The organism is Sporomusaceae bacterium (assembly GCA_031460455.1).
Taxonomy (GTDB): Bacteria; Bacillota; Negativicutes; order Sporomusales; family UBA7701; genus Anaeroselena.
Genome location: JAVKTQ010000014.1, coordinates 57,672 through 105,311 on the forward strand (window position 1 = coordinate 57,672; position 47,640 = coordinate 105,311).

Below are 47,640 nucleotides of genomic sequence, written 5' to 3' on the forward strand. Positions count from 1 at the left end.
TCTGGATGATGGTAGGGTCGGCCATGCGGGCGACGCCGCCGGCGGCGCGGATGTCGGCCGGGACCCTCTCAAGGGCCATTACGGCGCAGGCGCCGGCCTGTTCGGCGATTTTAGCCTGTTCGGGGGTGGTTACGTCCATGATTACGCCGCCTTTGAGCATTTCCGCCAGGCCGGCTTTTACGCGAAAAGTTCCTTGTTCCATTGTGTTTCTACCTCCTGTATCGTGCATCAACTTTAACATGGGGCCATTTCCGGCAATTTATACGACGGTCAGCCGGCTATTGCCGCCGGTTCCGAGTATTTTTCCGTTTAGTGAGACTGGTGGGCTTCGCGGAGCGCCGCGGCGAGGCGCTGGACGCCTTCGGTGATTTCTGTCTCGTTGAGGGGAGAGATGGAGAGGCGCAGGTATGTATCGGGGGTCTCGCCGTAGAAAAAGCTGCTGCCGGTGGTAGCCTCGACGCCGTGGGCGGCGAGCAGGGCTTTCCAGTCGGACGGAGGATGAGGGACCGGTTTGAGCTTGAGCCAGATGAGGAAACCGCCGCTGGGCGCGGTCCATTCGGCCCAGGCGAGATCGATGTGGCGGTGGAGGGCGCGGACGGCGGTCTGCATCCTTTTGCGGTAGGCGCGGTGCATGCGGCCGATGTGGCGGTCGTAGTGGCCGCTCTGGCAGAATTCGTGGATGGCCGCCTGGAGGATCATGCTGGGGGCGAGTTCGCTGAAACGATGGATGGCGACGAGCCGCTCGACGCATTCTTTTTCGGCCGCCAGCCAGCCGATGCGGACGCCGGGGAAGAGGACTTTGGAGTAGGTGCCGCAGTAGATGACGAGCTGGCGTTTATCCATCGATTTGACAGGCAGGACGACGCGGCCGCTGTATTTCATCTCTTCCTCGAAGCCGTCTTCAAGGATGGGGATGCGGTGCTGTTCGCACAGCGAGAGGAGGCGTTCGCGGTGGGCCTGGCCGGTGCTGATGCCGGTGGGGTTCTGGAATGTTGGCATGGTGTAGACGAGGACGGGCCGCTCTTTGGCTAGGGCCGCGGCAAGGGCGTCGAGGTCCATGCCTCCCTGGCGGATGGGAATCTCGACCGGCCTTAGGCCGTAAAAACGCAGCAGCGGCAGAACGTAGTCGTAGGTGGGGGATTCGATGGCGACGGTCTTGCCGGGGGCGGCGATCATGCGAAAGACGAGGTCGATGCCCTGCTGCGAGCCGTTGGTGATGAGGATTTCTTCGGCGGTTACGGATATGCCGTGGCTTTGGAGACGGCGGGCGATGTATTCCCTGAGCGGCCGGAAGCCGGCCCTGGCGCCGTAGCCGAGGAGGGTGTCGCCGTGGTTTTTCACCGCCCGGTCGAGGCAGGCACGGAAGCTTTCGAGGGGAAAGAGCCGGCTGTCCATGTTCATGCTGGCGAAGTTGATGAGGGCCGGGGTGCTTTCCCGGCCGGGCGGATCGAGCCGGCGGTAAGTCTGCCAGATGGTGTCGCTGGCCGGTGAGACAATGGTTTGCCAGTCGACGAGGCCTTTTTCACCGCGGTCGGCGGCGGTGGCTATCTGCATGCGGTCGCGGACGCGCGGGCAGGAGCCGGGGCCGAGGTCGACGAAGCCGAGGGCCCACAATTCCTGGTAGGCGGTGGCGACGGTGGAGCGGTGAATGGCGAGCTGGTCGGCCAGCCGCCGGGTGGAAGGGAGTTTTTCGCCGGGCAGCAGAACGCGGCCGGCGATCTTGTCCCTGATCTGGGCGACGATCTGCCGGTATATGGGCTCAAGGCTGTGTTCGTCGACGGTGAGCAGCAGCATCGGCACCTCCGGGCGGATTATCCGCCATGATGAAAATATACCGCTAATCCGGCCTGTCGTCAATCGCCAGTTTTGCTATATTTGGAACCGACCAGTTTGGAGGGCAAAAAAGAATCGCCCCGGTACAGGGGCGTACAAATTATTATGATATGCGCAGGCCGTTCAGAGTCCCCAGATGCTAGGCGGTTCGAGGACGCGATGCGACGCGTACTCGGACGTACGCTAGCAAGCGCCCGCAGAACCAACAACGCAGATGGGGGCTATCAACGGCCTGCCCTATTTTCGCATCTTGGCCCGGACGGCGCGGACGATCTGGCGGGCGAAGGGTCCTAGATCCTGGTCGGCATATGCTTTGAGCACGCCGGCTGCAACCTGGCGGATGGCGCTTTTGACGATGTCGGGGTCGGTGACGTTCTGCTGGCGCAGGCCTTCTTCGATGTAAACGGCCGCTTCGAGCGCTTTCTCGGCGGCGGTGGTGTTGATGAAGCTGACGATGTCGGCCTTGCCGACGATGACGTGGCCGACGGCGGCGAAGATTTCTTTGGCGACCGGTACGAGGTCGGCCGGCCGGCTGTCGATGATGACGACCGGATCGAGCCCGAGGGACATTTCGCCGGCGTGGCCGACGAATTTGACGTTTATGCAGCGGACGGGCGCGACGGCCGTTTCTTCGAGGACGTGCTGGGCGACGTTTGTGGCGATGTTGATGACGGTCACGGGGGTTTTGAGCTGGTTGAAGTCTTTGATGCAGTTGATGACTTCGGGGTCGGGGACGGCGAGGATGACGGTGCCGATGGCCGCCAGTTCGTCGATGGAGCCGGCGGCGGGCAGGCCGAGCTCGCTTTGCATGGCGGCCAGGAAGGCGGCATCGCGGTCGAAGACGGTGAGGTCGACATGGTCTTTGAGGCGACGGGCGAGTTCCCTGCCCATGCGGCCTACGCCGATTATTCCTATGTGCATGCTTTCACCCCTGCTGCGTATTGTCCGTACTCTGCCGGAGGATCTTATCGTATACCGCTTTGGAGACGACGTCGAGTATCTCGCACACCGTGGCGAAGGATACGACGGCGGCGACAAGCAGGCGTTCGCCCATGGCATTTCCTCCTGACTGTTCCTGTTATTATTATAGCACAGGGAGCCGGGGGTTCTACCCCATATGTTGCGGGTCAGGCTATAAACTTAGTGCAGATATTGTGGTTTTCATTTATAATGGAAGCAGGTAGCACTTTTTGTCAAAAGGGGGATTCCATTGAAAAAGCATTATGTGCTCGATACTAATGTTTTACTTTATTCTCCCCAAGCTATCTTTGCATTCAGCGAGCACACGGTGATTATCCCCGAAGTTGTGCTGGAAGAGCTCGACAAGTTCAAGTCGGAGTCGACCGAGCGCGGCGCCCACAGCCGCCAGGTCAGCCGCATCATCGACGAGCTGCGCTCTGAGGGCAATCTGCTGAACGGCATTCCGCTCAACGAGCAGGGCGGCATCCTGCGCATCGAGACTAACTGCCTGGATATTAATCTGCCCCCCCACTGGGACCGGGCGAAGCCGGACAACCGCATTCTCCAGGTCTGCAAGGGCCTCGCGGATAACGGCTATCATACGGTGCTGGTCAGCCGCGATACCAATTTGCGCGTCAAGGCGGTCATTCTCGACATCCAGGCGGAGGATTTCCGCAACGATAAGGTGGCCGCGATCGAGGACCAATATACGGGGCGCACGGTTGTCTATACATCTTCGGATACGATCAACAAGTTCCACCTCGACGACGGCAACGCCATTGACCCCGCCCAGCTCAGCGAGTACGACGAGACCGACCACACGCTGAAACAGGGCGTATTCGTGACCAACCAGTTCATGCTCATCCGGTCGACCGATAACGATCGCCATACCGCCCTGGGGCGCTTCGACGGGGATAAGGTGGTGCATCTGAAGTTCCGCAACCGCAACCCGTTTGGCGTCACGCCGCGCAATATCGGCCAGGTTTTTATGCAGGAATGCCTGATGATGGACGCCGACGAGGCGCCGCTGGTCATCATCAAGGGCCCCGCCGGGACGGCCAAGACTTTTTATTCGTTGGCGGTCGGCCTTTATAAGCACCTCGACTGCCGTCCCCGCGACTATCACCACCTCCTCATCTGCCGGCCCAATATCCCCATGGATGAGGATATCGGCTTCCTGCCGGGATCGGAGAATGAGAAGATCAGCCCGTATATGCGGGGGGTGCGCGATAATATGTTCACCCTCATGTCGGGGCATATGATGACCGAGGCAAAGGAAATATCCCAGGTGGAAGACACTGTCCAGATGCTGTTCGACAAGCGCATTATCCAGACCGAGGCGCTGGCTTATCAGCGCGGCCGTTCGCTCTATAAGTACTGGATGATCCTCGACGAAATGCAGAATGCCACGCCTCGCCAGGCCAAAGGGGTTATCACCAGGCCGGGGTTGGGTACGAAGATCATTCTGCTCGGCGACCCGGAGCAGATCGACAATCCGTTCCTCGACAGCCGCTCGAACGGCCTGAGCTACGCTAGCGAGAAGATGCGCGGCTCGAAGCTGTGCTTCCAGGTGACGCTGCAGTACGACGAGTGCGAGCGTTCGCCCCTGGCTGCGGAAGCGGCGCTGCGTTTGTGATAAAAATTATCTTATTGCCGGAATTGCGGCACTTTATCCTTGCTTGTTAGCAAATAATGAATTAAAATAATACCTATAGTGCTTATTGCCGCGGAGCTGGGAGGGGCCTGCAGAGTAGGTTTCCCCTGGCTTTGCTTTTTTGTGTCCTTCAGGACGAGTAGCGCTCTCACAGCATGTCACCCAGACGCACAATGAAGGGAGTCCTGGTTTTGGATAAGCAGGTAATAATCGCAGTTTCTATTTTTCTCTTGGTGTATGCCCTGATCATCAGCGAAAAAATGCATCGCACTATCCTGGCTATGGCGGGCGGGATGGCGCTTATCCTCGCCGGCGTTATCACCCAGGAGCGGGCTATCCACCATATCGACTTCAACACTATCGGTCTGCTGGTGGGAATGATGATCATCGTCGGCATCACTGCCGAGACAGGCCTTTTCCGCTATTTGGCCATCTGGTCGGCCAAGAAGGTGGATGGCGACCCTGTCAAGCTTTTTTACGCCCTCGCCACGCTGACTGCCGTGTGTTCGGCGTTTCTCGACAATGTCACGACCGTGCTGTTGACCGTGCCGGTGACGATCAGCATCACCCGTCAACTCAATATTTCACCGATGCCTTTCCTTATAGCGCAGATAATTGCTTCGAACATTGGCGGCACAGCCACCCTCATCGGCGACCCCCCCAATATCATGATCGGCAGCGCCGTGAAAGAACTGACTTTCATGGCTTTCGCCAAAAATCTGTTTCTTATTTCTTTCTTTATCCACTTTATCACTATCTTTATTATGTCGCGTATTTATCGCGACAAACTCCAAACCACCGACGAGCTGCGGGCGAAAATCCGCGAACTGGATGAAACCAAACAGCTTACCAACATCCCCCTGCTTAAGACTTGCCTGTTCGTGCTGGCGTTCACAATTTTCCTTTTCACCACCCACCAGCTTTTCCACCTCGACTCGGCCACCGCTGCCCTTACCGGCGCCAGCCTGCTGCTGGTGCTTACCGCCAAGCATACCGAACACGGCCTGGAGCATGTCTTTAATAAGGTCGAGTGGGTGGCGCTGTTTTTCTTCGTCGGCCTGTTCGTAGTCGTCGGCGGCCTGGTGGATACCGGCGTCATCAAGTGGCTGGCCCAGGAAGCCGTCAAGCTGACGGCCGGCAATGTGACGGCGACCGCGCTGCTCATCCTGTGGCTGAGCGCGATAGCTTCGGCGTTCGTGGACAATATCCCCTTCGTGGCGACGATGATCCCGCTGATCAAGGATATGGGCACGATGGGCGTGGCCAATCTCGAGCCGCTGTGGTGGAGCCTGGCCCTCGGCGCTTGCCTGGGCGGCAACGGCACGATTATCGGCGCAAGCGCCAACATCATCGTCGCCGGGTTGGCGGCCCAGGAAGGATACAATATCACTTTCAAGGGTTTCTTCAAGATCGCTTTCCCCCTTATGCTGATGTCGATCGCCATCTGTACTGTGTATGTATACTTGCGTTATCTGATTTAGTTTTCTGTGGCCCACTTGACCTGTCACCGGAAAATAGGATAAAATGTAACCTAAGCGCATATGGCTGATTTTTTGGAGGAGACTGTCACCAAGGTCCCCTCCTTTTTGTTTGTCGGTATGCGTCTTTGATATTGGTCATGGAGGTAGGTTAATGGACAACCAGGTAATTTTCGCGGTAACGGTCTTTGTCGCTGTGTACGCCCTGATTATTTCCGAAAAGATCCACCGTACCGTCCTGGCGATGGTGGGCGGCATGCTGATGGTCGTGTTCGGCATCCTCAGCCAGGAGCAGGCCATCCACCACATCGATTTCAACACGATCGGACTGCTGGTGGGGATGATGATTATCGTCGGCGTGACCGCCGAAACCGGCCTATTCCGCTATCTGGCCATCTGGTCGGCCAAGAAGGTGAACGGCGACCCGGTGAAGCTATTCATCGCCCTCGGCACACTGACGGCGGTTTGCTCGGCGCTCTTAGACAATGTGACCACCGTGTTGCTGACGGTGCCGGTGACGATCAGCATCACCCGCCAGCTTGAGGTGCCGCCCATTCCTTATCTCATCGCCCAGATCATCGCTTCCAATGTCGGCGGCACGGCCACTCTTATCGGCGACCCGCCGAACATCATGATCGGCAGTGCGGTGAAAGAGCTGACTTTCATGGCATTTCTCAACAATCTGTTTCTGATTTCCTTTTTCATGCATTTCATCGTCATTGCGCTCCTGGCCTGGATATACCGCAAAAAACTCGTGACAACCGACGAACTGCGGGAAAAGATAATGCATCTCGACGAGACCAAGCAGCTTGCCAACATAAAGCTGCTCAAAACCTGCCTGGCTGTCCTGACTCTCACGATCTTCCTCTTTACTACCCACCAGCTCTTCCATCTGGAGTCGGCGACTGTCGCCCTGTTCGGGGCGAGCATTCTCCTGCTCCTGGCCGCAAGGCAGTCCGAGCACGGGCTGGAGCACATTTTTCACAAGGTGGAGTGGGTGGCGCTGTTTTTCTTTGTCGGGCTGTTCGTGCTGGTGGGCGGCTTGGTGGAAACGGGGGTCATCAAGTGGCTGGCGCAGGAGGCGATTAGGCTGACGGCCGGCAATGTGACGGCTACCGCGCTGCTCATCCTGTGGCTGAGCGCGATAGCTTCGGCGTTCGTGGACAATATCCCCTTCGTGGCGACGATGATCCCGCTGATCAAGGATATGGGCACGATGGGCGTGGCCAATCTGGAGCCGCTGTGGTGGAGCCTGGCTCTCGGCGCTTGCCTGGGCGGCAACGGCACGATCATCGGCGCGAGCGCCAACATCATCGTCGCCGGACTGGCAGCCCAGGAGGGCTACAATATCTCTTTCAAGGGTTATTTTAAGATCGCTTTCCCGATCATGCTGCTGACGATTGCCATTTCGACGGTGTATTTGTATCTGCGCTATCTCATTTGATTGAGATAAAGGTTTCTTTAAAGTCGCCTTTCCAATTATGTTGCTTACAGTCGTTATCGCGACGGTGTATGTATACCTCCGTTATCTTGTCTGACGGGCGGAAGAAGGATTCGCGGCAGCCGGCAGGGAATATTTTCCCAAATACGGTGCTGGTCGGGAGGTACGGATATGAGCAAGGAAGGAACACCGCCCAAAGAAGGCGACGTGAGGACGCCGATGGTCGTTTTCACCCCTTATAGCCCCTATATGGTTGTCGATGTCGAGAAAATGACCGGCCCGGGCGGGCGGAACCTGCCACTGGAGGCGGTGACTTCGCTGTGCCGCTGCGGCGCTTCTAGCCACAAGCCTTATTGCGACGGCACCCACAGTAAAATCGGTTTTGTCGGCAAGCGGGAGAGAAGCACGCCGGCCGGCCGGAGCAAGGCTTATGCCGGCAGGCATATCACTATCCACGACAACAGGCGCGTGTGCGCCCACTCGGCCGAGTGCCTGCGGGGGCTGCCGGCGGTGTTCAAAAAGGACGGCGCCCCGTGGATAGACCCCGACGCGGCGTCGGCGGAGGAGATCATCAGGGTGATCGAGAGCTGCCCGTCCGGGGCGCTGAGCTATACGGTAAACGGCGAGCGCCACAAGGACTGGGGCGACGGACCGCCGGCAATCAAGGTGGACAAGGGCGGGCCGCTGCGCTGCACGGGCGGGATAGCGGTCAAGGACGCCGACGGCTCGGCGCCGGAGGCGAAAAGCCACTATACTCTCTGCCGCTGCGGCAAGTCGGCGAACAAGCCGTTCTGCGACGGCCAGCACTGGAAGGAACGATTCGAGAAATAGGGCATAGATATGCCGAAGCAGGCAGCGATTTCGCTGCCTGCTTTTAATTTGTTTTACTTTGCGGTCGTTCAGAAAGCCCCGGATGCCAGGCGCACCGGAGGCTGACACCAGAAGCGTACACGGACGTACGCTGAGGATGGCAGCCGAGGAGCAACGCCGCAGACGGGGCTTTATCAACGACCGCGACATATGATGGAGGGAGGTGATTATATGACCTACGCTATCCGCATCTCCTTGTCCGCCCGCACCCTGTCGCTGATCGGCAACGGCCGGCTAATCAACACTTATCCTGTCGGGGTTGGCCGGCCGGGCCATCAGACGCCGCCAGGGTCTTACACGATCGTCGTGAAGCGGCCCAACCCCGGCGGTCCTTTCGGGGCGATGTGGCTCGGCCTGAGCATTCCGCGCTACGGCATCCACGGCACCAACAACCCTGCCTCGATCGGCGGCTATGTGTCGCGCGGCTGCATCCGTATGTATAACCGCGATGTGCTGGAGCTGGCGGGGATGGTGGCGGTGGGAACGCCGGTGTACATTAGTCAGTAGCCGTTTATCTTAGTACTGAATGAACCAAAGGCACTACGTACGGGTCATAGAGATAGTGGAGAAACAGAAACAGCAGCAGCCCGACGACGCCGCCGACGACCGAGCCGTTGATGCGTATCCAGGCAAGGTCTTCGCCGGCCTTGTCTTCGATGAACATGTTGAGGTCTTCGTCGCTGAGGCGTACGAGCGCATCCCTGACGACGGCGGCAACGAGGTCGTGCTCGCTGTCGATGAAGCGGCTCAAAGCGGTCTGAAGCTGTTCTTCCACCCAGTCCCGCATGGCGTCGTCGGCCTTGAAGGCCGCCCACAGTTTGTCGGCCTGGCGGGCCGCCCACGCCGACGGCCAGTCGGGCGGGGCGTTGCGGACCGCCAGGGTGCCGACGGCAGTCAGCGCTTCTTCGAGGCGCAGCCGGCCGGCAAGCCCCTTCCGCCAGGCGTCGAGACCTGTCGTCCAGACCGGGTCGTCGCCCAGGCGGTCCGCGGCCGCTGCCAGCCTGGTCCGCATCCAGGCGCGGACGGGGTGATCGGCGGCGGCGAGGTCGCCGAGGAGAAGCAGGAGTTCGGCGTGAAGGACGGCGGCGGCTTCGGCGGTGTTGAGGGTGTCGGTTGCCTCGGCCAGGCTGAGGACAAGCTTCTGCCACCAGCTGCGGGCTGCGTTTTGCGCGTATTGTTCGAGGTAGCGCCCGATGGCCTGCCGGGTGCTGTCGCGGGCCGCGACGGCGGTTATTTCGGCCAGGAGCTGCTCTGTTATCCGGTCGGCCCGGCCGCTGGCGAGCAGCCACGCGAGCCCCCGGCGACTGTAGGCGGCCAGGTCGGCTTCGTGGAGGATGGCCTTGAGCCATTTCTGCCCGTAGCGGGCGGTGGCGGGGATGTCGAGGTTGTCCCAGGCCGACTGGGCGTAGCGGGCGGCCAGATCGGGCAGCAGCGCCTGACGATTTCCTTCTTCGAGCCAGCCGACGATGACGTCAACAAGCCGGACGCCGACAAGGCGCCGTTTGATGGATTCTTTGCTGAGCAGTTCGTTTTGAACCGCTCCGGCGATGGCTGTGACGATTTTGTCGCGGCTTCTGGGAATGAGGGCGGTGTGCCAGGGGAAGCCAAGCGGCCTCCTGAAGAGAGCGGTGACGGCGAACCAGTCGGCGATCCCGCCAACGAGAGCGGCTTCGGCAACAATGAATAGCACTTTTACGCCCAGCGTATCCGGATAGCGGTATTTGGCCGCAGCGGCGGCCACGAACAGGGCGAAGACAAGCGCCAGCACTCTGTCGGCTTTGCGGCGGTAAGCGGCGGCGCCCACGGTTACCACCAGTGGGTCAGCAGGAAGATGAGCATGCCTGCCAACCCACCAACGACCGAGCCGTTGATGCGAATCATCTGCAGGTCGTTGCCGACCCGGCCTTCGATGAATTCTACCAGCGCTGCGGACGAGTATTGGTCGAGACGTTCGCGGACCATGGTGCCGATGTGGGCGTGATGAGTGTCGATAAACGCCATAAGCGCCTGCCGGAGAAGTTGGGCGAGAGCCTGCTGCTGGCCGGCGTCGTCTCTGAAAGCGAACACCAGGCGGTCCACCTGGGCGGTCAGCCAGCGTCTGATGACCGCCCGGCCGGTGTCGCCGGCCGCCGCCTTGAGGATGACGGCCACGCCGCCGCCGATGTGTTCGGCCAGGTCGGTCCGCCCGGCCAGCCATTCGTTTTTGGCCCGCTCGACCCGCTCTTGCAGGTCGGGGTCGTTTTTGAGGCGCACGGCAAGGGCGAGCGCCCACTGGCGCAGGTTTTCACGCCAGGGGTGGACGGAATCCCGGAGGGCGCGCAGGAGCTGGCCGCCTTCTCGCTGGGCGATGGCGGCCATGGCGGCGGGGGTGAAGCCCAGTCCCTCGAGGAACTGGCCGGCGAACTGGCGGCGGCGCAGGTCGCGCTCGTAGGCCTGCCGTGCCTCGCCGATGAAGGAAGCGAGCAGTTCGCCCACCTGAGGCTGAGCGATAAGGGCTTCGAGCTCGCCAAGGATAAAGTCGGCCAGCCGGTCGGCGTAGCCGTGCCTGACCGACCATTCTACCGTTTGGGAAAGCAGCGGGGCGAGCTTTATCTGGCCGGCGTTGTCGCGGACGAGGGCGGCAAGGAAGTGGCCGATCTTGTCGGGGTTGATCTGGCCGACGGCGTCGTCGCCTATCTTGGCGAGGAATTCGCTGATGCGGGCTTTGCCGTCGTAGTCGGCGAGGTAGCGGACGACGAGGGCGGCGATATCGTAGCGGCCGATGGTGGCGCGGATGTTTTCGCGGGTTAAGAGTTCGTCCTCGACCATGGCGATGATGGCCTCGGTGATGCGGGCGCGATTGCGGGGGATGAGCGCGGTGCGGAAGGGGATGCCGAGGGGGCGGCGGAAGAGGGCGGACACGGCGAACCAGTCGGCCAGACCGCCGACCATGGCGGCGCTGAAGCCGCTGGCCAGCAGGCCGCCGGTAAATGTGTGGGCGAAGGGATGGCTGGCGATGAAGCCGAAAGAAACCAGCCCCAGCGTTATCGTGGCTTTGTTCCGGTTGGTAGCGGTCATGGGCAAGGCACCTTCCGACAGGTTTCTTCTATATATTATGTTTTCCCCCCGCTACAAAAAACCCTCTATCCTTCTTTTGCATTGCGCCGCGACCGTTCAGAAGCCCCCATCTGCCGGGCAGGACTAACAATGCGGATGGGGGCCTACAACAGCCGCTTACTTTACAAATTCGTTCAAGGCGGCTCCGGGGGCAATCATCGGCGTCACAATATCCTTTGTCGCAATGTCGGCGGCGATGACGGCCGGCCCACCGGCCTGCCAGGCGGCGGTAAAGGCGGCGGTGAACTCGGCCGGGGTGGCGACCCGCCTGCCGGGAACGCCGCACACTTCGGCGAAGGCGGCGAAGTCCATTTCCCGTGGCGCGAGACTGGAGGAGTAACGTTCGCGGTAGAAGAGCTGCTGCCACTGGCGAACCATGCCCAGGCAACGGTTGTCGATGACGACGGCGATCACCGGCAGGTTGTAGGCGGCGAGGGTGTAGAGCTCCATGCCGGTCATCTTGAAGCCGCCGTCGCCGGCGACGAGGATGACGCGGTGATCGGGAGCGGCGACCTGAGCCCCCATGGCGGCGGGGAGACCGAAGCCCATGCAGCCGAGGCCGCCGGAGGTCAGCCAGGTGCCGGGGGCGTCGACGGACATGTGCTGGGCGGCCCACATCTGGTGCTGGCCGACATCGGTGGCGAAGACGACGGGCTGGCCGGCGGCGTGGCGGGAGATCTCGCGCATTATCCAGGGGGCGTTGAGGCTGTCGGCGCAGTATTCGGGTTTGTTTTCTTCCCGCCAGGCGGCGACGGCGCCATTCCAGTCGGCGATGTCGCCTGCGGCGGCCTGGGCGGCGAGGCTGGCAAGCAGCGGCCGCAGTTCGCCGATGAGGGCGATGTGGCTGGCGACGTTTTTGCCGACTTCGGAGCGGTCAATGTCGAGGTGGATAAAGGTTTTGCCGGCCGGGTAGCGTTTGGGGTCGCCGGTGACGCGGTCGCTGAAGCGGCTGCCGACGGCGATGACGAGGTCTGCTTCGTGGACGGTGCGGTTGGCGGCGACGTGGCCGTGCATGCCGGTGAGGCCGAGCCACTGGGGATGGGTGGACGGCAGAGCGCCGAGTCCCATGAGGGTGCTGACGACCGGCAGGCCGAGCTTTTCGGCAAGCAGCGACGCCTCGCGGCTGGCCTGGCCGCGGATGACGCCGCCGCCCAGGACCATGACCGGCCGCCGGGCCGCCGTTATCGCCGCCGCCGCCCGCCTGAGCGCCTCTTCTGCCCGCGCGCCGTCCCCGTTACGCTTGGCGGGTGCAGGTTCGGCGGGGTAAAAGGTCATAAGGCCCTGCTGGACGTCGCGCGGCAGGTCGACAAGCACCGGCCCCGGCCGCCCTGAGCGGGCGATGCGGAAGGCCAGGCGCATAACTTCGGGGACGCGGGCGGCGTCGCGGACAAGGAAGTTGTGCTTGGTGACCGACATGGTGATGCCGGTGATGTCGACTTCCTGGAAGGAGTCGCGGCCGAGCATGCCGGTGGGCACCTGGCCGGTGATGGCGACGAGCGGCACCGAGTCGAGGTAGGCGGCGGCCAACCCGGTGACGAGGTTGGTCGCCCCCGGGCCTGAGGTGGCGATGCACACCCCGACCTTGCCGCTGGCGCGGGCGTAGCCGTCGGCGGCGTGGACGGCCCCCTGCTCGTGGACGGTGAGGATGTGCCTGAGGGGCGCGTCGTAGAGCGCGTCATAAAGCGGCATGATCTGGCCGCCGGGATAGCCGAATACGGTATCGACGCCTTCTTCCACAAGGCTTTTTACGACAGCCTCCGCTCCGGTTAGCTGCATGATGTCTGCACCTCCATACAAGATGCCTGGCTATTGCCAAGCCCGGAAAATAAAAGGCCCCTATCGGCGCATAGGCGCCGATAGGGGCGGGTATCCGCGGTACCACCCTATCGTTTATAACTCTTCATACCGGCCCATCAGCCGGCTCCGCTGTAACGCGCGGTCGCGCTTCCGTCTAGGGCCTGAGGCCGTCGGGGAAGAGCTCACGGGTGATCTGATATGCGGCAGCCGCGCCGGGCTCTCACCTCCCCCGGCTCTCTGCGGCGACTGCTGGTCGCATACCCGTCCCGATCATCACTTTTATCGTAGTATTAATCCGTTAAGGAGAAGAGGTCCTAGGCGATTCCGGCGAGGCGCAGCAGGTTCTGGTCCGCGTGCGGGTCGACGCCGCCAAGGTCGTCGCTGATCCCGCCAACATGCACTAAACGTTCCATCACGATCCCTCCTTGCCTTTTATTCGGTATCCGCCGAGAAGCTGGCTGTTATTTCTTGAGCCAGGGCATCATGGCTCTGAGGTCTTTGCCGACTTTTTCGATCTGGTGCTCGGCCTCGCTCCTGCGCATGGCGTTGAAGACAGGGCGGTTGGCCTGATTTTCGAGGATCCATTTTTTGGCGAACTCGCCGCTCTGGATTTCGGCGAGGATCTGCCGCATCTCTGCGCGGGTCGAGTCGGGGATGATGCGTCTGCCTGTCATGTAGTCGCCGAATTCGGCGGTGTCGCTGATGGAGTAGCGCATCATGCCGATGCCGCCTTCGTACATGAGGTCGACGATGAGCTTCATTTCGTGCAGGCACTCGAAGTAGGCCGATTCGGGCTGATAGCCGGCTTCCACGAGGGTTTCGAAGCCCGCCTTGATGAGCTCGGTTACACCGCCGCAGAGGACGGCCTGTTCGCCGAAGAGGTCGGTCTCGGTTTCTTCCTTGAAGGTGGTGGCGAGGACGCCGGCGCGGGTGCCGCCAATGCCCCGTGCATAAGCGAGGGCGATTTCCTGGGCGTTGCCGGTGAAGTTCTGGTAGACGGCCATCAGGCAGGGGACGCCTTTGCCTTCGGTGTACATCCGCCGGACGAGGTGGCCGGGGCCTTTGGGGGCGACCATAAAGACGTCGATGTTGCCGGGAGGCACGACCTGGCTGAAGTGGATGTTGAAGCCGTGGGCGAAGGCGAGGGAAGCGCCGGCTTTGAGGTTGGGGGCGATGTGGTCGCGGTAGACCTGGCCCTGTCTTTCGTCGGGGATGAGGATCATGACGATGTCGGCGCAGGCGACGGCGTCGGCGACGGCGGCTACTTTGAGGCCGTCGGTTTCGGCTTTCTGCCAGGATTTGCTGCCTTTATAGAGGCCGACGGTTACGTCGATGCCGCTCTCCTTGAGGTTGAGGGCGTGGGCGTGGCCCTGGCTGCCGTAACCGATGACGGCGATTTTCTTGCTGCTGATCATATCCCAGTTGGCGTCAAGATCATAATACAATTTGCTCATAGTATTCTCTCCTCTCGTACTGGTGGATGTTGCTCTCGCCCCTGGCCAGACCGGCGAGGCCGGTGCGGACCGTTTCCAGGATGCCGTAGGGGCCGAGCAGGTCGACGAAGGCATCTATCTTGTCGTCGTCGCCGGTGATTTCGAAGGTGGCCGTTTGCTCGGAAATGTCGACGATGTTGGCGCGGAACACTTCGGCGAGTTTGAGGACTTCGGCCCGCTTGTCGCCGCCGGCCGCGATCTTGACCATCGCGATCCCCCGCCGTACCGAGGCCTCGGGGGGCAGGAGCTGGATTGCTTCGACCTCGACGAGTTTGTCGAGCTGTTTGACGACCTGATCGAGGATGCCGTTGTCGCCGCACACCACCACGGTAATTCGCGAATATCTCGGGTCTTGGGTCGTGCCGACGGCCAGGCTGTGGATATTGAAGCCCCGCCGGGAGAACATGCCCGCTACCCTGACCAGCACGCCGGGCTGATTGTAGACCAGTATCGACAGCACGTGTTTCACGCTGATCCTCCTCTCGTTGTGTACAGGCATACTGAATACTGTATACAAAAATTCGGGGTATAAAAATGCCTGCGCAAAAGTCTCCTACGTTTTTCGTAAGAAACTTCCCGCAGGGTCTTTTATACCCACGGTGTAATGCGTTATCGCATTCTGCGCCGCTCGGTCCAGGCCCGTTTGTTAACGGCGGAACCCTAGACGCACTTCCTTACATCACATCATTGTAATGTTGTATACATTATCCACGGACTTAATACTTTTGTCAATACACTTTTTGATAAGTTCTTTATTCTTTTTTGTTATGCCCCGAGCGACTGGCGCAGCAGATTTCCGTCGGCCCGCGGGTCGACCCCCGGTATGGCTTCGGCTTCGGCGTCGGCGGTGACGACTGCTTGCATGTCGATGCTGACGGTCACTTAGGCCACCTCCTTTCAAATATCGAGATAGGCGTTGATGGCCGCCCCCGGCGGCACCATGGGGGTTACGAGGTCTTCGGCGGCGATGTTGGCGACGATTACCCGCGGGCCTGGCGAGGCAAGGGCGGCGGCGAAGGCGGCGGCAAATTCCTGCGGGGTATCGGCGGTGGCGGCGGGGATGCCGAAGGCGGCGGCAAAGGCGGTGAAGTCTACGGCAGGCAGTTCGCAGGCGGTGTAGCGTTTGGCGAAGAAGGCGTGCTGGAGCTGGCGGATCATGCCGAGACCGTTGTTGTTGACGATGACGGAGATGACGGGCAGGCGGTGGGCGGCGACGGTGTAGAGCTCGGCGCCGGTCATTTTGAAGCCGCCGTCGCCGGCGATGTGGATGACGCGTTTGCCGGGCGAGGCGAACTGCGCCCCCATGGCGGCCGGCAAGCCAAAGCCCATGGCGCCGAGACCGCCGGAGGTAAGCCAGGTGCGCGGGGTTTCGATCTTGAGGTGCTGGGCGGCCCACATCTGATGCTGGCCGACGTCGGTGGCGAATATGCACTCGGCGCCGGCGGTCTGGGCGGAAATTTCCGCGAACAACGACGGAGCGGTAAGACGCTCTCCGCTGGACTCTGAGCGGTTATCGGCCTGCCATGCGGCGATCTTTTCCCACCAGGCTTTTGTGTCACCTCCGGGCACCCTGGCGCTCAGAAAGGCGAGGATGGTTTTCATGTCGCCGGTAAGACCGATGCCGGCGGCGACGTTTTTGTCTATCTCCGCCGGGTCGACATCGATGTGGATGACGGTTTTGCCGGCGGCGTATTTGGCCCGGTCGCCTGTCACGCGGTCGCTGAAGCGGCTGCCGACGGCGATGATAAGGTCGGCGTCGTGGATGCAGTTGTTGGCCGGTTTGTGGCCATGCATGCCGGTAAGGCCGAGGAAGAGCGGATGGGAGGCGGGGATGGCGCCAAGGCCCATGAGGGTGCTGACGACCGGGCAGGCGAGCCTTTCGGCCAGCGCGGCGACCTCGGCCGAGGCTTCGGCAGCTACGGCGCCGCCGCCGACGATGACGGCCGGCTGCCGGGCGCTGGCGATGGCTGCGGCCGCGGCGTCGATGCGGGCCAGCACAGCCCCGCTCATGGCGAAGGGCACTCTGTCCGGGGCGGTGGCCGGCTCGAACAGCACGGCAGCGGTCTGGACGTCGCGCGGGACGTCGACAAGCACCGGGCCGGGGCGGCCGGAGGCGGCGATGCGGAAGGCGTAGCGAAGGGTTTCGGCCAGCTTGGCGGGGTCTTTGACAAGGAAGTTGTGCTTGGTTATTGGCATTGTTATGCCGGTGATGTCGACTTCCTGAAAGGCATCGCGGCCGATGAGGGAGGTGGGTACCTGGCCGGTGATGGCGACGACGGGAACGGAGTCCATGAAGGCGGCCGCCAGGCCGGTGACAAGGTTGGTGGCGCCCGGTCCGGAGGTGGCGATGCATACCCCGACCCGGCCGCTGGCGCGGGCAAAGCCGTCTGCGGCGTGGGCCGCTCCCTGTTCGTGGGCGGTGAGAATGTGCCTTACGGGCGAGCCGTGGAGGGCATCGTAGAGCGGCAGGATTGTGCCGCCGGGGTAGCCGAAGACGGTGTCGACGCCTTGTTCTTTGAGGCATTCGACGATGATTTGGGCGCCTGAGATACGCACACAATCACCCCCTTTCGTTAATTCGCGTATTTCTATTGGAGTTGTTTGCTTATCAGTTTAGCAATATCTTCGGTCGATACTTTCGTCAGTCCCGGTCTGTACAAATCCGCGGTGCGGTAGCCACCGGCGAGGACGGCGTCGACGGCTTGCTCGATGGCGGCGGCGGGCGCTTCGGCCTTGAGGGAGTGGCGGAGCAGCATGGCGGCCGAGAGGATGGTGCCGACGGGGTTGGCGATGCCTTGGCCGGCGATGTCGGGGGCGGAGCCGTGGATGGGCTCGTAGAGACCGGGGCCGTCGCCGATGCTGGCTGAGGGCAGGAGGCCGATGGAGCCGGCGACTACGGCCGCTTCGTCGCTCAATATGTCGCCGAACAGGTTGCCGGTGACGATGACGTCGAAGGTTTTGGGGCCGAGGACGAGCTGCATAGCGCAGTTGTCGACGTACATATGGGCGATGTCGACGCCCGCTTCCTGGGCGGTGGCGGTGGCGACCCGCCGCCAGAGGCGGGAGGAGGCGAGGACGTTGGCTTTGTCGACCGAGGTGACTTTGCCGCGGCGGCCTTTGGCGGCCTGGCAAGCCATCCTGACGATGCGGGCGACCTCGGGAACGCTGTATATTTCGGTGTCCCAGGCCCGTTCCGCGCCGTCCGCAGTCTCGCTTTCGCATTTTGGCCCGAAGTAGATGCCGCCGGTTAGTTCGCGGACGATGAGGATGTCTGTGCCGGTGACGATTTCAGGCTTGAGGGGCGAGTAGGCGGCTAAAGCGCCGGAAACTTTGACTGGCCGCAGGTTGGCGTAGAGGCCGAGGGCTTTGCGGAGGCCGAGGATGGCTTTCTCGGGACGGATGTCGGGGGCGACGGTGTCCCATTTGGGCCCGCCGACCGCGCCGAGGAGGACGGCATCGGCGATCTTGGCGGCAGCCAGGGTGTCTTCAGGCAGGGGCACGCCACGCGCGTCGATAGCCGCGCCGCCGGCGAGGCAGGTGGTGTATTGGAGGTCAAGGCCGGCTTTGCTGGCCGCGAGGGCGAGGATTTCCTGCGCGGCGGCGGTGACTTCGGGGCCGATGCCGTCGCCGGGGATGACGACGATTTTTCTGCTGCTCACGCCTTTTCCTCCTTGACGTAGTTGATGAGGCCGCCGGCCTTAGCGATGTCCTGGATGAAGCCGGGCAGCGGCTGGATGGCGAATTTTTTGCCGCTGGCGAGGTTTTCGATGGTGCCGCCGCCGAGGTCGACGCGTATCCGGTCGCCGCTTTTGATTTCGGCGACGGCCGCGCCCAGTTCGACGAGGGGCAGGCCGATGTTGATGCCGTTGCGGTAGAAGATACGGGCGAAGCCGTCGGCGATGACGCAGGTGACGCCGCTGGTCTTGATGGCGAGGGGGGCGTGCTCGCGGGAGGAGCCGCAGCCGAAGTTGCGGCCGGCGACGATGATGTCCCCCGGCTTGACTTTGCCGGCGAAGGTGGGGTCGAGGTCTTCCATGCAGTGGGCGGCGAGGGCTTTGGGGTCGGCGGTGTTGAGGTAGCGGGCGGGGATGATGACGTCGGTATCGACGTTGTCTCCGTAGCGCCAGACGTTTCCTTCGAGAATCATTTCATCACCTCCCGGGGGTCGGAGATATGGCCGGTGACGGCGCTGGCGGCGGCGACGGCCGGGCTGGCGAGGTAGACCTCGCTGTCGACATGGCCCATGCGGCCGCGGAAGTTGCGGTTGGTGGTGCTGATGGCCCGTTCGCCGGCGGCGAGGATGCCCATGTAGCCGCCCAGGCAAGGCCCGCAGGTGGGGGTGCTGACGACGGCGCCGGCGCGGATGAAGGTGGCGATGTAGCCGCGGGCCATTGCTTCGGCGTATATCTGCTGTGTGCCGGGGATGACGATGGCCCGCACGTCGGGATGGATCTTACGGCCGGCCAGGACAGACGCGGCCTGGGCAAGGTCGTCGAGGCGACCGTTGGTGCAGGAGCCGATGACGGCCTGGTCGATGGCGATGTGACCAAGTTCTGCCGCCGGTTTGACATTTTCCGGCAGGTGGGGCATGGCGACGGTGGGGGTGAGGCTGCCGAGGTCGATGGCGACGGTCTGGGCGTACTGGGCGTCGGGGTCGGCGGCGACGGCGGTGTAGCGCCGCTTGACTTTGTCGGCTATATAGGCTTCGGTGGCGCCGTCGACGGGGAAGATGCCGTTTTTGGCGCCGGCTTCGACGGCCATGTTGGCGATGGTGAAGCGGTCGGTCATCGTCAGGGCGGCAACGCCGGGGCCGGTGAATTCGAGGGCCTGGTAGCGGGCGCCTTCGACGCCGATCATGCCGATGAGGGTGAGGATGACGTCTTTGCCGGTGACCCAGCGCGACGGCTTGCCGGTTAGCTCGACTTTGATGGCGGTAGGCACTTTGAACCAGGTGTCGCCGGTGGCCATGGCCGCGCCCGCGTCGGTGTGGCCGACGCCGCTGGCGAAGGCGCCGAGGGCGCCGTAGGTGCAGGTGTGGGAGTCGGCGCCGATGATGAGTTCGCCGGGGGCGATGAGGCCTTCTTCGGGCAGGAGTACGTGTTCGATGCCCATGCGGCCGATTTCCCAGTAGTGGGTAATGTCGTGCTTTTTGGCGAAGTCGCGGAGGGATTTGGCCTGCTCGGCGGATTTGATGTCTTTGTTGGGGGTGAAGTGGTCGGGAACGAGGGCTATTTTGTGCCGGTCGAAGACGGGGCGGCCGATTTTTTCGAACTCGACGATGGCCGGCGGCCCGGTGATGTCGTTACTGAGGACGAGGTCGACCCGGCATTTGATGAGCTGGCCGGGGACGACGCTGTCCATGCCCGCGTGGCGGGCGAGGATTTTCTCCGTCATTGTCATGCCCATAGGGTTTATTCTCCTCCCGCTGCAATCGCGCCGGCGGCCGGATGGCCGCAGGTGGCGATGAGTTTATTGATGGCGCTGACGTACGCCTTGGCGCTGGCTTCGATGACGTCGGTGCTGAGACCGCGGCCGCTGATGACCCGGCCGTCCTGTTCGAGCCATACGGTCGCTTCGCCGAGGGCGTCTTCACCCGAGGTGACGGCTTTGATCTGGTAGTCTTTGAGACAGAGCGCGAAGCCCACCGCTTTTTCAATCGCTTTGAAGGCGGCGTCCACCGGCCCGTCGCCGCAGGCGGCCTGCTCGGTGAAGCCTTGGTCGGTCTCGATTCTGACCATGGCGGTGGCGGTTGTCTGGTTGCCGCTGACGACGTGGTGGTTTACGAGGCGGTACCATTCAGGCATCTCGGACGCCTTTTCGGCGACGAGGGCTTCGATGTCGCGGTCGAAGACCATCTTTTTGCGGTCGGCCAGTTCTTTGAATTTGACGAAGATTTCGTTGATGCGCTCGGGTTCGAGGTCGTAGCCGAGGGTTTTGAGGCGCTCTTCGAGGGCGTGGCGGCCGGAGAGTTTGCCGAGGATGAGGGCGTTGCGGTTGAGGCCAATGGTTTCGGGACGCATGATTTCGTAGGTTAGGGCGTTATTGAGGACGCCGTGCTGGTGGATGCCCGATTCGTGGGCGAAGGCGTTGTCGCCGACGACGGCTTTGTTGGGCTGGACGGCGACGCCGCTGAGGACGCTGACCAGCCGCGAAGCGCGGTAGATGTGGCTGGTGTCGATGCCGGTGGCGGCCCGGTAGTATTCGGGGCGGGTGTGGAAGGCCATGATGATTTCTTCCATGGCGGCGTTACCGGCCCGCTCGCCGAGGCCGTTTACGGTGCACTCGACCTGACCGGCGCCGTTCATGACGGCGGCCAGCGAGTTGGCGACCGCCATGCCGAGGTCGTTATGGCAGTGGACGCTGATGACGGCCTGTCCGATGTTGGGGACGCGCTCGCGGATGTAGCGGATGAGGGCGCCGAATTCGTCCGGCGTGGTGTAGCCGACGGTGTCGGGGATGTTTATTGTTGTGGCGCCGGCGGCGATTGCGGCGGTAAAGACCTGGCAGAGATAGTCGCGGTCGGAGCGGGAGGCGTCTTCGGCGGAGAATTCGACGTCGTCGACGAACCTGCGGGCGTGGCGGACCGCGTCCTGTGCGGCGGCCAGCACTTCGTCCCTGGTCATCTTGAGCTTGTATTGCAGGTGGATGTCGCTGGTGGCGATGAAGGTGTGGATGCGCGGCCGTTCGGCTTTTTTGAGGGCGTTGACGGCGGCCTCGATGTCCTTGGGGTTGGTGCGGGCCAGGCCGGCGATGATCGGCCCGCGAACTTTGGCGGCGATTTCGCTGACCGCGGCGAAGTCGCCGGGGGAGGCAGCCGGAAAACCGGCTTCGATGATATCGACGCGAAGTTTCGCGAGGATTTGGGCGATCTCCAGTTTTTCGGCGGCGTTGAGGGTAACGCCCGGGGTCTGTTCGCCGTCCCGCAGCGTCGTGTCGAATATCCTGATTGTCCTTGTGTCCATGTCGGTCTTCCTCCTTTTGTTTCGGCGAAAACAAAACCGCCCCTATTGACATCAATGACGTCAATAGGGGCGGAATATTCCGCGGTACCACCCTACACTGTACTCTCTCACCGCCCATCAGCGGCTGCCGGCTAACGCCCGGCTTACGTCTTCGCCTATTTGCACGGGGTCGTGTGCGTTCAGCGAAACAGTTCATGGGCGAGTTGTTCGGATACGACCTCCGCACCGGTTCGCAGCAACCACCGGCTCTCTGAGCGGTTTGGGCCGTTCCTTTTCTCCCAATCATCACCTGTAGATGTTCGATATTTTGTTTACCAGTCACGGGCACCAGAGTAGTCAAAGTGTAAACTTCGTGCCTTTTGGCGCGCTTTTCCGCGCCGATTTGTAACTTTGTATACAATATACCAGTATGGGTGCGTGTTGTCAATAGGGTTTTTGAGATATTTTTTCGGCGAGGAGAGAGGCACCTATTATTTCATGGGATTGATGTTTTATATATTACCTGGAGATTCGCGGGCACCTGTAACCTGGGTGTTTAACCGCCTGCGGCTCGTCTATAGCACCGACATTGCGTTTTTCACCACGTTGCCGCTTACAAAAACATCCACGGCTACTACATCGGACCCGCGTGTTTGCGGGCGATCAGTGGTCGTAATGCAGCCGGATTTTGCACGTGCCGTCGCTCAGGGAGGTTTTGATCTGGTCGGTATGCTGGCGGATGATAAAGCCGGACAGCCTGATGAAGGCGGTTTCGTCGTCGAGCAGCTCGCTGGGGGTAGGACGGACGGCGCTGAATTCCATCATCCTGCCGGTGTAGCTGAGGTCGACGTCGACGTCGAATTCGTCGAAGCTGGCGGCGATCTGGATCTTGCCGTCGACCAAGCCTAGGGCGCCGGCGGATTCCATGAACTCGGTCAGGGCCGACTCGGCGCGGCGGATGACGTCGCGGCGGGCGCCCCAGCTGGCGCCGGCGCTTTCCATGAATTCGAACACTTCCTCCGACGCCGCCGGTCCCGGTTCGATCTCGGCCGTTTTCCGCTGGGCCACGCCGATGCGGAACAGGAGGTTGAGGATGATGGCCGTGACGGTGGCGAGGGAGAAGGCCGAGTTGAACAGCGGCTGCAGGCCGGGGTGGGCGGTCTGGTGCAGGCCGGGGACCATGCTGACGCTGAGGCCGAATATCAGCGACAGGCCGATGATGTAGATTTTACGGGCGTCAAGCATCCGCGAAAGGATAATCTGAAACCCGGTGACGATTACGAAGCATATGACGACGATCAGGGTGGCGCCCATAACCGGCTTGGGCATGACCGCCACGAGCGCGGATGCTTTTGGGAGGAACGCGAGCGCCAGAAACATGAGCCCGACAAAGACGCCAAGGCGGCGGCTGGTCACGCCGGTGGCGATCGACAGGCCGATGCTGCCTGAGCTGGTGTTGACGCCCATGCCGCCGATCAGCCCGCTGAACATGGTGGCAACGCCTTCGGCCAACAGGCCGCCTCTGGTGGTCTTCATGTCGAGGCGCTTCCAGTCGGGGTCATTGGCTTTCTGGCAGGTGGTGATGTTGCCGATGGTCTTCAGCGAGGAGCAGACGACGGCAAGCAGGAAAGGCAAAACGAGCCCGGGGTCGAACGACCAGCCAATGAAGCCGATGTCCGGGGCGGCCACCAGGGGCAGTCCGCCCAGGTGCGACAGGTCGGCGCCGGTGAGGTTGCCGGAGGCGTAGGCGGCCAGGTAGCCGGCCAGCATGCCGACAAGGACGGAGTACTGGCGGATAATTCCCTTGCCCCAGACATTGGTGCCGACCATCACCCCGAGGGTTATCGCGCCGACATACAAGGAGGGCAGGTCGACGGTCGTGCCGTCGGTGCCGCCGAGAAAGTTGGTTATCGAGACGGGGATAATGGTGACGCCGATCATAACGACGACCAGCCCGGCAAGCTCCGGCGGGAACAGGGATCGGAAGCGCTGGATTATCTGCGATAATAAGACTTCGGTCAGCCCCGCCAGGGCGGTCATGCCGAGCAGCAGCGGCATGCCGCCTTTCTGCACCGCGAGCACGGACGCCGGGAAGTACAGGGCGCCCGCCTCCTGAGGGCAGAAATAGCGCGAGCCCACCGGCCCTTTGTGGAGGGACTGCAGCAATGTACCGACGCCGAGAGCGAGCATGGTCAGGCTGACGAAGCTTTGCGCCAGTTGGAGGCTGCCAGCGATGGCCTGCACGATTAACACCGGGAAGATCAGGTCAATGGACATCAGGACGACCTGTTGAAAGGCGAGCGGCAGAGAAACGATAATCGGCGGGTTGTCGTCCACTCCGTACGTCAGGTCGGCCGCTTTTTTGCTCGACGTCATTGTCTCCAGCCCTTTCTAGCCAAACTGGTCTGGCACGGTTCTGCCGTCGGCGGAAACGGCCCGCGGCAGTATGACATAGATTCCCAATATTCTATATGGCTAGTTCCTTACATTTTGCATGAATCCTGCTTTTTCCCGTTAACGATATGTGACTGAACCCAATTAATTGTCGTAAACGACGGGATCAAACGCAACTATTCCGGTTGTATGAAAATATACTTCATGTTAGAATGCCACTAAAGACATGCTACATATGAGTAACAAAGTAGATGAGGACTTTCATGGAATTTGCTCAAAAAAGATGGATCGCTTTAATTGCCGCTATGGTATGTGCGTTTTTTTCCGGCGTTATTTATACGTGGAGTGTATATGTGATTCCGCTGGCAAATAAATATCATTGGTCTACAGCTGAGATTTCCTTCGCTTATACCTTAAATATTATTTTCTCTGCTATAATCCCGATAGTATTCGCAAAGCTCCGGACAAAAATAAGGATTAGCAATTATAACTTTATCGGTGCTTGCGTTTATGGCGCGGGAATGCTCTATCTTAGTATTATGCGGGGTTCAATATGGGAATTGTATTTAGGTTTTGGCGTTCTTGTCGGCGGTGGTATCGGTTTTATATACGTCAGTTTGGTCGCCTATGTTGTCCAGTTGTTTCCCGACAAAAAGGGCCTGGCAGCCGGTTTATATACTGCTGCGTACGGGGCTGCCGCGTTGATATGGGCTCCTCTAGCCAATAGCATCATCCAATCAACCGGTGATGTCTCGATGGCATTTCGTTATCTAGGCATTATCATGACAGCAGTAGTGCTGGTTGGAACCAGATTCCTGTTCGATATCCCGTCGGATTGGACCGGCCCGCCAATATCAACCGCACAAGCTTCAGCGAATAATGCAAAGCCTGCATCAGGTTCGGTATCTGAAAAGAGCACTAGGGAGATGCTAGTAAGTCCGCTGTTTTATGTAACATGGATCATGTTTATATTGGGGCTAATCAGCGGAAGCATGATATTGGCGTTAGGTTCACCGATATTGCAAGGTTCTCTGGGATGGAACGAAACTAGGGCAGCACTTATTGTAGGGTTTTTTGCTGTTGCTCAGACCGTAGGCCGGCTTTTCTGGGGATGGATCTCAGATCTAATCGGACGTATAAATGTAATTACAATTGTTGGTGCAATCACTGTCCTAGCCATGTTTTTGCTAGCGTATGTGAGAACAGAAACCTTATATGTTATTGCGATATTGTGTGTGCCTATGGCGTTTGGTGCATATGCATCGATGTTATCACCGACTACAGCCGAAACATTTGGCCCGAAATATTTCCCGAATAATTATAATGTGATATTCACAGCGTTTGCCTTTGCCGCGTTGATAGGTCCCCAGCTAGTAGCCTATGTGAAAAAGACCTCGGGAGGCTATCAGGGTGCGTTTCTTTACGCAGTAATATTTGCCGCGTTAGCAATCGTGCTGTCCTTTGCTTATAGGTATCTTGCTAATAAAGAACGGGCAAAAATATCGCTGTCATAGGTCAAAGATGGTCCCCCCCAGCCCTATTCCATTCTATCGCCACGAAAAAGAAGCATAAGTTTGCCGGTTGGCAAGCTTATGCTTCTTTTCAATCCGGTACCTGTCAGAGGGTTATTACCGTGCCGCTCTCGCCGCCGAATGCAAGGTGAGCCTTTGCAAGTGATACTATGACGGCCTGTCTGCCAGGTGCGGTGGAAGCGAAGCGGATGGCGGCCTCGACCTTCGGCCCCATGCTACCGGGCGGGAAGTGCCCTTCCTTCTGGTACTTGCGGGCCTCCTCAACGGTCATGCGGGTCAGGTCGGTCTGATTAGGTTTGCCGAAGTTGATGCTGACACGTTCGACGTCGGTAAGGAGAAAGAAGGCGTCGGCGCCGATATCGCGCGCCAGCAGTTGGCCGGCCATGTCTTTGTCGATGACGGCTTCCACGCCGCGCGTTCCGTCGCCGGTCCGCACCACCGGGATGCCGCCGCCGCCGCCGGCCACGACGATGAAGCCCTTGTCGAGCAGCGCCCGGACGGCGTCTTTTTCGATTATCTCCTTAGGCTCGGGGGACGGGACGACCCGCCGCCAGCCCCTGCCGCTGTCTTCTTTCATAATGTGCCCTTTTTCGGCCATGATGGCCGCGGCCTGCTGCTCGCTGAAGAACGGGCCGATGAATTTAGTCGGGTTCTGGAAGGCGGGATCGTCCCGGCCGACGACGACCTGGGTGATGACGGCCGCAAGCGGCGTTGTTAAGCCCCGAGCCCCGAGAGCGTTGCCGAGGTTCTGGCAGATGGCGTACCCCAGCGAGCCTTGGGTGTTGGAGACGCACACATCGAGCGGCATGGGGGGAACGACGTCTTTGGTCAGCTCGTTTTTTAGCAGCAGGTTGCCCACCTGCGGCCCGTTTCCGTGGGTGATGAGGATGCGGTTTCCCTGCTTGGCCAGTTCGGCTATATGGCTGCAGGTAGCCTTGATGTTAGACCACTGCTCGTCTCTGGTCCCCTTTTCCGATGACCGCGTGATCGCGTTGCCGCCCAAAGCGAGTACCAGCGTTTTTCCCATAGCCATCTCCCCCGGCATTTTTCAGGCTGTTGGAACTTATCGTGTCCTAGCTCACCGGTCGTGCTTATTTCCCGTATATGTCACTTTTTCGTTATTTTAGGCCATTTCCCTTTTAATAATAGTTTCGAAAGGGGAACCCTGCGCGGAAGGCGGGTCTTGTTGATGAAATAAGAAAAGCAGCAATAACTCTATGCCGGTGAGATTCTAAAACATGAACCCGGCGACCAGATACCGGACTGTGGCCAGCGCCGGCGAAGAATTTGGCGCTCTGCGCTTAAACCTGCTGGCCGTCGCGGCCTTCTTTGGGTTTGTCGAGCACTAATTGTCGCATGAAGATGCCGCGGGCGTTTCAGCCCGCGGCATCTTTGTTCCTGGGGTAAATTTTTTTAGCCCTTCTCGCTGGCTATTTGGTCGGCGAAGCGCTGCCGGACTTTCTCCATGACCGGGGTGGGGGTTTTGGGAATCCGTCCCGAGAGGACAGTCCACGACCGCAGCCGGCGGCCGACAATTCTCTCCAGGGTCGCCCCGATGCGGAGGTAGCGTTCGACGTCGATGCCGGTGGCGATGTTCATTTCGTCGAGTAGCACGACAAGGTCTTCGGCGCGGACGTTGCCAGTGAGGTCGCTGGGGGTATAGGATTCGCCGGTGCCGAGGACGGGGACGCGGTCGACCATCGAGGCCGGCTGCCCGCCGAGGCCGCCCATGGAGGCTTCGAAGCGGACGATGCCGGCCTGGAGGGCGGCCAGGCAGTTGGCGAGGCCCCAACCCCGCGATTCATGGAAATGCGCGATGTGCTTATCCGGCCACGGCATACGCGTCATCAGCTCGGCGTAGAATTCCCACACCCGGTCGGGCGTGCCTTCGCCGGTGGTGTCGCCGTATTCGATTTCGTCGACGCCGATGTCGAAGTGGCGACGGGCAAATTCCCACGCCCGCGCCAGAGGCACCGGCCCCTCGATTGGACAGCCAAACACCGTGCCGACCGTGCCGCAGAAAATCATGCCGGCGTCTTTGATCATCCTGCCCCATTTCTCGAGGTTGCGGAAGTGCTGGTCGTGAAGTTCCCCGGCGTTGACGAGATTGTGGCTCTGACTGGTGGAGATCATTGTGACGATTTTGTCCGGCCCGTACCCTTTTTCTTTCGCCTCGACGGCCCGCTTGACGGCCGCTTCCGTCAGGGCGACAGCCTGGTACCTGATGTCCGGCCGTCGCTTGATGCCCTTGAGGACAGCCTCAGCGTCGCGGAATTGCGGCACCCGCTTGGGGTTGGAGAAAGAGGTCACCTCGATGTTTTTGAAGCCGCACTGGGACAGTTCTTCAATGAGGTACAGCTTGGCTTCGGTGGGAATGAAGGTGTCGAGGTTCTGGAAGCCGTCCCGGACGGTGATGTCGCATACTTCGACTCTGGCGGGCAACTTCATTTTGGCGCTCATTTTTTCTTCAGCTCCACGAGAATTTCCTGGGCCCGGACGACATTGACCTTGTGCTCTTTGGCCATGACGGCGGCTACCTGGTCGACGAGCTCGGCGGGCACGCCGGCGTTTATGGCGATGTTGCGGGCGTGGAGCGCCATGTGGCCGCGCTGCACTCCTTCGGTGGCGAGCACGCGGATGGCGGCCAGGTTTTGCGCGAGACCGGTGGCGACGATGATCTCCGCCAGCTCGACGGCATTCTTTATGCCCAGGATTCTGACCGCGAGTTTGGCCAGGGGGTGGGTGGCGGTGGCGCCGCCGATGATGCCGACAGCCATCGGGCACTCGAGGCTGCCGACAAGGTCGCCGTTGGCGTCTTTCTCCCACACGGACATCGAGGTGTAGCTTCCGTCTTTGGCGGCGTATGCGTGGCAGCCGGCCTCGATGGCGCGGGTGTCGTTGCCGGTGGCCAGCACGGCGGCGGTGATGCCGTTCATGATGCCTTTGTTGTGGGTGGCCGCCCGGAAGGGGTCGGCTTTGGCGAAGCAATAGGCAAAGCGGATGGCGTCGACGATTTCCTCGCCGCCCAGTTCTTCCTTGGCGATGGTGCAGCGGGCCCGGGCCAGCCTCCGGACGGCCAGATTGGAGAGTATCCGCAGAAATACGCGACCGCCGGTAATCTTTTCGATGAAGGGCGCGAGCCCTTCGGCCATGGTGTTGACGGCGTTGGCCCCCATAGCGTCGCGGGTATCGACGATAAGATGGGTTATGACCATCGGGCCGAGGTCGGAGTCGAGGACGCGGACCTCGACGTCTCGGCAGCCGCCGCCGAATTTGATCAACACGGGGTCCATGGCGTTGGCGCGGGCGATGATTTCGTCCTTGTTCTCGAGGATGGCGAGCTTGGCCTGGAAGGGGTCCTTGATGTTGACCGCCTGGATCTGGGCAATCATCACGGGGCCTGAGTTGCTTGTCTTGAAGCCGCCTCTGCTGACCGTGAGCTTGGCGGCATGGCTGGCGGCCGCGATGACGGACGGTTCTTCGGTGCACATCGGCACGAAGTATTCCTTGCCGTTGATGAGGAAGTTGGCGGCGATGCCGAACGGCAGTTCCATTTTCGCGACGACGTTTTCGACCATCTTGGCCGCCGATTCGAGCGCCAGCCCTTTTTCGCCTTTGAGCAGGGCCACGTCGTCATCCGTGAGCGAGGCGAAGTCGCGGAGGATTTTAATCCGCTCGTCGACGTCGAGTTTGTAAAAACCGGGAACTATCGAGGTTTTCTTCATAAGAATGGTCGCCTCCTTATCACTTGACTCCGAACAGTTGCAGGACGATGAAGCCGGAAGCATAGTAGGTCATGTACTGGACACCGGTGTGGATGCCGAAATACTTGTTGAGGATGCCGCCTACTATGGCGATGGTGATGGCGACACCGACGCCTGTCCAGCCGCCTTCGGAGTAGGACAGGACGACGATGAGGCCGGTGAACATGCTGATGATCGCTTCCTGGCTGACGTTGCGGAGCACCCAGGCGCTGGCGCGGCGGGCGTAATTCATCGACAGCGGGTAGGCGACAACCGCCGCCATGATGATGCCGATAAACCCGAAGAGAAGATATTGATAGGGAACAAGCAGGGTATGGAGGTTGTTGACCGTCGGCTGGAGGGTGTAGACCGGCGGGGCGTTGAACAGCGGCGCCGCCGGGCCGAGAGCCATGGGAGAGAGTGGCAGGCCGAAAGCCATCAAGGGAATGATCGTTTCGGCGATGTAGGTGGACTCGGTCACGCCGTTCATGACTGCCAACGAGGTAGTAAGCCGCTGGTAGGTGCTCTTGACGCGCGAGCTGACGAATTCGCCCACCATGACCGTCATACCGACGGGGCTGAACGTGAAGGTAAGCGAGGAAATGAAGGCGGCGATAGCTGTATAGAGCTTCTGCCCGCCACTGAGAATTTTAATCGGGTTGGGAAAATACCCTTCCCACATTTTGAGCTCGGGAGCAAGCCAGAATTCGCGCGGCACGGTCCGCATGAGCCGTTGTCGGGCCACCGGCGACAGGACGGTGATGAGGTCGGCGAACATCGGGCCGATGGCGATGCCGAGGAAGAAGCTGATGAAGAGCCCTTTGCCGGCGCCGGCAATGGCGAATTTGTTGAGACCTTGCAGCAGGATCGCGAAGGGTATCAAGGCAAAGACGGCCGCCCAGCGGGCGCTGGAGGTGTAGGCAATGATGAGGGCCGCCAGGGTGAAGATGTAGGGCGCCCACTTGCGGACGACATCGGCGTAAGGGGCGAGGACAGAGGCGAAGGCCACCGAAACAGGCAGCGCGATGAAGGCCGCCAGGATGGCACCGGAGATCATTTTTCTCAGAGCGATGTGCGGCACGCCGAGACGCCGCAGGATGGTGGCCTGCTCCAGCATCGGAACGGCCATGGTGTCGCCGGGGATGCCCATGAGGGCGGTGGGGATGGCGTGGGTCATGTGTTTGGATACGGCGGCCGCGATGAAGAAGGACAGGACGGCGACCGGCGGGAAGCCGAGCAGGATTACAAGCAGGGTTACGGGGGCGATGGTGGCGGTTTCGTCGGTGCCGGAGATCAGGCCGACGCCGGAAAATACGACGGCTCCCAAAAGTGCGGCGCCGATACCCCAGATGAGTTCACCCATTATTCCTTCCATTGCTTAGCTCGCCCCCTTTTCCTTCGCATCCGCCTGGCCTGCGAACAGGTCGTAGAGTTTTAGCTGTTTCATCTCTTCGATGATTTCGGGCGGCAGGGTCTCCAGTTCGAGGCGTTCGGCCTCCTGGTCGAGCTTGAGTTCTTGGATTACCAGCAGCCGGTCTTCGGCGCTGAGCTCCGCTTCCTTAAGCTCGCGCTTGGGCGGAAACAATTTCGCGGCAATGAAGGCCGAGAGCAGGCAGCCGACGATGCCGATGAGGAGGGAGTAGCCGGTGATGAGGTTGAGAGGCAGTTTCGGATAGTTGGCCTTGAGATAGGAGACCCCTCCCATGTAGGCGACAAGAGCAATGATAATGCCTAGAACCATTCCGTACGCCAGGTGCCGCAGGTCGACCGTGTCTCCCCAGATGTCTGCCAGTCTGGAGTTTTCCATGTTTTTCCCCCTTTATTGCTTTTTCCCCCTGGTCCCGGCCCCCGGTGAAGCGGCAGGGACCGCCACGACCAACAATATACGCAAGAACTATTCCAGTAAATATCTGGATGGACCCGGCAGCTATCACGCCCCCCGGGTATGGGCAGAAAGCCCGGCCGGCTGCAGCTCGGCGCCGCCGGGGGCAGGCGCGTCTTATTGCCGCCGGGCGGGAGGAAAAATAATCGGCCGGGCAAAAACGTATACAAAGTATACACTTTTGCCCGGCCAAGACCGTCAAGAGATTGAAAATTCTCATTTTTATTCACTGTTTACTTTGTATACAGTCTGTTTCGTCTATATTCCCAGTTCGCGCAGCCGCTTGTAAAAGGTCCGGCGGCTGAGGCCGAGCAGTTTCATGGCTTTTGACCGGTTATAGCCGCTTTCCTGGAGGGCTTCGAGGATGGCCGTCTTTTCGAGCTGGCTGATGCGGTCGGTTAGCGTGCCCGGAGCCTCGCCGGTAGCTCGCGGCAACCCCTCGCCGGCAAGCGCACTGCGGAAATATGTCGGCAGATGGTCTCTGCCCACTACCGGCGTCTCGGCAAGCAGGACGACGTGCTCCATAACGTTTTTGAGCTCGCGCACGTTCCCTGGCCAGTCGTGGTCTGTCAGGACCTTCAGGCAGCGGGGCGAGATTTCGACTTTTTTGCTGTACTTGGCTTCGTAATACGCTTTGTAGTGCTCGACCAGAGCGGGTATATCCACCCGACGCTCGCGCAGCGGCGGCACCGTCAGGGTAAAGACGTTCAGACGGTAGTAGAGGTCTTCCCGGAAAGTTTTCTGGCGGACCATCTCGTCAAGGTCGCGATTGGTGGCGGCGAGCACGCGGATGTCCACCTTGACGCTGCTGACGCCACCGACCCGCTCGAATTCCTTTTCCTGCAGGAACCGCAGCAGCTTAGTCTGCATGGTCAGGGGCATGTCGCCAATTTCGTCGAGGAGCAGCGTGCCGCGGTTGGCGACTTCAATTTTGCCTACCTTGCCGCCTTTGCGCGATCCGGTGAAGGCGCCTTCTTCGTAGCCGAACAGTTCGCTTTCCATGAGGTTGTCGGGGATGGCCGAGCAGTTGAGCGATAGGAAGGGATAATCCCGCCGCGGGCTGATCCGGTGGATGGCGCGGGCAAGAAGTTCTTTGCCGGTGCCGCTTTCACCGAGAATGAGCAGCGGGGCGTCGACCGGGGCGACCTTCATGGCGATGTCGAGCTGGCGCCTTAGTTTGCGGCTCGAGCCGACGATGTCGGCGAATTCGGGCGGGACGGAGCCGGCAGGCGCAAGCTCCTCGGCGAGAAGCTCTCTGATATGCTGGGCTTTTTCCAGGTCGGCGGCGGCCCGCAGGGTGTCGCTGATATCGGAGAACACCGAGACGGCAGCGACGACCTCGTTGCGAAAACGGATGGGTGTAATGCGAGCCATGACGGTCACGTTGAGGCGTTTGAGCTCGATCGGTTTGTTGATAAACGGCTGACCGGTGGCGAGCACTTCCATGAGTCGCGAGCCCGGTTCAATTACTGTGAGCAGGCGGCCGATGACTTTGGTGTGATCGATGCCCAGAATCCGCCCGTACGATGAGTTGGCATAGAGAATGCGGCTCTCCCGGTTGACAAGAATGACGCCGTCGTTGAGGTCGTCAAGAATGCACCTCGCCAGGGAGGTAGGCCGCAGTATCTGCTTGAGGAACTGTTCCGCGTCGGCGATCTCGGCGCCCGCGGCCCACGCTTTCTGAAGCTGACGCAGGTCGACGCAGGCGACGAGTTTTCCGTCGGGGTCGACCACATAGGCCTCCGCGTGAAGGGAGCCGGCGACGGCGGCGTCGCGAAGAATTTCTTCGTCGGCGACCGGGCGCCGGACCTGCAGGCAGTCGGATGACAGGAAGCCGGCTACCTTGCCCGCGGGGTCGGCGCCGACGATGTCGCGCAACCGGACCACGCCCAGGAAGCGACCGTCCCCAGAGGTAACGGGCAGGCTGTCGGCCGTGGTCTTGCGGAACATTTGAAAGGCCCTGGTGAGCAGATCATCCGGGCGCAACACTAAAAAAACCGCCTTCATAGCTCTCCCTCCCCGCTTGCTGTTCACTTCTCCCCCAATACCGCTTAATCCTGCCGCCGGTAAAGCGGAGCGAACGACGATCGGCGGCAAGCGAAGAGGGCGACGCGGCTTGTTATTGTCCGCCGCTGTCGTAGCCCATCTGCCGGGAAATGTTAAGCGCTGCTTCTCTGACGAGTTTACTGTATTCTTTGTCGAGCATTTCGGGGGCCATGTTGGCCTCCACGCCGGAGATGCTGATGGCGGCGACCACGCTGCCGGTGTAGTCGAAGATGGGGGCGGCGACACAGCGCACACCCGGTTCGTTTTCGAGGTCGTCAATCGCAAAGCCGGTTTTCCTCACTTTTTTGACTTCCTCGACGAACTTGGCGAAATCGGTGATTGTGAGGGGCGTAAGCGCCGGCATTCCCCTGACGCCTAACAGCTCCCGTAGTTTGTCGTTGCCCAGCCCGGAGACAAGGCATTTGCCGTTGGCGGTCGAGTGGATGTAGTTGTGCGATCCCACCCCCGCGGCGAGCTTGATGTTGCGGTGGCTTTCCTGTTTATCGATGTAGATGATGTCGCCCGCCATTTTGTCGAGAATGGCGAGGTAAATTGTCTCTTTGGTCTTCTGGTTGAGCTCTTCCATGTATTTGCGCGCGTAGTTGGTCAGGACGAGATCGCGTTTGACGATGTTGCCGTAGGTGAGGTAGGCGAACCCGAGGGTGTAGTTGCCGTTGTCTTTTTCCGCCAGGTGCTGCCAGGCGATCAGGTTCTGGACGATACGGTAAACAGTGCTTATCGGCAGACTGATCTTTTCGGCTATCTCACTGAGACTGAGGCCGTGATCGTTGGCTTTGCTTACTTCTTCGAGGATGGCAAACGCACGGGCGATCGACTGGACGTAGAATTTGCTGTCCATATTCTTGCGGGGCTTGTTCACTTGCTGCACCTCTTTCCTCCTGAAGTGACACGTCGGCATTACTTGCCGGCAAATTTCGCCGGGCGCTTTTCGAGGAAGGCGGTCATCCCTTCGACACGGTCATCGGTGGCGAAGCAGGTGGTGTAAGCCTCGGCTTCGTAGGCCACCGCCGAGCGGATGTCCATGTCCAGCCCGTGATTAATGGCTTTTTTGGCCATCATCACCGCCACGGGAGCCTTAGTCATTATCGTTTTGGCTATTTCCCGGCAGGTGCCGAGCAGTGCCTCCGGTTCGACGACCTTGTCGGCGAGACCGCGTTCGTACGCCTCCTGGGCGGTCATCATCTGGCCGGTAAAAATATAGTATTTGGCGCGGCCTTTGCCGATCAGCCGGGAGAGGCGCTGGGTGCCGGCGAAGCCTGGGATAATGCCGAGGTTGACCTCCGGCTGGCCGAATTTGGCGGTGGCGGAGGCCACGCGGATATCGCAGGCCATCGCCAGTTCGCAGCCGCCGCCGAGGGCGAAGCCGTTGACCGCAGCGATGACCGGTTTGGCGAGGTTTTCGATTGTTGCGAAGATTTCTTGTCCAAGCATGGTCATCTTCCGCCCTTCCAGGGGGCTCAGGGCACGCATCTGAGCGATGTCCGCCCCGGCGACGAACGCTTTGGCGCCGGCGCCGGTGATGATGAGGACGCGCACCGCCGGGTCTTCATCGGCGGCCAAAACCGCCGCTCTGAGTTCGCCCAGTGTGTCGGTGTCGAGCGCGTTCAGTGCCTGCGGGCGATTGACGGTGATAATTGCCAGGCCTTCTTCGTTCGCCATGGTCACATTGGCGCCGTATGTCATTTATATCCTCTCCTCTCAATACTGGTAGAAGCCGCGACCGCTTTTGCGGCCGAGGCAGCCGGCCCGCACCATCTTCCTGAGCAGCGGGGCGGGGCGGTATTTGGGGTCGCCGTATTCACTGTACAGCACCTCCATGATCGCCAGCAGAACGTCGAGACCGATCATATCGGTGAGGGCGAGCGGGCCCATGGGATGGTTGCAGCCGTTGACCATCGCCTTGTCGATGTCTTCGGCCGAGGCCACGCCTTCGTCAAGCATGCCGATGGCTTCGTTGAGCATCGGATCGAGAATGCGGTTGACGACAAATCCGGGCACGTCTTTGGCAACGACGGTCACCTTGCCTAGTTTTTCTCCTGTAGCCAGGGCGAACGCCAGCGTCTCCTCGGCGGTGCGCAAGCCTCTGGTGATTTCGAGCAGCTTCATCACTGGCACAGGGTTGAAAAAGTGCATGCCGATGAACCGCTCCGGCCGCGCGGTGGCTGACGCAAGCTCGGTGATGGATATCGACGAAGTGTTGCTGGCGAAAATTGCTTCAGGACCGCAAATGGCGTCCAGCTTGCCGAAGAGTTGTTTTTTTGCGGCAGCGTCTTCAGAGATCGCTTCGATGACCAGTCCCGCACCTGCGGCTTTGTCAAGGGCCGTGGCGGTCGCGAGCCGCCCGAGGCAGGCTTCTTTGTCCGCTGCCGTCAGCCGCCCCTTGTCGACGCCTTTCTGAAGGTTGTCGGCGATCTTTCCGGCGGCCCGGCCTGCATACGCATCCTGAACGTCGTAGAGGACGACGCGATAGCCTGCCTGCAGCGCCACCTGAGCAATGCCCGAGCCCATCTGCCCGGCGCCGGCTACGAATATTTTACCACTCTCCATAATAATTCCCTCTTTCCTGTCGTTATCTGTGCCCAGACCCGCAGTGGTTATCACATTATAAAAATCATTTTCATTTTACTTCTTACCATCATGGAGTGTCAATTCTTCCTGGGGTTGTCTGTCTTTCCTTCAAAAAACACGGCTCTGAGGCTTTATTTCCGCTATAATGAATAAAAATAAATCTTGAAACGTATTGCCATTTTTATCCTGGGACTTTATAATGAATTCAAGGCAATTTAATCGGGTGCTATAGGTGGAGGCTGCCAACGGCGGTTTCCTTTTGTTTTTTTGGCATACTCTGGTTTTAGGGGGAATAACGTGAGGTGCAAGTTCCTGATAACTTTGGAGTATCCAGAACTCTTGGCGCTGGCCGAGGCTGATGTGCAGCACTGGCTCGAAGAGCGGCTGGACGGGAGGGTATCCGATTTTGGGGGCTTCAGAATAACGTCACAGGTCCGCGGTGCTGACCGCATGATTATGCACTGCCTTTTCGAAGTAAGCCATTTCCGAACCCTAAACGAAAAGACGATGCGCGACTGGCTCGCCGACTCACCGCCGTATTTCTTTGTGCGGACCGTCAAACGACCGGCTCGGGAAGGCTGGTAAGAATATTTTGCTTAACAGTAACCGGCCCCTTTAAGGGGCCGGTTTTTTGGCCGGAAATTTCTTTTGCCCGCGGCGCAAAAGAATAAAGGCGGTCGGCCTTTGGCCACCCGCCCTGCGAAAAGGTATTTTCCGCAATTCTCGGTTTTGCGTCAGTTGACGTGCGATGGCTCGACCGGAGCGTACATCGCGGTTTTCCCCGCCGGGCCGGGCGCAACACTGGCGGCGCCTACAGCCCTGAACATCTCCGTCCGGTCAAGAAAGAGCAGCAGCCTGCCGTCGGCGTATTCCCAATGAGACAAGAACCATTCTCTTACCTCATGGAAAATCTCGACCGCCATGGCCGACTCGCCGAGTTTGTGCCGGCGCCGCATTGCATAGAGCTTGTCAATAAAATCGTCATGCTCTTGCTGGTGCTCTTCGCGGTCCGGGTAAAAGCTTTCGGCCATCATCTCTTCCTCGCAGGCTAAGCATTCTGCCATCCCATCCATGAACATTCTCAGGAAACCGCTGGTAAGTTCCTCTTGCTCGTCGAAGGTCTGACAGTCAAGCGCCTGGCGGTAGAAGCGGTTGGCCAGGTCTACAAGGCCGGCCCGCATGCCGTTTAAAACGGCAACGCCCGTAACATTTTCGCCACCAAATATATAGGTGGTCATATAATCACCTCCCCACATGCATCAATATTTTATCACACGCGGGGAAGTTTCTCTGCATTTGCATAAAAAAATATTTCCTTAAGAAACGTTTTACGGTTAAAAGCCAATAAGAACAAGGCCTTGCGGATGCAAGGCCTTGTTCCTGTTAGAACAATATTTTGTTACAAATTATATTTTCGTTTTTTTCGCACCAGTGTAGAAAGGTCGATCCCCAAGTGAGCGGCAGTGTTTCGCATTGACCCGAAAGAGGCCAGCGCTTTCTCGATTACCGCCCGCTCGACGGTGTCGTTGATCTCCTGGAGGTTGAAGGAGGAAAAATAGTCGGGGGTTTCGATGAACAGCGACTTGCCCGCGGCTTTGGCCAAACTGAGGGGCACGCATTTTTCGTCGATGGTGTCTCCTTCGGCCAGCACAGTCATGTGTTCGATGATGTTGCGCAGTTCGCGAACGTTGCCCGGCCAGGCGTAATGGGTAAGTATATCGACGACCTTGGGGGAGATCTTCTTTTTCATGTTGTATTTGCGGTTGTTCTGGTCGAGGAAGCTCAGGATCAGCGGCACGAGATCCTCGCGGCGCTCGCGCAGCGGCGGAATATATATGGGAATAACGTTGAGCCGGTAGAAAAGGTCGCGGCGGAAGCGCCCTTCCTCGATCATTTTCTCCAAGACGGTGTTCGTCGCGGCGATGATGCGGGCTCTCGTCTCGACGGTCTTCGTGCCGCCGAGGCGGAACATCCTGTTGGTCTGCAGAACGTCGAGCAGTTTGACCTGAAGGGACATCGGCATCTCGCCGATTTCATCGAGAAAGAGGGTGCCGTTGTTGGCAAGCTCGATCAGACCGATCTTACCCTTTTTGGATGCCCCGGTGAAAGCCCCGGCTTCGTAGCCGAACAGCTCCGACTCGAGCAAGGTTTCGGGGATGGCGCTGCAGTTGATCTGGACGAACGGCCTTTTTTCCGCCTCTTCGCCGCTGTCGTGGATGTATCTGGCCAGCACGTCCTTGCCGACGCCCGATTCCCCCTGGATAAGCACCGGGGAAGAGACCTGGGCTACCCTGGCTGCGAGCTTGAAGATATTTTCCATGACCGGGCTGGCGACGATAAAGCTGCCGTCGCGACCGGTCCTTTCCGCCTGCCACAGTAGTCGGCGGTATTCTTCGGCAAGGTCGGCGCTGCTTTTCAGTTGCTCTCTGATACTGACAAGTTCGGTAATGTCGCGGACATTGGAGAATACCCTCAGCAGATTGCCGTCGTCGCCAAATACAGGAATGCTCGTTACCAGGGCGGAAACGCCGTGATAATAGTCGATAACCTTTGTCATCGGCTTGCGGGTCCTTATTACGTCGGGCGAACAGGCATCGGGGATTTCCCCCGCCTTGACGAGCTCATCGATCTTTCTCCCTTTGAGCATCTCTCTGTCAAGCCCGGATATTTTGAGGTATGCCTCGTTGCAGTATAGGATGTTGCACTCCCCGTCGGTCAGGAAAATCCCATCGTAAGAGGAATCAATTATCTTCCACAAGAGCTTGTTTTCTTTCTCGGCCTCGAGATGTTGCATTTACAATCCTCCGTCGTATGCAAAAATGCTTTTTTATTATGCAATTTTGCATACATGCTTTCGTGTCTTCAGTGCTCAATGTTTCCGCAAAAATCATTGCCGTTCATTAGGCGCTATTAGGCATTATTGCCTGCATTCCATCGAAGGAAAGTTGAGCGAAGCCCTTATGAACCGGGCGTTTTCGGTCCTGGCACGTTTCTTGCATCAATAATGTCCAGTCCATATCATTACCGTGCCGCTAAACCCGGCCGGGGATAGTGGCGAACTGACTGAGGCTAGCACCGACCTCCCGAGGCTTTTCGCTTCCGGAGCCGGCTAGCCGGGTTTGCCAGAACGCGTCTATGCGAGCTTTCCCGCGCAGCCAACAGCCGTTGTTGAATGCAGAGGTGCGTTTCTGACAGAAAACAGCATTGCATTGGCAAAGACGCGTTTTATCGCCAGCAATCAGGGTTTTGCAGATTATATCAATACTTTTGTATGATTTCTTGCCTATGATTGAATTTTCCTGCCGTTTAAGCCTTAGACCCGTTATTTTCTGGCTGAGCGCATGCGCTTGCCGCTCGCTGAACAGCTCCCCACATAGGGAGGCATCCCGTTAAGGTGAGCCTACCCTATTCATGACCGCGTAATGCGGTCTTTTTTTTGCCTGAACTTCACTACTCAAAGCCCCCGTCGCAACGAGTGACGGGGGCTTTATAGCGGTCATGGGTGACAGATGCTTTGGCAGCAGGGCCAAGGGTGAGGAAACATTCCGCCGACATCGTCAGGCTGGCGCCCAGGGCGAAGAATGCGGGTAAAGCACCGCGAACACGACGGTCATGTTGATGAACATATTGTCAGCGGGTTGGCAGTTACAGCGGATCCCGTCTGTTTTCACCGCGCTCACTCGCTACATTGGCCGTTCCGGCACAGCAACAGCTGTGCCGGAACGGCCTAGTACAAGTTCTACAAGTTTGTTTTTTTTCTGCAAAAATTACCTTACTTTACTACCCATGTAACAAGGTAAACTACGAGCGGTATTGTTACCAGCGAAAGGCCGATGAGGTCGATGATGAAGCCCGACCTGATCATCGTGGTGATTGGGATCAGGCCGCTGGCGTAAACGATGGCGTTTGGCGGGGTCGACACCGGCATCATGAAACCGAGGGAGGATGCCAGGGCGATGGCCACAGCCACCGGTATCGGGCTCAAGCCTGCGGAGAGAGCGACGGTGATGCCGAGCGGGCCGACCATGTTGGTGGCCGCGGTGTGGGAGGTTAGCTCGGACATGAACAGCGACAGGACGGAGAAGACGGCGACAATTGCGACCTGGGAGTTGGCGCCGGTGGTTTTGACGATGGCGTCGCCGATCCATTTCGACATGCCCGTGGTGTACATCATCGCGCCGAGCGACAGGCCGCCGCCGAAGAGGATGAGGGTGCCCCAGTCGATTCCCTTGACGGCGTCTTTCCACTGGAGGGTGAATTCGCGTTTTTCCCAGCTGGTCGGCATGATGAAGAGGAGCAGGCCGGCCATCATGGCGACAATGGCCTCGGGGAAGTATTTGCCGTAGGTTTTCAGGATGGGGGCGCCGGGGCCGTAGATAACAGACAGGAAGCCAGGCAGCACCCACAGGGTGACGGCGATGGCAAAAGCGATAATGGCGTTGCGCTCGCCGGTCTTCCACGGGCCGAGAGCCTTGCGCTTTTCGGCAATGAGTTTTTCGGCGCCGGGGATGCTCTTGATTCCGGCCGGGAACATCTGCTTGAGGACGACGAACATCAGGACGAAGTAAATAACCATGGCAACCGAACCCCAGACCATCCACTGGAAGAAAGTAATCTTAATATTGGCCAGCTTCTCCAGGAAGCCCATCATAATGATGTTCGGAGGAGTGCCCACCGGGGTCAGCACGCCGCCGACCGAGGAAGCATAGGCGGTCATCAGCATAAGACCGGTAGCGTACTTGTAGGTACCGAGGTCGAGCTCCTCGCCGTTGGCTTTGTACATATCCTTAATGGCCATAAGCAGTCCCAAAGAGATGGGGTACATCATGGCGGTAGTGGCTGTGTTGCTTACCCAGCCGGATAGCAAGGCAGTAACGAGGCCTACAGCCAGTAAAATGCGGGTCGGGCTCGATCCTACCCACTTCATCGATAAGATGGCATAGGCGAACCGTTTGTCGAGGCCGTGACTCATCATTGCCGTAGCCAGCATGAAGCTGCCCATGAAGAGGTAAATGAGCGGATCGGCGAAGGGAGCAAAGGCGGCTCTCGCCGGCACGACGCCGAGCAGTACGGCCAACACAGGGCCGATAAGCGACGTGACCGGGATGGGCACAGGCTCGCATATCCACCATGTGGCGACGAATGTCATGATGGCCATCAACAGGTGGCCTTCCGGCTTAAGGCCGGCGATGGGGGTAAAAAATACCAGTAGGCCGAGGATGGGGCCGAGAAACCAGCCGATTGTCTTACGCCGTCTGTCGAATTTTTCTTCGGCTTCGGTCATTTTTGCCTTCGGGGCGATTTGCTCCTTGGGAACCTGGGTAGTCTCCATTCAATTTTCCTCCTTTTTAATTTTGACCGTTTATCCCATAAAGGTCTTACGCACGACCTTCTTGGCAAACGTTTCCTAGGGAATCACTGCTTGGCAAAAAAAATTGTTTTAGCCGGCATTTTCAGGCTTATGTTGGTCCGCGTCCGTCTCTGACTTTTTCTTGTACTTCTTCTGCCAGACGCCGAGAGCAATGACGCCGACGGTGATGGCGAACGGGATGAGCCACTCGGGGACATATGCCGCGATGTAGTGGCCGATCTTCTGGTCGCGGACCATCATTTCCCCCGCCGTCCAAGCGATGAGACCGGCGCCGATGTACACGATGATCGGGAACCTGTTCATGACGACTACCAGTAACTGACTGCCGAAAATGATGAGCGGTATGCTCAGTGCGAGGCCGACGAAAAGCAGCACGTAGTCGCCTTTGGCGATGGCGGCGATGGCAAGGGTGTTGTCGAGGCTCATGATGATGTCGGCGATAATGATGGTTTTGACCGCCGCCCATAAATTATCGGAGGCCTCCACGTTCTCGCAGCTCTCGTCTTCCAGGAGCAGCTTGGCGGCTATCCAGACCAGCAGCAGCCCGCCGAAGAACTGAAGGTATGGTATTTGCAACAGAACAACCGCAACGATGGTCAGAATGACCCTGAGGCCGATCGCGCCGGCGCTGCCCCAGAGGATAGCGAGTCGCTGCTGCTTCGGAGGCAGGCAACGGCTCGCCATAGCGATTACGACTGCGTTGTCGCCGCTGAGGACTATGTTGACCATCATAATCCCGACCAGCGCGAGAATGAAATCCATACAGTCACCCCTTTTTCTCCTGACGGAAACCTCAGTACGTCAGGTAAGCCAGCTAAATGCGCGCCGAGATTTTTTGCGCGTGGCGCATGCGGAGATTACTAAACGCTATGAACGCGGTAGCCCAGTTTTCGCCCGATGAATTCCCAGTCATCAGCAAATTCTGCGTCGTCGACGCCGATACGAAGAATATTCTTTTCGGCATTGACCGGTACTGCCGATATCCCGTCGGGGTTGCGCAGTTTTGCCCTGAGGACCGCCAGCTCTTTTTCCCCAATCGATCCGGCCGGATCGATTGCGATAGTCATCATGTTTCTCCCTCCTTTTTCTAACGCTTGGGTCTAGTTCCAAAACTACGGAATCCGTCTTTGCGCATGAGTTCGTTCACTGTTACCCCCAACACCCGCGACATCCTGAGCGCAAGATCGATCGATGGTTTTTTGCGCCCGGCAAGGATGTTGGAGACGTGGGACCTTTCGACGTCGACAAGCTTGGCGAGCTCAGTGATGTTAAGGCCCCTTCTCCGCATTAGTTCTCTTATCCTTGACCCGCTCAACGGCATCCCCCCTGGAAACAGAAGGCTGATTTTAGTTTCTTTTGGAAACGCTTTGGGTCTAAAAAAACGCCTTCTGTGGCTCTATCTAATTTGATTATAGTTTCTATAGGGAACGCCGTCAAGCATTTTCAGGAAATTACTTCCACCAGCAACTCCGTTTGTTTTCCTGAAACACTTTTAAGTGTAGGCATACATAAAACTCTACTGGAAACGTTGGGTATAATAATGTATAATTATCTGCGAGGAGGTGGTCAACAAGGTGGATATTGGAACTAAACTCCGTTCCCTGCGTAAGCTGCGCGAACTGACCGTCGAGGAGTTATCGCAACGGTCGGGGGTTTCCCGTTCATATATCACTAACATTGAAAACGGCCGCAAGACCGAGGTTTCATCTCGAGTTGTCAGCAGCCTGGCTGGAGCCCTCGGGATAAACGCCGACTACTTCCGCATCAGCGAAGCCCAGTTGCCAACCGATTGTTTGCCTAACCTCGACCCGGAGTTTATCGCGCTATTGGCCAAGTCGGAGAGCATGCCGTTTCTACAGCTTACTAAAAAGGCAATCGCCAATGGCGTATCAGCCGAGACGGTAGAAGCCGTCGTCGACGCCATCATCAAATCCCAGCGCAGGCGAAGAACCCCGCTCGTTTAGCAGGTCGCCGCCACAGGCTCCGCTGCCCCTGCGGCAGGAGGGGCTTCCTGGGGAACTATATACTCGTATCCGTCCCAGAATAGTTCGATTTCGTCGTTATACCGGCCATAGTCTTTCATAGTAGGGCCTCCGTTCGGAACGGTTCTTTCCCTATTTATACAGTGCAAGAAACATGCCAATTCCCAAAGTTGCGAAAATTGCGTGATTTGTGCCGGTTTTCTTTTCCACGCCAGGTTTTCCATGAGCATAAATGCATACGACACAGGACGTAAATATCGCGATTAGCGCTCGTCGGCACGCGTCAGCCCCTGTGCAAAAATGCATACACTTAAAACACAGAATCCCCAGAGCGGTTGCCCTGGGGATTCTGTGTTTTAGTACGATTAACCTCGGTGTTCGGTGCACGCTTTCTTATTGCGGCAGGAAGTCTTCCCTGATGGGGGTGAAGGTGTCGATGAGCACCGAGTCGTCTTCAAGGGCAACGACGCCATGGAGTACGTTGCGGTCGGCGTAGTAGCAGTCTCCTTCGCAGGCGATTTTCGTTTCTCCGCCCACGGTTATTTCGAAGCTTCCCCTGGCAACATAGCCCACCTGCTCGTGGGCTTCATGTTTATGCATCTTGCCCACGCCGCCCTTTTTGAAGGCGAACTCGACCAGCATCAGCGACGGCCCGTAAACAAGCACTCGCCGTGTTGATTTTTCGTCAAGCTGTATTATCTGTTTGCTGTCTTTGGATACGATCATGTAATCACCACCGATCTTTTTGTAATGTGTTCGGTAAGAAGCGCAAGATTCCTGCGGGCAACGGCACCGGGTTGGCGGTATTTTCCTTCTGATACGGTGCGTACGTTAAGGCAAACAGTCAATACTAATAGCGGACATCATTCCCAAACTAAATCTCCGGCTAGAGGCCGAAAGGATGCATACACATGGATTTAAGCATAATTGTACCGACTTATAACGAGCGTGAAAATGTCCGGACGATTACGGAGAGGATTTCTACGGCCCTGGCGGGATGCGGCTATTCGTACGAGTTGCTGTTTGTCGACGACAGCAGCGATGATACTCCGGCCATCTTGGCGGCGCTGGCCGAGCGGTATCCTGGCGTAGCATTCGTCCACCGCGAAGGTGAAAGGGGCCTTGCTTCTGCGGTGGTAAAGGGGTTCTCGCTGTCGACCGGCGGCTGTATAATCGTGATGGATGCCGATTTGCAGCATCCGCCGGAACTTCTGCCGGTAATGATGAAGCGTCTGGCCAGTGCGGACATGGTTATCCCCAGCCGCTTTATCAGCGGCGGCTCGGACGGCGGCCTTAATGTTTTTCGCAAGCTTGTGTCCTGGACGGCCAGGATGATTGGCCGCATGTCGATTAAGCGGCTTCGGGCAATTTCGGATTGCACGAGCGGCTATTTTGGACTTCGCCGCAGTGTTATCGCGAACGCCAGGCTTAACCCCATCGGTTGGAAGATTCTTATGGAGGTGCTTGTGAAGGGCGAGTACCACGCAGTACATGAGATTCCGTACGCGTTTGTCGCCCGTGACAGCGGCACCTCTAAAATGAGCTGGCGGGATCAGTACGATTATTTGCGCCATATTATCCGCCTGGCGCGGCATAATCCCGAGGATGCGCGTTTTTTCACTTTCTGCTTGGTCGGGGCCGCCGGCGTCCCCGTCAACTTGCTCGGCTTGACGGTTTTGCTGAATTTCTTTACTGCTGACGTCGCTTTCGCCTCGGTGGCAGCATCCTTTGTGGCGATGGTGCACAATTTCCTCTGGAATGACAGCATCACCTGGCGGATGCAAAACAAACCGGTTTTATGGCGGCGCTGGAAGCAATTTATTCAGTTTGCATTCGTTTCGGCCCTCAGCATCGCGATCACGGCCGCTTTTGCCCATACGTTTTTCGCCAACGGCTGGAGTCCTGTCGCCGGTCAGCTTGTCGGCATCGTTCTCGCTACCTGGTGGAGCTTCATGGCTAACGACCGTTGGACATGGAGCCGCCCCGAGCCCCGCCCCGAGCTAGTCGTCACTCGCGAGTACGCCGGCGATACGCCGTAACCTGGCTAGGTTAAGATTATGAACCGTTACCTGTTCGCGACCACAGGGATTTGGCGCCCTATTCTCCTGCACTCGGTAATTGTGCTTTCTTCCGTTTGGCTGGCGACCAGTCTGCCCGCCCACATTCCCGCCGGGTTTATAAACCCGAATCTTGTTGACATGCCGCCGATCGCCGCCTCGTTAATTAAGTGGGACGCACATTGGTATACGTATATTGCCGCTCAAGGCTACGACGAAAAAAGCGTTGTCTTTTTTCCCATGCTTATTGTTCTCATCCGCGCCGCGGCCGGTCTGGGATTCAGTCACTCTATCGCCGGGCTGCTTGTCTGCAACCTGTTTGCTCTCTTGAGTTTCAAAGTAATGCACGCTGCCTTCCGCCGCGACTTTTCGGATCGCACGGCGGACAGAGCTCTTTTGGCCTACGCGGTGATGCCGACCTCTTTTTTCTTGAACAGCGTTTACACCGAGCCCCTGTTCCTGACCTTTTCTCTCGCATGCGTATACTTTGCCCGTCAGGGGGAGTGGTGGCCGGCGGGAATCTGCGCTGCCTTGGCGGCCCTTACCCGCAATCTCGGCGTATGTCTCTTTTTTTTGGTCGCCTATGAGCTATACCTGAGCCGCAAAGCTGACGGTCGGCCGGCCTGGGATCTGCTGACGCCCTTTCTGGCTCCGGCTGCCCTGCTAGGGTATATGGCCTATAATGCGCTTACTTTCGGCGACCCCCTCGCGTTTGTCCACTCCCAGCAGGCTTGGGGGCGGTCTTTCGGCTGGCCGGCGGATAACTATATCCGCAACCTGGGCCTCCTGGGAGCCCTATGGCCCAACACCCAGGCCGGTATTGCCCTCGACGCTTTTCTGGTGTTGACCGGACTGGCCGGGCTCGGGGCAGCCACGCTTTCCCGCCGGCAAGCCGTCCCGGTGTCCTACCTCTTTGTAGGCTGGGTATGGTTTCTCATCCCGTTGTTTTCCACCTCTTCATTTCTCCCTTTGTATAGCATGTCCCGCTTCTTGCTCGTCGTCTTCCCGCTTTATATCGTTTTCACCGCCATGCCGAGAGCGATCTTCGTCTGCTTTCTGGTCGTAAACGCTCTGCTGCTGTCGCTGTGCACCATCCTGTTTGTGAATTGGTATTGGGTCGGATGATGGTATATCCGTCAGCAGAACTAGAACCCCGCGGTAATACGCCGCGGGGTTTTGTGTCGTATAGTTTCGTATTACTGACCGCCAGCTGCGTCCAGTTCGGCGAAAGTAATATTCATTACCGGATACTTGCGCCAATCCTTGTAGTCAAAATGCCACCACTCATCCTCATACACGCCGAACCCTTCCGACTCCATATATATCCTCAGCGCGTCGCGCGACCGGCGCTGATGCGCAGTGCCGCCCGGGTATGCAGAGTGGGCCCGCAGGGAGAATTCGTCATAATCGCTGAGCATCTCCACCGGCTGACCGGTGGCAAGTTCGCACAGCGCCACGTCGACGGCTCCGCCTCGGTTATGACAGGAGCCTTTCGCCGGATCGGCGACAAACTGTTTCTGGGATTCCGGAGTGGCATCCCAGAACATTTTAGTCACCATCCACGGCCGGTATGCGTCGTGAATGATAATGCCATACCCGTGCAAAGCGAGCTTCTTATGAACGCGCACCAGCGCCTCGGCCGCCGGACGCCGCAGATAAGCCCGCGGCCGGTCATAGAGGGGGGCGCCGATAAAGTTATTGTCAGTCGCATAACGAATATCGACATTGATAGTCGCATCCAGAGACAAGACATTTACAAGCTCCGGGGCCGGAATTGTGCTCTGTCCCTGGGGCGGGATCGCCGCCGCCGCCCGCTGGCGCAGTTCGTCCATGGAGAATTGCGCCTTCAGGCGATACGTTTTTCCTATCTCGGGATCAAAAAATCGACGGTTATAAACAGTCGTCCCAACCCGGCATACTGTGCCGAATCCAGCTGCGTCACGTTCAATGCTTACAGGCCCTGACGCCCTGCCTAATGGACTAACTGCCTCAAGCTGGTATTCATCTCGCGCCACGGACTGCAGGGGATATACGATATAAACCAAAAAAGCAGGCCCGTCTTTGTCGCCGCGGTCGTATACAAGCTCCACTCTGCCGTCATTTTCCCGCAGCAGGAAGCGGTCTCCGTCACCTTCGTACAAACCGATTATTTGGCTCATCGCTGGCGAAACACCAGGCGAGGCCGCATATACAGGCAATGCGAGCGACAGGAACGCTACAAAGGCAACCGCAGCTAGCCAAACTCTTACCCTGAGCCCAGGTCTCATGATTAACCCCCTCCGAATATGTATACATATTCTTTCTATCATTGCGCCCCATATCCTGCCCTAATCTTATATATAGGAAAACCCGCTCGTTGTGAACGAGCGGGTTTTCTAACCGGCGCCTACCTATCCTCCCAGGCCGTTTCCAGCCAAGTACTTTCGGCGTATAGGGGCTTAACTGCCGTGTTCGGTATGGGAACGGGTGGATCCCCCTAGC

At 59.0% G+C, this 47,640-nt stretch carries 43 protein-coding genes, 1 rRNA gene and 1 other annotated feature (1 of these 45 cut by a window edge); of the genes, 10 read left to right on the forward strand and 34 right to left on the reverse strand.

The annotated features are described in order from the left end of the window. The 4 genes from pdxS to RIN56_16760 form a co-directional block, all read right to left on the reverse strand. Nucleotides 1-202, reverse strand: the start of a protein-coding gene (gene pdxS, locus RIN56_16745) for a pyridoxal 5'-phosphate synthase lyase subunit PdxS (GenBank protein MDR7868450.1). The gene continues 680 nt to the left of window position 1, outside the view; only the first 202 of its 882 coding nucleotides appear in the window; its start codon is at nucleotides 200-202; the stop codon falls past the left edge of the window. 107 nt (nucleotides 203-309) lie between these two features. Continuing rightward, entirely contained in the window at nucleotides 310-1,794 is a 1,485-nt protein-coding gene (locus RIN56_16750; protein ID MDR7868451.1) for a PLP-dependent aminotransferase family protein, read from the reverse strand. 276 nt (nucleotides 1,795-2,070) lie between these two features. Further along, nucleotides 2,071-2,754, reverse strand: a complete 684-nt coding sequence (locus RIN56_16755) for an NAD(P)-binding domain-containing protein (protein MDR7868452.1) — start codon at nucleotides 2,752-2,754, stop codon at nucleotides 2,071-2,073. A 4-nt stretch (nucleotides 2,755-2,758) separates the two neighbouring features. Further along, the gene (locus tag RIN56_16760; protein ID MDR7868453.1) at nucleotides 2,759-2,887 is read right to left on the reverse strand and encodes a hypothetical protein; all 129 of its coding nucleotides are present in this window, start codon (nucleotides 2,885-2,887) and stop codon (nucleotides 2,759-2,761) included. A 156-nt stretch (nucleotides 2,888-3,043) separates the two neighbouring features. Between RIN56_16760 and RIN56_16765 the strand changes: the two genes are divergently transcribed. The 5 genes from RIN56_16765 (at nucleotide 3,044) to RIN56_16785 (ending at nucleotide 8,743) form a co-directional block, all read left to right on the forward strand. Beyond that, nucleotides 3,044-4,429: a PhoH family protein gene (locus RIN56_16765; protein ID MDR7868454.1), complete on the forward strand. Its 1,386-nt coding sequence runs from the start codon at nucleotides 3,044-3,046 to the stop codon at nucleotides 4,427-4,429. Nucleotides 4,430-4,638: 209 nt separating this feature from the next. Continuing rightward, nucleotides 4,639-5,928 (forward strand): ArsB/NhaD family transporter, encoded by a 1,290-nt coding sequence (locus tag RIN56_16770; protein ID MDR7868455.1) that lies wholly within the window; start codon nucleotides 4,639-4,641, stop codon nucleotides 5,926-5,928. 151 nt (nucleotides 5,929-6,079) lie between these two features. Then, nucleotides 6,080-7,369: an ArsB/NhaD family transporter gene (locus RIN56_16775; protein ID MDR7868456.1), complete on the forward strand. Its 1,290-nt coding sequence runs from the start codon at nucleotides 6,080-6,082 to the stop codon at nucleotides 7,367-7,369. A gap of 168 nt (nucleotides 7,370-7,537) precedes the next feature. After that, on the forward strand, nucleotides 7,538-8,197 hold the full coding sequence (locus RIN56_16780; protein MDR7868457.1) for a CDGSH iron-sulfur domain-containing protein: 660 nt from the start codon (nucleotides 7,538-7,540) through the stop codon (nucleotides 8,195-8,197). Nucleotides 8,198-8,407: 210 nt separating this feature from the next. Further along, on the forward strand, nucleotides 8,408-8,743 hold the full coding sequence (locus RIN56_16785; protein ID MDR7868458.1) for a L,D-transpeptidase: 336 nt from the start codon (nucleotides 8,408-8,410) through the stop codon (nucleotides 8,741-8,743). A 4-nt stretch (nucleotides 8,744-8,747) separates the two neighbouring features. Here RIN56_16785 and RIN56_16790 read toward each other — a convergent pair whose 3' ends face one another. The 11 genes from RIN56_16790 to RIN56_16840 form a co-directional block, all read right to left on the reverse strand. After that, complete coding sequence (locus RIN56_16790) at nucleotides 8,748-10,049, reverse strand: DUF445 domain-containing protein (GenBank protein ID MDR7868459.1); 1,302 nt, start codon at nucleotides 10,047-10,049, stop codon at nucleotides 8,748-8,750. Further along, complete coding sequence (locus RIN56_16795; protein MDR7868460.1) at nucleotides 10,043-11,293, reverse strand: DUF445 domain-containing protein; 1,251 nt, start codon at nucleotides 11,291-11,293, stop codon at nucleotides 10,043-10,045. Before RIN56_16795 ends, RIN56_16790 begins: the two co-directional genes overlap by 7 nt. A gap of 156 nt (nucleotides 11,294-11,449) precedes the next feature. Continuing rightward, nucleotides 11,450-13,108 (reverse strand): biosynthetic-type acetolactate synthase large subunit, encoded by a 1,659-nt coding sequence (gene ilvB / locus RIN56_16800; protein ID MDR7868461.1) that lies wholly within the window; start codon nucleotides 13,106-13,108, stop codon nucleotides 11,450-11,452. A gap of 482 nt (nucleotides 13,109-13,590) precedes the next feature. Further along, the gene (gene ilvC / locus RIN56_16805) at nucleotides 13,591-14,583 is read right to left on the reverse strand and encodes a ketol-acid reductoisomerase (protein ID MDR7868462.1); all 993 of its coding nucleotides are present in this window, start codon (nucleotides 14,581-14,583) and stop codon (nucleotides 13,591-13,593) included. Beyond that, complete coding sequence (gene ilvN, locus RIN56_16810; protein MDR7868463.1) at nucleotides 14,564-15,091, reverse strand: acetolactate synthase small subunit; 528 nt, start codon at nucleotides 15,089-15,091, stop codon at nucleotides 14,564-14,566. The genes ilvC and ilvN overlap by 20 nt, the downstream gene beginning before the upstream one ends. Before the next feature lie 428 nt (nucleotides 15,092-15,519). Beyond that, nucleotides 15,520-17,178, reverse strand: coding sequence for a biosynthetic-type acetolactate synthase large subunit (ilvB, locus tag RIN56_16815; protein MDR7868464.1), 1,659 nt, complete (start codon nucleotides 17,176-17,178; stop codon nucleotides 15,520-15,522). A 32-nt stretch (nucleotides 17,179-17,210) separates the two neighbouring features. Next, complete coding sequence (gene leuB, locus RIN56_16820; GenBank protein MDR7868465.1) at nucleotides 17,211-18,281, reverse strand: 3-isopropylmalate dehydrogenase; 1,071 nt, start codon at nucleotides 18,279-18,281, stop codon at nucleotides 17,211-17,213. Next, nucleotides 18,278-18,769: a 3-isopropylmalate dehydratase small subunit gene (locus RIN56_16825; GenBank protein ID MDR7868466.1), complete on the reverse strand. Its 492-nt coding sequence runs from the start codon at nucleotides 18,767-18,769 to the stop codon at nucleotides 18,278-18,280. The genes leuB and RIN56_16825 overlap by 4 nt, the downstream gene beginning before the upstream one ends. After that, nucleotides 18,766-20,028 (reverse strand): 3-isopropylmalate dehydratase large subunit, encoded by a 1,263-nt coding sequence (gene leuC, locus RIN56_16830; protein MDR7868467.1) that lies wholly within the window; start codon nucleotides 20,026-20,028, stop codon nucleotides 18,766-18,768. Before leuC ends, RIN56_16825 begins: the two co-directional genes overlap by 4 nt. 5 nt (nucleotides 20,029-20,033) lie before the next feature. Next, nucleotides 20,034-21,584: a 2-isopropylmalate synthase gene (locus tag RIN56_16835; protein MDR7868468.1), complete on the reverse strand. Its 1,551-nt coding sequence runs from the start codon at nucleotides 21,582-21,584 to the stop codon at nucleotides 20,034-20,036. A 62-nt stretch (nucleotides 21,585-21,646) separates the two neighbouring features. Next, nucleotides 21,647-21,879 (reverse strand) — a binding site (T-box leader). Nucleotides 21,880-22,226: 347 nt separating this feature from the next. Next, nucleotides 22,227-23,939, reverse strand: a complete 1,713-nt coding sequence (locus RIN56_16840) for a solute carrier family 23 protein (GenBank protein MDR7868469.1) — start codon at nucleotides 23,937-23,939, stop codon at nucleotides 22,227-22,229. A gap of 281 nt (nucleotides 23,940-24,220) precedes the next feature. Here RIN56_16840 and RIN56_16845 point away from each other — a divergent pair, with 281 nt between their 5' ends. After that, nucleotides 24,221-25,471 carry an MFS transporter gene (locus RIN56_16845; GenBank protein MDR7868470.1) on the forward strand — a complete coding sequence of 417 codons (1,251 nt, stop codon included), beginning with the start codon at nucleotides 24,221-24,223 and terminating at the stop codon, nucleotides 25,469-25,471. Between the two features lie 103 nt (nucleotides 25,472-25,574). Here the strand turns inward: RIN56_16845 and arcC are convergent, their stop codons facing one another. The 9 genes from arcC to RIN56_16890 form a co-directional block, all read right to left on the reverse strand. Beyond that, nucleotides 25,575-26,516: a carbamate kinase gene (arcC, locus tag RIN56_16850; protein MDR7868471.1), complete on the reverse strand. Its 942-nt coding sequence runs from the start codon at nucleotides 26,514-26,516 to the stop codon at nucleotides 25,575-25,577. A gap of 386 nt (nucleotides 26,517-26,902) precedes the next feature. Continuing rightward, nucleotides 26,903-27,949 (reverse strand): hydroxymethylglutaryl-CoA lyase, encoded by a 1,047-nt coding sequence (locus tag RIN56_16855; protein MDR7868472.1) that lies wholly within the window; start codon nucleotides 27,947-27,949, stop codon nucleotides 26,903-26,905. After that, nucleotides 27,946-29,277, reverse strand: coding sequence for a hydroxymethylglutaryl-CoA reductase, degradative (locus RIN56_16860; protein MDR7868473.1), 1,332 nt, complete (start codon nucleotides 29,275-29,277; stop codon nucleotides 27,946-27,948). Before RIN56_16860 ends, RIN56_16855 begins: the two co-directional genes overlap by 4 nt. After that, nucleotides 29,234-30,607: a tripartite tricarboxylate transporter permease gene (locus tag RIN56_16865; GenBank protein ID MDR7868474.1), complete on the reverse strand. Its 1,374-nt coding sequence runs from the start codon at nucleotides 30,605-30,607 to the stop codon at nucleotides 29,234-29,236. The genes RIN56_16860 and RIN56_16865 overlap by 44 nt, the downstream gene beginning before the upstream one ends. Before the next feature lie 3 nt (nucleotides 30,608-30,610). Then, on the reverse strand, nucleotides 30,611-31,039 hold the full coding sequence (locus RIN56_16870) for a hypothetical protein (GenBank protein ID MDR7868475.1): 429 nt from the start codon (nucleotides 31,037-31,039) through the stop codon (nucleotides 30,611-30,613). Nucleotides 31,040-31,372: 333 nt separating this feature from the next. Continuing rightward, nucleotides 31,373-33,121: a sigma 54-interacting transcriptional regulator gene (locus tag RIN56_16875; protein MDR7868476.1), complete on the reverse strand. Its 1,749-nt coding sequence runs from the start codon at nucleotides 33,119-33,121 to the stop codon at nucleotides 31,373-31,375. A 112-nt stretch (nucleotides 33,122-33,233) separates the two neighbouring features. Then, nucleotides 33,234-34,049 carry an IclR family transcriptional regulator gene (locus RIN56_16880; protein ID MDR7868477.1) on the reverse strand — a complete coding sequence of 272 codons (816 nt, stop codon included), beginning with the start codon at nucleotides 34,047-34,049 and terminating at the stop codon, nucleotides 33,234-33,236. Between the two features lie 29 nt (nucleotides 34,050-34,078). Beyond that, on the reverse strand, nucleotides 34,079-34,864 hold the full coding sequence (locus tag RIN56_16885) for an enoyl-CoA hydratase-related protein (GenBank protein ID MDR7868478.1): 786 nt from the start codon (nucleotides 34,862-34,864) through the stop codon (nucleotides 34,079-34,081). Between the two features lie 15 nt (nucleotides 34,865-34,879). Continuing rightward, complete coding sequence (locus tag RIN56_16890) at nucleotides 34,880-35,728, reverse strand: 3-hydroxybutyryl-CoA dehydrogenase (GenBank protein ID MDR7868479.1); 849 nt, start codon at nucleotides 35,726-35,728, stop codon at nucleotides 34,880-34,882. Between the two features lie 318 nt (nucleotides 35,729-36,046). On the opposite strand from RIN56_16890, the gene RIN56_16895 reads away from it, so the two are divergent. Then, nucleotides 36,047-36,334 carry a hypothetical protein gene (locus RIN56_16895; protein ID MDR7868480.1) on the forward strand — a complete coding sequence of 96 codons (288 nt, stop codon included), beginning with the start codon at nucleotides 36,047-36,049 and terminating at the stop codon, nucleotides 36,332-36,334. Nucleotides 36,335-36,483: 149 nt separating this feature from the next. Here the strand turns inward: RIN56_16895 and RIN56_16900 are convergent, their stop codons facing one another. The 6 genes from RIN56_16900 to RIN56_16925 all read right to left on the reverse strand — a co-directional run bounded on the left by RIN56_16900 (nucleotide 36,484) and on the right by RIN56_16925 (nucleotide 42,441). Further along, complete coding sequence (locus tag RIN56_16900) at nucleotides 36,484-36,987, reverse strand: hemerythrin family protein (GenBank protein ID MDR7868481.1); 504 nt, start codon at nucleotides 36,985-36,987, stop codon at nucleotides 36,484-36,486. A 161-nt stretch (nucleotides 36,988-37,148) separates the two neighbouring features. Continuing rightward, on the reverse strand, nucleotides 37,149-38,543 hold the full coding sequence (locus RIN56_16905; protein ID MDR7868482.1) for a sigma 54-interacting transcriptional regulator: 1,395 nt from the start codon (nucleotides 38,541-38,543) through the stop codon (nucleotides 37,149-37,151). 978 nt (nucleotides 38,544-39,521) lie between these two features. Further along, complete coding sequence (locus RIN56_16910) at nucleotides 39,522-41,081, reverse strand: DASS family sodium-coupled anion symporter (GenBank protein ID MDR7868483.1); 1,560 nt, start codon at nucleotides 41,079-41,081, stop codon at nucleotides 39,522-39,524. Between the two features lie 108 nt (nucleotides 41,082-41,189). Then, nucleotides 41,190-41,882, reverse strand: coding sequence for a TerC family protein (locus RIN56_16915; GenBank protein ID MDR7868484.1), 693 nt, complete (start codon nucleotides 41,880-41,882; stop codon nucleotides 41,190-41,192). A gap of 98 nt (nucleotides 41,883-41,980) precedes the next feature. Then, nucleotides 41,981-42,190, reverse strand: coding sequence for a hypothetical protein (locus RIN56_16920; protein ID MDR7868485.1), 210 nt, complete (start codon nucleotides 42,188-42,190; stop codon nucleotides 41,981-41,983). A 17-nt stretch (nucleotides 42,191-42,207) separates the two neighbouring features. After that, entirely contained in the window at nucleotides 42,208-42,441 is a 234-nt protein-coding gene (locus tag RIN56_16925; protein ID MDR7868486.1) for a helix-turn-helix transcriptional regulator, read from the reverse strand. Between the two features lie 253 nt (nucleotides 42,442-42,694). Between RIN56_16925 and RIN56_16930 the strand changes: the two genes are divergently transcribed. Further along, nucleotides 42,695-43,084: a helix-turn-helix transcriptional regulator gene (locus RIN56_16930; protein MDR7868487.1), complete on the forward strand. Its 390-nt coding sequence runs from the start codon at nucleotides 42,695-42,697 to the stop codon at nucleotides 43,082-43,084. Here RIN56_16930 and RIN56_16935 read toward each other — a convergent pair. Together RIN56_16935 and RIN56_16940 are read right to left on the reverse strand one after the other, a co-directional pair. Beyond that, nucleotides 43,081-43,203, reverse strand: a complete 123-nt coding sequence (locus RIN56_16935; protein MDR7868488.1) for a hypothetical protein — start codon at nucleotides 43,201-43,203, stop codon at nucleotides 43,081-43,083. The two genes, RIN56_16930 and RIN56_16935, sit on opposite strands and share 4 nt — an antisense overlap. Before the next feature lie 292 nt (nucleotides 43,204-43,495). Continuing rightward, nucleotides 43,496-43,828, reverse strand: a complete 333-nt coding sequence (locus RIN56_16940) for a cupin domain-containing protein (protein MDR7868489.1) — start codon at nucleotides 43,826-43,828, stop codon at nucleotides 43,496-43,498. 185 nt (nucleotides 43,829-44,013) lie between these two features. Between RIN56_16940 and RIN56_16945 the strand changes: the two genes are divergently transcribed. Next, complete coding sequence (locus tag RIN56_16945; GenBank protein MDR7868490.1) at nucleotides 44,014-45,141, forward strand: glycosyltransferase family 2 protein; 1,128 nt, start codon at nucleotides 44,014-44,016, stop codon at nucleotides 45,139-45,141. Nucleotides 45,142-45,159: 18 nt separating this feature from the next. After that, on the forward strand, nucleotides 45,160-46,284 hold the full coding sequence (locus RIN56_16950; protein ID MDR7868491.1) for a mannosyltransferase family protein: 1,125 nt from the start codon (nucleotides 45,160-45,162) through the stop codon (nucleotides 46,282-46,284). Nucleotides 46,285-46,355: 71 nt separating this feature from the next. On the opposite strand, the gene RIN56_16955 is transcribed toward RIN56_16950, so the two are convergent. Next, the gene (locus RIN56_16955) at nucleotides 46,356-47,318 is read right to left on the reverse strand and encodes a M15 family metallopeptidase (protein ID MDR7868492.1); all 963 of its coding nucleotides are present in this window, start codon (nucleotides 47,316-47,318) and stop codon (nucleotides 46,356-46,358) included. Between the two features lie 218 nt (nucleotides 47,319-47,536). Then, nucleotides 47,537-47,640, reverse strand: a 5S ribosomal RNA gene (gene rrf / locus RIN56_16960); the annotation flags it as partial.

What these genes read in the sequence shown, in the direction of transcription:
- RIN56_16750 (MDR7868451.1), bottom strand. Translation starts at nt 1,794, where the DNA reads ATGCTGCTGCTCACCGTCGACGAACACAGCCTTGAGCCCATATACCGG.
- RIN56_16755 (MDR7868452.1), bottom strand. Translation starts at nt 2,754, where the DNA reads ATGCACATAGGAATAATCGGCGTAGGCCGCATGGGCAGGGAACTCGCC.
- RIN56_16760 (MDR7868453.1), bottom strand. Translation starts at nt 2,887, where the DNA reads ATGGGCGAACGCCTGCTTGTCGCCGCCGTCGTATCCTTCGCCACGGTG.
- RIN56_16775 (MDR7868456.1), top strand. Translation starts at nt 6,080, where the DNA reads ATGGACAACCAGGTAATTTTCGCGGTAACGGTCTTTGTCGCTGTGTAC.
- RIN56_16780 (MDR7868457.1), top strand. Translation starts at nt 7,538, where the DNA reads ATGAGCAAGGAAGGAACACCGCCCAAAGAAGGCGACGTGAGGACGCCG.
- RIN56_16785 (MDR7868458.1), top strand. Translation starts at nt 8,408, where the DNA reads ATGACCTACGCTATCCGCATCTCCTTGTCCGCCCGCACCCTGTCGCTG.
- RIN56_16795 (MDR7868460.1), bottom strand. Translation starts at nt 11,293, where the DNA reads ATGACCGCTACCAACCGGAACAAAGCCACGATAACGCTGGGGCTGGTT.
- ilvB (MDR7868461.1), bottom strand. Translation starts at nt 13,108, where the DNA reads ATGCAGCTAACCGGAGCGGAGGCTGTCGTAAAAAGCCTTGTGGAAGAA.
- ilvC (MDR7868462.1), bottom strand. Translation starts at nt 14,583, where the DNA reads ATGAGCAAATTGTATTATGATCTTGACGCCAACTGGGATATGATCAGC.
- RIN56_16825 (MDR7868466.1), bottom strand. Translation starts at nt 18,769, where the DNA reads ATGATTCTCGAAGGAAACGTCTGGCGCTACGGAGACAACGTCGATACC.
- leuC (MDR7868467.1), bottom strand. Translation starts at nt 20,028, where the DNA reads ATGGGCATGACAATGACGGAGAAAATCCTCGCCCGCCACGCGGGCATG.
- RIN56_16835 (MDR7868468.1), bottom strand. Translation starts at nt 21,584, where the DNA reads ATGGACACAAGGACAATCAGGATATTCGACACGACGCTGCGGGACGGC.
- RIN56_16840 (MDR7868469.1), bottom strand. Translation starts at nt 23,939, where the DNA reads ATGACGTCGAGCAAAAAAGCGGCCGACCTGACGTACGGAGTGGACGAC.
- RIN56_16845 (MDR7868470.1), top strand. Translation starts at nt 24,221, where the DNA reads ATGGAATTTGCTCAAAAAAGATGGATCGCTTTAATTGCCGCTATGGTA.
- arcC (MDR7868471.1), bottom strand. Translation starts at nt 26,516, where the DNA reads ATGGGAAAAACGCTGGTACTCGCTTTGGGCGGCAACGCGATCACGCGG.
- RIN56_16855 (MDR7868472.1), bottom strand. Translation starts at nt 27,949, where the DNA reads ATGAGCGCCAAAATGAAGTTGCCCGCCAGAGTCGAAGTATGCGACATC.
- RIN56_16860 (MDR7868473.1), bottom strand. Translation starts at nt 29,277, where the DNA reads ATGCTTCCGGCTTCATCGTCCTGCAACTGTTCGGAGTCAAGTGATAAG.
- RIN56_16865 (MDR7868474.1), bottom strand. Translation starts at nt 30,607, where the DNA reads ATGGAAGGAATAATGGGTGAACTCATCTGGGGTATCGGCGCCGCACTT.
- RIN56_16870 (MDR7868475.1), bottom strand. Translation starts at nt 31,039, where the DNA reads ATGGAAAACTCCAGACTGGCAGACATCTGGGGAGACACGGTCGACCTG.
- RIN56_16875 (MDR7868476.1), bottom strand. Translation starts at nt 33,121, where the DNA reads ATGAAGGCGGTTTTTTTAGTGTTGCGCCCGGATGATCTGCTCACCAGG.
- RIN56_16885 (MDR7868478.1), bottom strand. Translation starts at nt 34,864, where the DNA reads ATGACATACGGCGCCAATGTGACCATGGCGAACGAAGAAGGCCTGGCA.
- RIN56_16890 (MDR7868479.1), bottom strand. Translation starts at nt 35,728, where the DNA reads ATGGAGAGTGGTAAAATATTCGTAGCCGGCGCCGGGCAGATGGGCTCG.
- RIN56_16900 (MDR7868481.1), bottom strand. Translation starts at nt 36,987, where the DNA reads ATGACCACCTATATATTTGGTGGCGAAAATGTTACGGGCGTTGCCGTT.
- RIN56_16905 (MDR7868482.1), bottom strand. Translation starts at nt 38,543, where the DNA reads ATGCAACATCTCGAGGCCGAGAAAGAAAACAAGCTCTTGTGGAAGATA.
- RIN56_16910 (MDR7868483.1), bottom strand. Translation starts at nt 41,081, where the DNA reads ATGGAGACTACCCAGGTTCCCAAGGAGCAAATCGCCCCGAAGGCAAAA.
- RIN56_16915 (MDR7868484.1), bottom strand. Translation starts at nt 41,882, where the DNA reads ATGGATTTCATTCTCGCGCTGGTCGGGATTATGATGGTCAACATAGTC.
- RIN56_16920 (MDR7868485.1), bottom strand. Translation starts at nt 42,190, where the DNA reads ATGATGACTATCGCAATCGATCCGGCCGGATCGATTGGGGAAAAAGAG.
- RIN56_16925 (MDR7868486.1), bottom strand. Translation starts at nt 42,441, where the DNA reads ATGCCGTTGAGCGGGTCAAGGATAAGAGAACTAATGCGGAGAAGGGGC.
- RIN56_16935 (MDR7868488.1), bottom strand. Translation starts at nt 43,203, where the DNA reads ATGAAAGACTATGGCCGGTATAACGACGAAATCGAACTATTCTGGGAC.
- RIN56_16940 (MDR7868489.1), bottom strand. Translation starts at nt 43,828, where the DNA reads ATGATCGTATCCAAAGACAGCAAACAGATAATACAGCTTGACGAAAAA.
- RIN56_16945 (MDR7868490.1), top strand. Translation starts at nt 44,014, where the DNA reads ATGGATTTAAGCATAATTGTACCGACTTATAACGAGCGTGAAAATGTC.
- RIN56_16950 (MDR7868491.1), top strand. Translation starts at nt 45,160, where the DNA reads ATGAACCGTTACCTGTTCGCGACCACAGGGATTTGGCGCCCTATTCTC.
- RIN56_16955 (MDR7868492.1), bottom strand. Translation starts at nt 47,318, where the DNA reads ATGAGCCAAATAATCGGTTTGTACGAAGGTGACGGAGACCGCTTCCTG.